Origin of the sequence: Microbacterium psychrotolerans, assembly GCF_031085295.1 — a bacterium.
In the GTDB taxonomy this organism is placed as follows: domain Bacteria; phylum Actinomycetota; class Actinomycetes; order Actinomycetales; family Microbacteriaceae; genus Microbacterium; species Microbacterium psychrotolerans.
On sequence record NZ_JAVFWO010000001.1, the window covers coordinates 568,062 to 623,533 of the forward strand.

Below are 55,472 nucleotides of genomic sequence, written 5' to 3' on the forward strand. Positions count from 1 at the left end.
CCGTGCCGACAGGGTTGCGCCCCGCACCGCGCGGGTCGTACGTCACCACCGGTCTGTCCGTGATGCGCGCGGCGAGGAGCGCGAGTCCGCTCGCGTCCATCGGCCCGGCGAAGAGGAAGAGCGCGGGCCGATCGACGGTCGCGTCAGCCAGGTCGCCGTGGATGTCGTAGGTGATCGCGTCGTCTCCGGCGCCCACGACGTGGGTGGTCACGGCGCGCGTGACGGTGTCCTCGGTCATCGTCGTCTCCCTTTCTCCGGTCACACCGCGGCCAGCACGCCCTCGAGACGGGCGTAGCTCGTCTCCATGCCGTCGGTCATGCCCGTGGCGAGCACGATGTCGCGCGTCTCCTTGTCGGGGTACTCGATCAGCAGCGTGATGAGTGTCGCGCCGTCCTCCTCGTACAGGTTGAGGTCGTTCAGGGTCGACGGGTAGTCCGTGCCGGTCATGTGCTCGGTGGTGACCGCGCGGCGCGGCGACTCCGACAGGAGCGTCTCGCCGTCGAAGCCGAAGGCCTCGCCCTCGCCGCCCTCGACGGGCTCCCACTGATAGCGGTAGCGGCCGCCGACGCTCGGGTCGACCTCGCACACCGACATCCGCCAGCCGTCCGGTCCGAGCATCCACTTCTCGAGCAGCTCGGGCTCCTGGTGCGCGCGCCAGACCAGATCGATCGGCCCCTCGATGAGCCGCGTGATCCGCACGTGGGTGTCGTCGAGGATCTCGGTCTGGGTGCCCTTGCCGGCGGCGTACGCCCGCAGTCCTTCGAGCACGCGGTCGAGCTGGTTGACCGCCATCGTCGCGCCCTCGATCATGCCCATTGCGACGACCTGCTCGAGGGCCTCGGCGGAGGAGAAGTACGTGATGTTGCGCAGCTGCGACCCCTGCGCGGTGCCGTCGAAGCTGAACACCATGCGCGAGACCGGGAGGTCGGTGTTCGGCGTGCCGTTCTCGTCGGCGAAGGCGTCGAGCACCTCGAACGAGCGCGGCTCGGCAACGGAGAGGAACTCCCACGAGCCATACGACTTCTCGCCGCGCGGGCTGGTCATGTGATAGACCGCGCGCCCGCCGGGCGCGAAGTCGAACGAGGTGAAGGTGGCCGGCCAGCCGGGAGGTCCCCAGAAGCGCTCGAGCTGGCGTGGGTCGGTGAACGCGTCCCATACCCGCTCGACGGGTGCGGCGAACTCCGCCGTGAGCGTCATGGTGAGCGCTTCGGGGTCGGTGGTGACATCGGTGACGGGCATCTCATACTCCTTGCGTGTCGGTCTTGTCGGTGCTGTCGGGGTGATCGGTGGGCGTGTCGGTGGCTGTGGCCGGTTGGGCGAGCAGGGCGTCGAGGCGGTCGATGCGCGATCGCCAGAGCTCCTCGTAGCGGGCGAGGAGCGCCCGTGCCCGGGCGATCATCGTGGGATCCGCTCGGACGAGACGCTCGCGCCCCTCGGCGCGCTTGATGATGAGGCCCGCGGCCTCGAGCACCGCGACGTGCTTCTGCACCGCCGCGAACGACATGTCGTAGTCGCGCGCCAACGCCGAGACCGACAGTTCGCCCTCGATCGTGCGACGCAGGATGTCGCGCCGCGTGGACGCGGCGAGTGCGTGGAACACGCGGTCGATGTCATCATCGCTGAGCTCAATTCCTACAACCATTTGGTTGTAGGTTACGACGGGTCGACGTCGCCGTCAACCCCCCTTTCCATTCCCCGAGCCGCGCGCACGCGGCCGCGGGCGCCGCGAAGCCGAGCACGTTCTGCGGAGTCATCGTGCCGACGAAGCGTTCGTCCCGAGCGCGCTCCCGATCGCCCCGACAACGGCGACGGTCGCCAGTTCCTCCGCCGAGTGGAGGCTCGTCCGCGCGTTCTTCGGCTCAGCTCTGTTCGGGTGAGGGGTTGTCGTCAACGGACAGGGTGTGCCAGGTATTGAAAGTCAGATCCGATGCCCCTTCGCCGTCCCCGCTGGCCAGCAGCGCGATGAGCTGGTCGTGACGTTCGAGGGATGACTGGCCGTCGGCGGCGAAGCGCAGGCGCTCCGCCCGGCGCACGACGGGCCCGAACTGGTCCAGCACCGACACGAGGGCGTCATTGCCGAGCACCGTCACCGGCACTCGATGGAAGTCTTCGTCGGCGTCCATCGCCGCGGCGAGATCGCCGGCGTTCAACGCCTCTGCGAAGCGGCGGTTCGCCTCCCTCATACGGTCGAGATCCGCCTCGCTGACGTTCCCCGCCATTTCGCGGACGGCCAGCACGTGCATGGCAGCGACGACATCTCGTGCATCCCGGACGGCTTTAGGATCGATGGCGCTCACCGTGGTGGATCGACCCGGTTTGGCGATCACGAGCCCGCTCGCCGCCAGCCGCAGCAGCGCTTCGCGCACCGGCGTCCGGCTCACCCCGAGCCATTCGGCGAGATCCGTGTCTTTCAACTGCTCGCCGGGTTGGAACGTGCAATCCACGATCGCATCGCGCAACCGACGGAAGACGTCGTCACGCAGGAGCCTGCGGTCAACGCCTGGGGCTTGTCGAGGAATCGGCATGCAATATATTGCCCACCTTTTCGACCGTGAATGCAAGCCGAAACCTTGTTGTCCGAATAACCGATGTGCAATATATTGCGTATCGCGGGTGTTACATCCTTCAAACAACCCACCGCGGCTCGTCAGAGCCGAATCTGGAAGGAAGAGCCATGACAACCACCGAACAGATCAAGAACGTCGTCCTGGTGCACGGGGCGTTCGCGGACGGGTCCGGCTGGCGCCGGGTCTACGATCTCCTCACTGCGCGCGGCTACCGAGTGTCGATCGTGCAGAACCCGCTCACCTCGTTCGCCGACGACGTCGCCGCGACCAACCGTGTTCTGGACGCCCAGGACGGCCCCGCCATCCTGGTCGGCCACTCGTGGGGCGGCACTGTGATCACGGAGGCGGGCGTGCACCCGAAGGTCGCCGGACTGGTCTACGTGTCTGCCCTCATCCCGGATGTCGGCGAGACCAGCGGGCAGCAGTACGAGGGCTTCGCCGCCACGCCCGAGTTCGTCATCGACGTGACCAGCGACGGCTTCGGCTACCTCAACCGGGACGCGTTCCATTCAGGTTTCGCCGCCGACATGAGCGAGACCGACGCCATGTTCATGGCCGACAGTCAGGTGCCGGTCAACATGGCCGTCTTCGGCGAAGCGGTCACGGCGACCGCATGGCGCGAGAAGCCGAGCTGGGCCGTCATCGCCACCGACGATAAGGCGTTCGACCAGGCGATGCTTCAGCACATGGCCGGCCGCATCGACGCCGACATCACGAACGTCCCCGGCAGCCACGCCCTGTTCATCACGCAGGCCGAGACCGTCGCCGACGTGATCGCAACCGCCGCGAACTCTGCGGCCAAGGTGGCGGCCGCAGCCGGCGTTCGCTGAGGCGACTGGCAGGCTTTCACCTCGGACGCGCGCGGACGACGAGGGCGTCGACCAGCACGGCGAGGATGGTGTCCGCGCCTGGCTCGACAAGACCGACGGCGACATCGCCTACACGACGACCCTGACCGCACGGCGTCAGAACGGAACCGACCAGTGGACGGTCACCGCGCACCTGGATGGGCCGCTTCCCCGGCGAGCGACGGGGAGTCCGCGTCACGTGACATCCGGTGCCATCTCACCGCGATACCGACCCCTCTCGCGCCGAATAGACTGGACGGGTCCGGCATCCCCCGAAATTTCTGGAGCTGAGCCGCGTGACCACCCCCTCTTCGACCGCTGTCGCCGATACCGTCGAGAACGCCACCGCCACGCCGGAGAAGGAGCAGCCGTACGCGGCGCTCGGTCTCAAGCCCGACGAGTACGAGCGCATCCGCGAGATCCTCGGCCGCCGCCCCACCTCGGGGGAGCTGGCCATGTACTCCGTCATGTGGTCGGAGCACTGCTCCTACAAGTCGTCGAAGATCTACCTCCGCAAGTTCGGCGAGAAGGTCTCGGACGAGATGAAGGAACGGCTCATGGTCGGCATGGGCCAGAACGCCGGTGTCGTCGACATCGGCGAGGGCTGGGCGGTCACGTTCAAGGTCGAGTCGCACAACCACCCGAGCTACATCGAGCCGTTCCAGGGCGCCGCGACCGGCGTCGGCGGCATCGTGCGCGACATCATCTCGATGGGCGCGCGCCCGGTCGCCGTGATGGATCAGTTGCGCTTCGGCGCCATTGACAACCCCGACACCGCGCGCGTGGTGCACGGCGTCGTCTCGGGCATCTCGTTCTACGGCAACTGCCTGGGCCTGCCCAACATCGGCGGCGAGACCGTGTTCGACGCGGTCTACCAGGGCAACCCGCTCGTCAACGCGCTGGCGGTCGGCGTGCTGCGCCACGAGGACCTCAAGCTCGCCAACGCCACCGGCGCCGGCAACAAGGTCGTGCTCTTCGGCGCCCGCACCGGTGGCGACGGCATCGGCGGGGCGTCCATCCTCGCCTCCGACACGTTCGCCGACGGCGGTCCGACCAAGCGCCCCGCAGTGCAGGTCGGCGACCCGTTCGCCGAGAAGGTGCTCATCGAGTGCTGCCTGGAGCTCTACCGCGACGAGCTCGTCGAGGCCATCCAGGACCTCGGCGCCGCCGGCATCTCGTGCGCGACGTCGGAGCTCGCCGCCAACGGCGGCTCGGGTATGCGCGTCGACCTCGAGAACGTGCTGCTGCGCGACCCCTCGCTCACGCCGGAGGAGATCCTCATGAGCGAGAGCCAGGAGCGCATGATGGCGATCGTCGCCCCCGAGAAGCTCGACGCCTTCCTCGAGGTCGTCGGCAAGTGGGACGTCGAGACCTCGGTGCTCGGCGAGGTGACCGGCGACGGGCGCCTGCAGATCTTCTGGCACGGCGAGGAGATCGTGAACGTCGACCCGTCCACGGTCGCCGTCGACGGCCCCGTGTACGAGCGCCCCGTGGCGTACCCGACGTGGATCGACGCGCTGCGCGACGACTCGGCATCCGCTCTCCCCCGCCCGACCGACGCCGAGACGCTGCGCGACCAGTTCACTCGCCTTGTCGCGAGCCCCAACCTCGCCGACACGTCGTGGGTGACGAACCAGTACGACTACTACGTCATGGGCAACACGGCCCTCTCGTTCCCCGACGACGCCGGCATGATCCGCGTCGACGAGCACTCGGGTCTCGGCTTCGCGATCGCCACGGACTGCAACGGCCGCTACTGCCAGCTCGACCCGTACCAGGGCGCCAAGCTCGCCCTCGCCGAGGCGTACCGCAACGTCGCCGTCAGCGGAGCCGTGCCGACGGCGGTCACCGACTGCCTCAACTTCGGCTCGCCCGAGAACCCCGAGGTCATGTGGCAGTTCTCGCAGGCCGTGGACGGTCTGTCGGACGGATGCCTCGAGCTGGGCGTCCCCGTCACGGGCGGCAACGTGTCGTTCTACAACCAGACCGGCGACCAGCCGATCTTCCCCACGCCCGTCGTCGGCGTGCTCGGGATCATCGACGACGTCGCACGCCGCATCCCGTCGGGCTGGCAGGACGCGGGCGAGAACATCTACCTCCTCGGCGTCACCTCGACCGAGCTCTCGGGCTCGCAGTGGGCCGGCACGATCCACGGCCACCTGGGTGGCCGCCCGCCGGCGGTCGATCTCGGCCAGGAGAAGAAGCTCGCCGAGCTGCTGCACGCGGCCGGTCAGCAGTCGCTCGTGTCGTCGGCGCACGACCTGTCGTCGGGCGGCCTCGCGCAGACCCTCGCGGAGGCCGTGATGCGCTTCGGCGTCGGCGCGCGGGTGTGGCTGAACGAGATCCAGGAGCGAGACGGCGTGGATGCCGCGACCGCCCTGTTCTCGGAGTCGACGGGCCGCGTCATCGTGACGGTGCCGCGCGAGGACGATGTCAAGTTCCGCGGCCTGTGCGAAGGCCGGGGCTACCCGGTGCTGCGCATCGGCGTGACGGACTCGGCCGCCGACGGCGACGAGCCGGCGCTCGAGGTGCAGGGGCTGTTCACGCTGCCGCTCGCCGAGCTGCGCCGGCTGTCGACGTCGACCCTTCCCGACGCCTTCGGCCCGATCATCACGGAGCACACCGCCTGACTCGACGCGATCCCGCGTGATCGGCTCGTCTGCGCGATCCGGCCCACGAGGCAAGCCGATCTCGCGCGGATGCGCCGACATGCGGCGACCGGCGTCACCCTAGGATGGGACGCATGGCGCCGGAAGACGACGAGTACAGCGGTTACAACGACACCCGGCAGCGGCGCGTCAAGATCGTCGCGTGGGTGACGATCGTCGCCCTGATCCTCGTCGGCGGCGGCGCCACGGTCTTCGCGCTCCTCTTCGGCTGACGCGTCGAGGGTCGGCCCCGGGCCGACTTCGCAAGCCATCACGGATGCCGCAGCCTCCGCCTGCGATCCCCGGAGAGTCGCGCGGTTCTGCGATGCCGGCGATGGTGTCAGGAGATTCCCGGCGACAACCGCGCTATATCGCGATTACCATGGGCAGCGTGGAGCCGATCCTCCTGATCATGGCGAGTTGGTGGTGGATCGCCCCGGCCGCCGCCGGCGCCGGAGCGGCGACCTATGCCGGTCTGACGACGCGCAGCCGCCGAGCCCGACGGCTCGAGCTCGACGCCGCGCGCCAGGAGGAATCCCTCGCCTACCGCGAGCTCGTCGCCGCGAAGGCGCGCGTGCGCACCGCGAGCGCCGACATGCTCACCGCGAAGTCCCGCACCGGTGCCCCCGCCTTCCAGGCGGGCGACGCGCGCCGCGAGTTGCTGGCCGCCAAGCAGGCCGAGAAGACGGCATCGCTCGCACTGCGCGCCAGCCGCTCCCGTGTGAAGGCCGGGTACGCCCAGTACCGGGCGGCGACGGCTCGCGACCCCCTGCCCATCGACCACCTGTACGCCGCGCATGACGCGATCAACACGCGATGGCTTGCGTACGAGACGGATGTCGACAAGGCGCTGGCGCATCCGCAGATGACCGATGCGCGGCATCCCGCCACCCTCGCGTTCCTGCGCGCGCAGCGCGAGGCACTCGCCAAGCGCCCGACGCTCCGGGAGCGCGCCACACCCCAGCAGTACCTCGAGTACCGCGCGGCCGTGCGCCACCTCGAGTCCACGTTCGACGAGGCCGAGCGCCAGGCTGGAGTCGCCGGAGCGGCCCGCCCCGCCTCGCCCGCGGCGACGGCCGCCGCCGGGCTCACCGCGGCGGCCGCGGTCATCGCCGAGATCGCCGACCGCCTGCCGACGTTGATCGCCCGGATGCCGCCTCCGCGCGCCGCGGATCCGCGCGCTGACAGGGTGCCCTGAGCCCGACACAGCGACCCACCGGGCCGTTAGCATGACAGAGTGCAGCCGATCTTCGATTTTCTCGGCGACTTCTGGTGGCTGGTCTTTCCTCTGATGGGTGTTGTCGGCATGGTCGGCAACGCCTGGGAGCGTGGAGCCCGCCGCCGGCACCAGCGCCGCATCGAAGTCATGCACGCGAAGGCCGAGCTCAAGGCCGCACAGGCGGCAGCGCGCGGCAAGGCCGTGGCCGCGGCGTCCCTTCCGCCGATCACCGGCCAGACGGCGGTCCCCGAACCCACGTCCGCTCCCCGCGAGACCCAGGTCACGCAGCTCGAGCGCCTGTTCGCCACCCACGACGCCGTCACGGCGCGCTGGCTCGAATACGAGCTCGACGTTGCGAAGATCATCGCCTTCCCGGCGATGAGCGACGGCCGTCAGCCCCTCACCGCCGCGTTCCTGCGCGCGAAGCGCATCGCCGACGGCCTGCGCCCGGCATCGTCGAAGGCGCGTCTGTCGAAGGAGCAGCTGGCCGAGTACCGCAATGCGGTGGCGGACTTCGAAGTCGCCTTCGACGTCGCCGAACGCGATGCCCGGCGCCTGCGCGACTCGAGCTTCACGGAGGTCGAGCGCAAGCGGCTCGACACCGCGAAGAAGCTCCTCACCGTCGCGATCGACGAAGCGGCCACACCGGCGGAGCGTCAGCTCGCGTACCGGCGCGTCCGCGAAGAGCTCGACGGTCTCATCTCGATCTCGGACGAGGCGATCGAGGTGCTCGAGAACAAGGTGATGCTCGAGCTCGGACCGACCACGCCTGCGACGACGGAAGCTCCCTCCACCGCCACGCCGACGGCGGCCCCGGCTACACCCCCGGCATCCGCCTCGGCTACACCCCCGGCATCCGCCCCCGCAGCATCGCCGGAGCCCGCCGCCGAGCCGCTGCCCGCGCCGAAACGCCCGAGCACCTCCCCGCCGACGGCCGCCCAGTGGCCCGTGCCGTCACGCGGCACCGGCGACGCGCCCGGCCGGGTGACGCATCCCAAACCCCACCGCTGAACATCCGGACACGGTAGCTCCTGAGCGGTCACGCGCTGACCTCGGGATGTGTGTCGATCCAGGCGTCGATGCGGGCGAACCAGTCGAACAGCCAGACGGCGCGGGCATCGAGGTCGTCGGGCACGTCCGCGCGGGGCACACGCCAGGCGCGCATGGTGATGCCCTTGTCCATGGGCAGCTCGCGCCAGATGTCGCGGAGAGTGACCAGGCGGTCGAGGCCGGTGTGTGCGATGAACACCACGTCGGCGTCCGGGGCGGCATCGAGCGCGGCGTGGATGCCGCCCGGCTGCGGCGCCATGACGTGCCGCAGCGCCTCGGCCCGCTCGGCCATCGCCTCCCGCCCGGCGTCGCGCAGACGCTGGATCCGCGAGCGGCGCCGCGCGGGGCTGACGTTGCCGCCCTCCGGGAAGATGACGAACGCGTCGTCAGGTCCGAGACCCTCGGCGAGGTCGGCGAGCGCCTCCTCTACCCGCAGGCCGCCGCCGGCGCGACCGTGCCCGAAGCCGGACGGCACGATGAAGCGCGAGGGCACGCGGTGCAGCAGGATGTCGATCGCGGGGTCCCACTGCAGCGTGTACTTCACCACGATGCGCGGCTGCCGGCCGACCTCGTTCAGCAGCGTATGGATGAGGATGAACGAGTCGCCCGGTCCGCCGTGGCGACTCGCGACCACGAGCGGCGTGCCGGGCGTGAAGAGCCGGTCGAACGCGGCACGGTCCGCCACGGCGGCGCCCTCATCGGACCCGTTCGTGGTGATGGTGAGCCGCAGCACCCCGCCGAAGATCCAGAACAGCAGCCGCAGTCCCCAGCCCGCGAGGCGGTAGTGGGCGGCCACGAAGCCCGGGCGCCGGAGCGCGTACCCGAAGCCCGACGCGACCCACAGCCCGAACATCGCCACGACGAGCATCGCGTCCCAGAGCAGGTAGACGGTCACGAGCCACAGCACGCGGGGCAGCCGGAATCGCCCGGGCACCAGCGATGTGAGGGCCAGCGCGATGATCAGCCACACCGGCGTGAGCACCAGCATGACGACGGCCGCGACGATGACGAGCGGGGCCAGCAGGATGCGGCGGACCCAGATGGGCGGCAGGCCCATCAGTCCTCGCCCTCCGCGCGGACGGCGTCACCGCGGGCGGCGTCGTCGATGCCGGCGCCGTCGTCGATGCGGTCGGCGTCCTCGATACGGGTGGCGTCACGGCCGGCCGGCGACTCGTCTCCGAATCCGCGCTCGCTGAGGAACGACCGGCTCGCGTGGTAGGCGGCGTCGATGCGCCGGTGGACGGTGTCCATGCGGCGGTACGACATCACCGCATCGTCGCCGTCGAGCCCTCCGCCGCTGGGCAGCACGTGGAGGGCGACGCCCTCGGGCAATGTGGCGACGTCGCGCGCGTACCGGTGACGGCGTGCGATCTCGAACGCCACCCGCGCGGTCTCCACCGCCGACTTCGGCGCCACGAGCGGCGTCTCGATGCGTCCCACCTGCAGCACGAAGACGGTGCGAGCTCCGGCATCCACCGCCTGAGCGATCGGGATCGAGTTCACGACGCCGCCGTCGATGAAGTGCTCGTCGCCGATGCGCGTCGGGGGCAGGAGTCCCGGCACCGACGCCGACGCGAGGATCGCCTCGATCAGCGGGCCCGACTCGAACACGTGCTCGGCCGCGCGCTCGATGCTGGCGGCAACCACCCGCAGGCGCACCGGCAGGTCTTCGAAACGGGTGTCGGCGCCGAGCGACCGCTCGAGCAGCTGACGCAGCGGCGCCGGAGAGTTCAGGTGCGTCTTCGTCTTCACGAGCCGGGCGAACTGGGCGAAGAGCGAGTCCCCGTAGACGGCGTTCGCCTGCGGCGAGGTCCACGCGTCGAGCAGGCGCTCGATCACCGCAGGCGTCGGGTCGCTCGCGACCAGCGCGCCGTTGATGGCGCCGATCGAGGTGCCCACAACGAGATCGGGACGGATGCCGGACTCGAGGAGCGCCCGCAGCATGCCGATCTCGACGGCGCCGCGTACGCCCCCGCCGCCGAGAACGAACGCCACCGTCATGCCCACACCTTATTCCGCCCGCGCGGAGCGACGACTCGCGTCCTCCGCGCCCAGACTTCGCAGAAACCCACCGATCTCGCAGCAGGACGGCGGAATGCTGCGAGTTTCGTGCGATCCTGCGAATCTGAGCGCGAGCGCGAGCGCGGGTGCGGGGCGCGGGGCCGCGGGTCAGCGGGTGAGGCCGTCGACCCAGTCCCGGTTGTCGGCGATCCAGTCCGCCACGACGGGCCCGTAGTCGTCGCCGTCGTAGGTGCCGAACATGGCATCCTCGAGGGAGTACAGCAGCTCGTTGTCCATGCGGAACGCCTCGAGCCAGCGCGAGACCTCGGGATGCCCCTCGGCGAACGCGGTCGAGGAGACCGTGTGGATGCTCTCGGCGTCGCCGAGCAGGCCGTCGGGGTCTTCGAGGTCCTTGATCGGGAACGCGTTGTACGCCCAGTGCGGGCGCCAGAGGGTGACGGCGACATCGCGTCCGGCATCCGTCGCCGCCTGCAGCTCGGTGAGCATCGCGGGGGTGGACGCGGTCACGAAGTCCATGCCCTCGAGGCCGTACCCGGGGATCACCTCGTCCTGGGTCACCGTGACCAGGCCGGACCCGGCCTCGATGCCGACCAGCCGGTTGCCGAACAGGTCGGCGTTGGCGGCGAGCTCGGTCAGCGAGTCGATCGGGGCGTCCTCGTTCACGGCGATGGTGAGCTTCGCCTCGTCGTTCCACGCACCCAGGTCGACGAGGTCGTCGCCGTAGGTGTCCATGTAATCGGCGTGCGTGAGCGGCAGCCAGGTGTCGAGCGTCAGGTCGTAGTCCCCCTGCGCAATGCCCGTGTAGGCGGCCGCCGGGTCGGCGTAGGCGAGGTCGACGGTGTACCCCTCCTCCTCGAGCACGGCCTTCCACAGCTCGGACGCGGCGATTCCCTCGTCCCAGCCGTTGAAGACGGCGATGGTCAGATGCCCCTTGCCGGCATCGCCCGCGCCCGTCTGCGCGAGGGCGCCGGTCACGAGCAGTCCGGCGGTCCCCGCCAGGGCGATGACGGCGGCGATAATGCGTCGTGTGGTCATGTCAGTCTTCTCGGGTCGGGTCAGACGTGGGCGGGCTCGGGTCGCGCGGCGGGCGCGTCGCCCGTCGCCTCGGGGCGCGTGGGCCCGGCCGGGCGTGCTGTCGCGGGAGTCGCGGCATCGACGGATGCCGGGTGTGCGGCATCCGCGTCCCCGCCATGCGCGCCGCTCGAGACCCCGCCGGCCCGGCGAACCGTCCGCGAGCGCGGCGTCGAGAAGCCGGACGTGACGCGGTCGAGGATCATCGCGAGGATCACGACCGACAGGCCGGCCTCCACCCCGAGTCCGATGTCGATACGGCTGAGGCTCTGCACCACCTGGCCGCCCAGGCCGCCCGCGCCCACCATTCCGGCGATGACGACCATCGACAGGCTCAGCATGATCACCTGGTTGACGCCGGCCATGATGCTCGGCAGCGCCAGCGGCAGCTGGATCTGGCGCAGGATGCGCCCGGGCGACGCGCCGAACGCGTGGCCCGCCTCGACGATCTCGGGATCGACTCCCCGGATGCCGAGCTCCGTCAGTCGCACGCCGGGTGCGAGGGCGAACACGATGGTCGCGACCATGCCGGGCACGGGTCCGACGCCGAAGATCAGCATCGCCGGGATGAGGTAGACGAACGCGGGCATCGTCTGCAGGAAGTCGAGGACGGGCCGCAGCGCCGCCGAGACACGGTCGTTGCGTGCCGCCCAGATGCCCAGCGGAACGGCGATCGCGATCGCCACCGCGGCGGCGAGGATCACCAGGGCGAGCGAGTCCATCGCGTTCGCCCACTGCCCGACCGCGACGATCACGAGCAGGCCGACAGCACTGCCGACGGCGAGCAGCGCGCCCTTCGACCAGTACGCGAACGCGGCGATCACGAGGATCACGACCCAGAACGGCGGCGTCGACAGGGACGCGTCGAGCCAGCCGTAGAGGCCGTTGAAGACGAGGGCGACGACGTCGAAGAAGCCGCCGAGCACGTCGATCATCCAGCGGACGGCGGTCTCGACCACATCGCCCAGCGGAAGGCGGAAGACATCGTTCATCGTGCGGCTCCCTCGATCGTGGCGCGGGCATCGGTCGTGCCGCTGGCCCCGTTCTTCGCGGGACGGCCACCGGGTGCGGCGCCCACCGTCGCTGCGGTCGGGCGGGACGCCGGCGACGCAGCCATGGGCTGCTCGACTGCCGCGAGCGTCTGTATGATCTCGCTCGCCGGCACCGTGGCCGGCAGGTCGATGACCGGGTTCTCGCGGGTGACCGGCGGCACGTTGCCGAGCGCGGCGAGCAGGGTCACGCGGGGGATCGCGCCCACGAGACGGCCGGCGTCGTCGACGACGGCGACCGGCACCGGCCGCTCGACGGCGCGCTCGACGACATCCGTCAGCGGGTCGTCGACGTGCACCGCCGCGTGCGCGGTGTGCACGATCGCGCGAAGGTCGGTGCGACCGTCCTTGACGGCGCGGATGACCGCGCGGTCGGTCACCGTGCCGAGGAACCTGCGGTTCTCGATGACCGACACCGATCCGACCTGCAGGTCGCGCATGACCCGGAGCGCCCCGCGCACCCCGGCGCTCACCGGTGTTGTCGCGGCCGGCGCTGCCATGACGGAGCCGGCGGTGAGAACGCGTGCCCGGTCGACATCCTGCACGAACTGCGCGACGTAGTCGTTCGCCGGGTCGGTGAGGATCTCTTCGGGCGTGCCGTTCTGCACGATGCGACCGTCGCGCATCACAGCGATGCGGTCGCCGAGGAACATCGCCTCGTTGAGATCATGCGTGATGAACACGATGGTGCGGCCGAGCTCGCGCTGCAGCTCGATGAGCTGCTCCTGCATCTCGCGGCGGATGAGCGGGTCGAGGGCCGAGAACGCCTCGTCCATGAGCAGGATGTCGGTGCCCGAGGTGAGCGCCCGGGCCAGGCCCACGCGCTGACGCATACCGCCCGACAGCTCATCGGGCATCGCGTCGGCGCGGTCGCCGAGCCCCACCTTGCCGAGGATCTCGCGCGCTCGCTCACGTCGCTCCTCGCGCCCGACGCCCTGGATCTCGAGCGCGTAGGCGGCGTTGTCGAGCACCGTCAGATGGGGCAGCAGCGCGAAGTGCTGGAACACCATGGAGACGGAACGCTGGCGGATGCCGCGCAGCGCCGTGGCCGAGCCCTTCGTGACGCTCTGCCCCTGCACGAGCACGTCGCCCGCTGTGGGCGGGAGAAGCCCGTTGAGCATCCGCAGCACGGTGGACTTGCCGGAGCCGGACAGGCCCATGATGACGAAGATCTCGCCTGGCTGGACCGTGAAGCTCGCATCGATCACGGCGGCCGAGCCGGCGTCCGCGACGTCGGCTCGCGTCGCCCCGGCGCGGAGGCGCCGGACGGCGTCCTTGGGGTTTCGTCCGAAGACCTTGAAGAGGCCCTTCGCCTCGATGGCAGGAGGAAGCGTCACTGTGTGCACCTCGGCAGCTTCCGTGCAGAAGCTGCAGCGGTTGCGCCCGGGTGGCGGCCGGGCACGCAGCGGATGTCGGATCCGCGCTTCGGCCGCCGACCATACGCTCACCGGTCTGGCGCCCCGTGAGGACGTCACCCGTGACCGCGGACTGGTCGGGAACAGCCCCATGAGGGGCCTGATCAACCGTTTCACGACGGCCCGCGAGCGGGCAAATTGGACAGCCATCGGCGCTGTAGGTACGTCGCGCACGCGCGATATCACGACCACACGGGGGTCGGGCCGCCCGCTCGCGAACCCTCAGACGGCCCGCGGTGCTTGACACCGAGGGGGCTTCAATGGTTGGTTACTCAAGTAAGTAACCAACTCACTCGGGAGTGTTGTGATCGAAGAAGGCCGGGCGCTGTTCCTGCAGATCGCCGAGAACGTGGAGGACTCGATCATCGACGGATCCCTCGTCGAGGAGGCCCAGGCCCCGTCGACGAACGAGCTCGCCGCCTTCTACCGCATCAACCCCGCCACCGCCGCGAAGGGAATCGCCATGCTGACCGACAAGGGCGTGCTGTACAAGCGCCGCGGCATCGGGATGTTCGTCGCGCCGGGCGCGCGCGACCTGCTGCTCGCCGAGCGGCGCAACGCCTTCGCCGACCGCTTCGTCGATCCGCTGCTCGCCGAGGCCCGAAAGCTCGGGCTCGGGCCCGACGACCTCGCACTGCTCATCCGCGACCGCGCCTCGGGACGCGACGCGACCACCACAGAAGGGAATCCACGATGACGACCGGGACGCACGTCATCGAGGTGAAGAATCTCACCAAGCGCTACCGCGACACCGTCGCCGTGGACGACGTGAGCTTCACCATCGAGAAGAACACGATCTACGGCCTGCTCGGCCGCAACGGAGCCGGCAAGACGACCGTGATGTCGATCCTCACCGCGCAGAACTTCGCCACCAGCGGCGAGGTGCGCATCTTCGGTGAGCAGCCGTACGAGAACGCCCGAGTGCTCAGCCGGATGTGCTTCGTCCGCGAGAGCCAGAAATACCCCGACGACGCGCTCGCGAAACACGCCTTCGCCACCGCACGCCTGTTCTTCCCGAACTGGGACGAAGACCTCGCCCAGCGGCTGATCGAGGACTTCCAGGTGCCGCCCAAGACGCGGATCAAGAAGATGTCCCGCGGGCAGATCTCGGCCGTCGGAGTGATCATCGGCCTCGCCGCCCGCGCGGAGATCACGTTCTTCGACGAGCCCTACCTGGGCCTGGATGCCGTCGCCCGTCAGATCTTCTACGACCGGCTGCTGGAGGACTACACCGAGCACCCCCGCACCGTGATCCTCTCCAGCCACCTGATCGACGAGGTGTCCAACCTCATCGAGCGGGTGCTCGTGATCGACCGCGGCCGCATCCTGATGGACGAGGAGACGGATGCCGTGCGCGAACGTGCCGCGAACATCGTCGGCGACACGGCCGCCGTCGACGCCTTCGTCGTCGGGCGCGAGGTCATCCACCGCGAATCCCTCGGTCATGTGGCCTCGGCGACCGTGCTCGGTCCGCTCACCGCGGACGACCACGCACAGCTCGCCGCTGCGGGCCTCGACATGGCGCCGGTCTCGCTGCAGCAGCTGATCGTGCGCACCACCCAGCGAGCGGCCGCCGACGCAGCCACCGCCGATGAAGGAGCTCTGCGATGAACCGCACCGTCAGTGTCGTGCGCATGCAGCTGATCAACAAGCAGACGTTCGTCTGGGTCCCGCTGATCGTGCTCGGCGCCTCGTTCGCCATGTCGATCGCGATCTACGCGATCCTCTACAGCTCAGGCGTTCCTGGGCCGTTCTACGGCGGCGGCTCGCAGGCGCCGCTGTGGGTGCTGCTGTTCGTGGGGATCTCGTCGCTCACGCTGACCTTCCCGTTCTCGCAGGCGATGAGCGTGACCCGCAGGGAGTTCTTCCTCGGCACCATGCTCGCCGCGGCGATGTGCGCGGTGCTGCTGGCCGCCGTCTTCGCCGTCGGCGGCATGATCGAGGAGGCGACCGGAGGCTGGGGCCTCAACGGCTACTTCTTCGCCCTGGACTGGGTGGTGGCGGACGGCCCGCTCGTGGCGGCGTTCTTCTACTTCGTGCTGGCGCTGCTCATCTTCATGCTGGGATTCTGGTCGGCGACCGTCTACAAGCGTTCCGGCGCCATGGTGCTGACGATCATCTGGTCGGGCGTCGGAGTGCTCCTCGTCGTCGCCGTCTGGGCGATCACCCGCTTCGAGATGTGGGCGGATGTGATCTCGACGATCGTCGAGCAGGGTCCGGCCGGGTTCGCGACGTGGGGACTGCTCGTCACCGTGCTCCTCGGCGGGATCTCGTATCTGACACTGCGGCGCACCGTCCCCTGACCGGGGGACGACGAATGACGGATGCCTCGCCCCCGCCCGCGCCGGGGCGGGGCATCCGTCGCTCCGCTGCCGTCACCGATTCAGCGGCTGTCGGCGGCCTCGGTGTGGTGACGGATGACTTCGGCGACGATGAAGTTGAACCACTTCTCGGCGAAGGCGGGATCGAGGTCGGCCTGCTCGGCCAGACTGCGAAGTCGTGCGACCTGCTGCTCCTCGCGGGCCGGGTCGGACGCGGGCATGCCGTGGTCGGCCTTCAGATGACCGACCTGCTTCGTCGCCTTGAAGCGCTCGGCGAGCAGATACACCAGGGCGGCGTCGATGTTGTCGATGCTGCTGCGCAGCCGCCTCAGCGTCGTCGTGGGATCTTCTTCGGTCATGGCGGTCCTCCTCGCCCCTCGACGATACCCGAGCGCCACGGGTCGCCAGGGCGCCCGGCGGCGTCGCACGATCGGGGTGAAATCGTCGAATCTGCGTGTGCGGGCAGTCCCCGCGGCTCTAGAGTGTGACGCATGACCGACCCCTCGTCCCCGCTCGGTGCGACCGCTGCGGAAGCCGCCGAACCCCTGTCCGCGGCGCCGGCAGCCGGCACCGACAGCCAGGTGGTCGCGTCGGCGACCGACCCGGCGCTTGTCCCGAACGGGCAGCCCGTCTTCACCGGAGAGGCACCCGAGGGCAAGACGTTCTGGGCGAACCTCAACAGCCCGTTCCGATTGGGCCTCGTGCTGACGCTCGGCGCTCTCGCCGCGGTCGCGCTCGGTCTGGCGTTCTGGAACCTGTCGACGATCATCATCTACGTGGTGTTCGCCCTGTTCGCCGCTCTCGGCCTCGACCCGGTGGTGCGCTGGTTCGGTCGTCACAACGTCTCGCGGGCGTGGGCCATCGTCATCGTGTACACCGCCTTCGCCGTCGTGCTGGTCGGCATCCTGCTCCTCGTCGTCCCCACGCTGGTGAAGCAGATCACCGCGTTCTTCACGGATCTGCCGCAGACCATCGCCACGTTCCAGAGCTCCGACCTGTACGGCTGGCTGAGCGACACGTTCGGCTCGCAGGTGGGCACGATCACCGACCAGGTCGAGAAGTTCCTCGTCAACCCGGCCAACATCGCCGCGATCGGCGGCGGCGTCGTGAACTTCGCGATCAACGTCGGCACGACCATCTCGGGCCTCATCATCGTCCTGGTGCTGAGCCTCTACTTCCTGGCGGGCCTGCCGGCGATGAAGGTCGCCTTCAACCGCTTCGCCGCGGCACGCAACCGCGCGAAGGCGCGCGTCATGACCGATCAGATCACCGACTCGATCGGCGCCTACCTCATGGGCATGGTGGTGCTGGCGTTCTGCAACTCGGTGGTGGCGTTCCTGCTGCACCTGTTCCTGGGACTCCCGTTCCCCGCTCTCATGGGCGTCCTCGCCTTCCTCATCACGCTCATCCCGCTCATCGGCTCGGTGCTGTACTGGCTCACCGCGACCACGCTCGCGCTCTTCACCGGCTGGCTGCCGGCGCTGATCTTCGCGATCATCTACCTCATCTACATGCAGCTCGAGGCGTACGTCCTCACTCCGAAGGTCATGAACAAGGCCATCTCGGTGCCCGGCGCGCTCGTCGTGATCGGCGCCATGGTCGGCGGCACACTGCTCGGCCTGCTGGGGGCACTGGTCGCGATCCCGGTGACGGCGTCGATCCTGCTCATCATCAAGCAGGTCTTCATCCCGAAGCAGGACGCGAAGATCTGAGGCGTCAGTAGTCGACCCGCCGCCCGAAGCGGCGTTCGCCGCGCGGGCGGGGAGAGCAGGTCGCGACGCGGCGCAGACGCACGATCTCGTGCGGCTGGAGGCCGACGGTCTCACCGAAGTCCTCCACGGAGGTGAAGCCGCCCTGCGCCTCGCGCTCCTTCACCGCGCGCCGGGCTCGCGATCGCGACATGCCCGGCAGGTCCTCAAGCTCGGCGGCGGTCGCCGTGTTGACGTCGACCGGCTCGGCCGGCGCGACGGCCTTCTCGCGCGCGACGATCAGGTCGTCGCTCGAGGCTCCGACCGCCGACGCGAGCTCCACGGTGTCGTCGGATGCCGTCTTCGACGCGGAGTCCGCCTCGGCGGCGGCCTCGGCCTCGGCCTCCGCGGCCCTCGCGGCGGCAGCCTTCGCCGCTGCGGCACGGGCCGCGGCCGCGCGTGCGCGCCGCGACGAACGCGTCGAGGGCTTCTTCGTGGCGCCGGTGCTCGAGCCGGTGCTCGACGCTGTACCCGGGGAGCGGCTCGCCACCCGGCCGAACGACGCGGCGCCCGCCTGCTCCGCGCGGTCGAGACGCCGCTGCCACATGGTGCGCAGCCATCCCGGGTTCACCATGAGCGCGACGAGCATGCCCGAGAGGTACACGATCGCGCGGACGAGCGGCTGCCACTGACCCCAGATCTCGAGGCTGACGAGGATCGCGGCGGCGCCCCACACCACCCCGAGGACGATGAGGCGCCGGCTGCGTGAGACGACCCCGATGATCGAGAACCCGAGCCACGTCACGATCGGCCCGGGGATGACCGTCAGGAGCATCCACGAGCTCATGCCCAGCATCCAGCCGATGCTGGGCGCGTCGGCCTGGACCTTCGCGCGGGTGGTGCTGCTCATGCGTAGTCCTTCACGTCGAGCACCATCGTGACGGTGTCGTCGTCGTCGCGCGTCTCGGAGACGAGCTCGAAGCCGGCGGATGCCGCGCGCTCGCGGATGCGCGCGGCGACGGTCTGCTGCACGCGCAGGGCGTAGGCGGCATCCAGCCTCTCGACGAGGAGCGCGGCTTCCTGCTCGGCGAGCTCCAGGCCATCGGCTCGGTGGAAGTGTGCCGCCCACACCCCCTCGGCCGACCGCGTCATCGCGAGTTCGACCCCGTCGATCACGGCGGTGAGGTCGTCGCCGTCCTGCCCGACGTCGGTCGCGCCGATGTCGCGGAGCGCGTCTCCGAGCAGGTCGGGGTCCTTCATGCGCGTGCGCACCGAGACCGGGCGCGGGCCGTCCTCACCGGCGGTGCCCGTCTCGGCGCGATCGCCGCCGCGGATTCCACCGGTCTGGGCGAGTGCGCCGATGCCGCCGGCGGCCGTGATCGCGGTGACGGCGGCGAGCGCCGCGGGGATCAGGATCAGGGACACGCTCACAGCGCGGCCTCCGCTCTCGTTCGTTGGTGTGCGCCCGCCGCGATCTGAGCGGGGCTGTCGGCCCGCGGACCCAGGTCTTCCAGCAGCGCGGCGAGCGCGGCATCCGTCGCCCATCCGTTCACCGCGACCGTGCCGTCACGGTCGATCCGCACCTCGAGCCGGTCGGCGCCCCCGACGGTGGCGATGCGGCGCACGTCGTCGGCGTACCGGTCGGTGAGGGCCCGGATGCCCTGGTTGCGCGAGCCCACCCACGGCCGTTCGAGGTCGGGGAGGTCCCGCAGGTACGGTCCGTCGCAGAGCAGGTCGGTCGCGTCCAGCAGCGCCGCGAGGTCGTCGCGGCCCGCCTCCGCCCAGGCGGTGAGGCGGTCGAGCGGGTACCCGGTGAACGTCATGACGCCGAGGCCCGCTGCGCGGAAGACACGGGCGACGGATGCCGCGGCCCCGGCCTGGTCGAACGGCTCGCCGCCGAGCAGCGTCACGCCCTCCGCACCGGCGGCCCTCGCGCCCGCGGCCCAGTCCTCGGCGATCGCGCGCGCATCGGTGACGACACCGCCGCGGTCGGCCCACAGCTGGGGGTTGAAGCACTCCGGGCAGTGCACGGCGCAGCCCTGCAGCCACACGGCCGCGCGCACTCCCGGGCCCTCGGCCGCGGTGGCGGGGAGGAACCGCGACCACCGCAGCTTCTCGGCTGCCCGTCTGGCGGGCGCTACCGTGCCGAGGGCGGAGGCGTCGCCACCTCGACTCGGTGATTGCGCGATCACCTGGTTCACGGCGCGCCGTCCGTCTGCTCGGCTTCGAGCCGGGTGACGCCGTCCACCGACGCGCTGGTGTAGTCCTCGGTGAAGCGCGACGACACGGTCTCGGCATCCAGCAGCGCCTCGAGCGCCTCGATGTGGTCGAGACACTCCGGTCCGTGCATGCCGATGGTCTCCGCATCGACGGTGCCGTCCGCACGGAGCCTCACCACGAGCTGCTTCGCCATGCTCTCGTCATCCTTCCGTCGTCGTCGGTCAGTAGTCGACGGTGCGGCCGCCGCGGCGCGACGACAGCGCACCCTCGGTGACGGCGCCTGTCAGCTCGGCAGAGTCCAGGTCCTCGGTGCCGGTGGCGCGCACCGCGCGCTCGGTCGCCCATGTGCGGATGCGCTGCACCTCCTCGGCCTGCGTCACGGCGAGAGGGATCATCGTATCGACCACCTGCCGCACGGCCGCGGCGGTCACCTCTCCGCGCGCGCTGAACCCTTCGTACAGCGCGGAGACGACGGACTGCTCGATCTCGGCGCCGGAGTGGTTCTCGCTGGCGGCGACGAGCGCGGCGACGGCGTCGGCGTCCGCTGCGACGGCTTCGAGACCGTTGGCGTCGGTCGCCCGCGCGCGCAGCTGAAGGCGCCAGATGGCCTCGCGCTCGTGGGAGGTGGGCAGGTCGACGAAGAAGATCTCGTCGAAGCGGCCCTTGCGCAGGAACTCCGGCGGAAGGGCGTCGATGTTGTTGGCCGTCGCGACGACGAAGACCGGATGCCGCTTCTCCTGCATCCACGTGAGGAAGGTGCCGAACACGCGCGCGGTCGTGCCCGAGTCGCCCTGGCCGGTCGTGTTCGAGAAGCCCTTCTCGATCTCGTCGACCCACAGCACGCACGGGGCGACGGCCTCGGCGGTCGCGATCGCGGTGCGCAGGTTCTGCTCGCTCGAGCCGACGAGACCCGAGAAGATACGGCCGATGTCGAGCCGCAGCAGGGGCAGCCCCCACGAGGCGGCCGTCGCCTTGGCGGTGAGCGACTTGCCGCAACCGGGCACGCCGGTGATGAGGACGCCCTTCGGGGCCGGAAGGCCGTACGCGCGGGCGTCGCCGAGCCACGAACCGTCGCGCCGGGACAGCCAGCGCTTGAGGTTGTTGAGCCCGCCGACGTCGTCCAGGTCGATGTCGGCCTGCACGAACTCCAGCACCCCGGACTTGCGCACGACCTGGCGCTTCTCGTCGAGCACGATCGGCACGTCGAGCGCCGAGAGGCTCCCGTCGTTCACCATCGCGCGGGCGAACGCGTTCTCGGCCTCGGCCATCGACAGGCCCAGCGCCGCGTGCACGAGCTGCTCGCGGGCGGCGTCATCGGCATCCACCCGGATCCGGCCCTCGCCCGATGCGTTGTTGTCGATCATCGTCTCGAGCAGCTCACGGATCTCGGCCGCCGTCGGCAGCGGGAAATCGAGCAGATGCGTGACCTCGTCGAGCTCGGGCGGGATGACGCGGACGGGAGCTGTGATCACGAGCGTCCGCGACACGTCGCCGTGGCGGAACTCGAGCGCCGTCTCGCGTACTGTGCGCATGAGCGCCGGATCGCCGGCCCGGTGCTCACCGCCGAAGTAGGCGTGCAGGTCGCAGAACACGAACACGCTCGGCGTATCGACCCCCGCGACGTGCTGCAGCGCACGCGCGGGATTCACGGTGTTCGCGACCGACGATCCGTCGGGGCCGACGAGCCCGAGCGCCGCCGTCCAGGTCCACAGTGCGCGAGGGTGGCGCTGCGTCTCGGCGGCATCCGAGATCGCGCCGATCGCCCGCACCTCCTCGCCGGTCTCGATGTACAGCAGCGGAAGGCGCGCCTTGAACGCCTCGGTGAGAGTGTCGGCGAACGTCACGTCTGCTCCTTGTCGGTCGGATGCCGCGTCATGGCGTCGGCGCGGGGGTCGGGGTGGTCGAGGGCGCGGGGTCGCCCGCCGGCGTGTCGAGCGTGATCGTCCAGGTCCCGTCGCCGGTGTCGGCGTCGACCTGGAAGACGACGCGATCCGTGGGCTCCCAGGACGCCCGGACGTCCACCTCGTCGAACTCGTTGACGAGCAGGTCCCACCCGCCGACGGTCACGACGGCGACCATGAACAGGCCGCTCCCCGTGTGCTGGAAGCGCCCGCTCAGGGCGGCTCCCTCGTACATCAGCACCGCGTTGCCCTGACCGGAGGCGGACTCTCCCATCGGCAGCACCTCCGGGGTCGTGACCTCGGCGGTCCAGTCCGTGAGCGACGGCGCGAACCAGAGGAGTCCGTCCTCGTCACCCGGGAGCACCAGGATGTCGGAGTCGGGGTAGAGGGAGCCGAGGTAGCCCGGGTACTGCCACTCTTCGGAGTCGGGATCGAACTCCACCCCCTGCTGCTGGTAGACCCGCACCCAGTCCGCCTCGCCGACGCCCTCCGGGTTGTCGACCTGGAAGAGGGCGGAGTCCGCGTCGATCCGCAGGAAGCCGCCCGCCGCCGTGCCGTGGAGCACGCCGTCGACGACCTCGTACTCCTCCGGGTCGTCGCCGAGCCACGGCGCGTACTCCTGCTCGCCGGCGTTACCCACGTACACCTCGCCGGTCCGCTCGTCGACGGCGACCTGGGGCAGGACGAGGAAGGCGATCCCCGCGACGACGATGGTCCCCACGATCCAGGTCACGAGCGAGAATCGCCGGATGCGTTCCACCCCCGCCATCAGGGGGTCACCTCCGTCGCGCTCGGGGTCGGCGTGGGCGTGACGGTGACAGCGGCCGCCGGTTCGTCGGCGAAGGCGATGGTCCACCCGGCGTCGTCCCATGCGTCGATCACGAACAGCATGGGATCGCCGTCGGCCCAGGCGATAGAGCGGTCGGTGGGCTCGTTCTCGCTGAAGACCTCGGTCACGCCCGCCGACGTGACCGTCTCGATGCTCACGCGTCCCTCGCCGCGCGTGCTGATGCGCGCTGTGGTGGCGGTGGAGTCCAGGGCGAACACGGCCGGCCCGATGCCGCTCACCGTGCCCGAGCGCTCCTCGACCGGGGGCGTGGTGATCCGCATGCGCCAGCGTTCGTCGCGGAACCCGTCGATCCAGAGCTCGACGTCGGCCTGCGGCACGATGAGCCACTGCCCATCGGTTGCGATGTAGGACTCGAACTCGGCGGGGCCGCCGTACTCGCCCTCGGTGAGGATCTCGCCTCCGGGACCGGTGACCGCGATCCTGCCGACGTACGTGTCGTCGAGCTCAGTGATCAGCAGCGGCCGAGCCGGATCGAGACCGTCGAGCGCCACCATCGCGCCGTCGACGCCGCTGTACACCCCGTCGCCCTCCTCGTCGGCGAGCACGGGGTCGGGGTTGAGCCACGGCTCGTAGCCGTAGTCGTCGGGCACGGCGACGTCGTCTCCTGCCCCGGGGAGCACCGCGACGCCGATGAGGATGATCGCCACCACCCCGAAGATCCACACGAACCCGTTGAATCCGAGCAGACGGCTGCGAGCCGCGCTGCTCAGCGTCGTGTTCGAACTCATTCCCGCCTTTCCGACCCCGACCAGGCTATACAAACGGCCGGGGATCGACCGACCGTCAGCGGATCGGCAGGAGACAGGTGGGCGAGGGCGCGTCGGAGCGGTGCCGCACGCGGCCGGGCGCACCGGTGCGCAGGTCGAGGGTGAGCGAGGCCACCTCGTCCGACAGCTGACCGGCGACGAGCAGGATGTCGCGCACCACGACGTGGTGGCGGGGCCAGTCGACGCCGGCATCGACGAGAGCGACCGGAGCCACCTCGTCGCCCGCGCCGCGAACGCGCAGCGTCGCGAGGGTGTTGCTGCCGCGCACGCCCGCGTACGCGAACTCGCCGTCTCGCGAGAGGGCCAGTTCGGCGGCGCTGTCGCCGGGAAGCGTGCCCGCTCCGAGCGGCGTGCCGCCGACGAGGCGCCACGTGCCGTCGACCGACGGTGCGAGCACGAACAGCTCGCACGAGAGCTCGGTCACGACGTAGAGGTGGCCGCTCGGATGCCACACCATGTGCCGCGGGCCGCTCCCCTTGGGCAGCGTCACCTGCTGCACCGGCCGCAGACCGCTGCCGCCGTCGCGCCAGAACCGGACGACGTCATAGCCGAGGTCGGTGGTCGCGATGAGCCCGCCGGGGAGGAAGACGGCCTGGTGCGCGCGCGAGGGCCGAGCGGCATCCGCCTCGGCGCCGGGCTCGGTCTCCTCCGCGACGTCGTGGTCGGGCACGAGGTGCGCGTACTCGTCGCCGGCGGCTTCCCGCAGGGCGCGCGCCGCGGCGACGAGGTCGATGTCGCCCGCCGAGGACGGGGCGGAGGCGGCGTCGGGGCCGTACGGGTCGACGGTCGCAGCAGTAGTGACCGGCGACGAAGGCCGGCCCGCGGCATCCAGGTCCATCCGGATCACCCGGCCGTCGCCCCAGCAGCTCGCGATCAGGAAGCGGCCGTCGGGCGACACCGCGACGTGGCAGACGGCCTCGCCGGCGGGGACGGCGGCACCGAGCGGGACGAACTTCGCCTCGCCCGTACGGCGGAAAGCCTGCACCTGCCGGCGGTTCTCGAGCGCCGCGTAGACGACATCACCCGGCGTCAAGGTGAGCGAGCCGGGGTGCGGCGCGAGCCACGAGGGCGAGTCGGCGGTTGCGACATCCCCAGCGAACGCGAGCGCTCCGCCCGCCGAGGTCTCGTCGGGCGCACCGGCGAGCAGCATCCCGAGCCCGCTCGCACGGCCGTCCATATCGGCGGTGTACCCGCCCAGCAGGAGTCTCATGTCGGACGGCGCCCGCTCAGTCGACGAGGTCGTGGCGCACGATCACCGCGTCGCGCGAGGCGCCGACGCCGATCACCGATATGCGGGTGCCGCTCATGGACTCGAGCGCGAGCACGTAGTCCTGCGCCTCGATCGGGAGCTCGTCGAACGTGCGGGCGCCCGAGATGTCGCGCTTCCAGCCCGGGAAGTACTCGAGGATCGGCACGGCGTGGTGGAAGTCCGACTGGTTCACCGGGATCTCGTCGAACCGCTCGCCGTCGATGTCGTACGCGACGCACACGGGGATCTGGTCGAGACCGCTGAGGATGTCGAGCTTGGTCAGCACCAGGTCGGTGATGCCGTTGATGCGGGTCGCGTAGCGAGTGATCGGGGCGTCGTACCATCCGACGCGGCGGGGACGCCCCGTCGTGGTGCCGAACTCGAAGCCGCGCGAGCGCAGGAAGTCGCCGTTCTCGTCGAAGAGCTCGGTCGGGAAGGGTCCGGCGCCGACGCGGGTCGTGTACGCCTTCACGATGCCCACGATGCGGTCGAGGCGGTTGGGGCCGACGCCCGAGCCGGTCGCCGCGCCGCCGGCCGTCGCCGACGACGACGTCACGAACGGGTAGGTGCCGTGGTCGACGTCGAGCATCGTCGCCTGGCCGCCCTCGAACACCACGACATCGCCGGCGTCGAGGGCCTCGTTGAGCAGCAGGCCGGTGTCGGCGACCATCGGCCGCAGGCGGTCGGCGTACGACAGCAGGTCGTCGACGATCTCGTCAACGGTGATGGCGCGACGGTTGAAGATCTTCACCAGCAGGTGGTTCTTCTGGTCGAGGGCGCCCTCGACCTTCTGGCGGAGGATGTTCTCGTCGAAGATGTCCTGCACGCGGATGCCGACGCGGTTGATCTTGTCGGCGTACGCGGGACCGATGCCGCGACCGGTCGTGCCGATCTGGCGCTTGCCGAGGAAGCGCTCGGTGACCTTGTCGAGCGTGCGGTGGTACTGCGTGATGATGTGGGCGTTCGCGCTCACCCGCAGGCGCGACGTGTCGACACCTCGTGCGTGCAGCGCCTCGAGCTCGGCGAACAGCACCTCGAGGTCGACCACGACGCCGTTGCCGATGACCGCGTTGACGCCGGGAGACAGGATGCCGGACGGCAGGAGGTGCAGCGCATACTTCTCGTCGCCGATCACGACCGTGTGGCCGGCGTTGTTGCCGCCGTTGAACTTGACCACCCAGTCGGTGCGCTCACCGAGGAGATCGGTGGCCTTGCCCTTGCCCTCGTCTCCCCACTGGACTCCGACGATCACGATGCCTGGCATGGGCTACTCCCCCGTTATCGGACGGTTACACCCCATCCTATCGGGGTGCTCCGGACATGCCTTCCGACGCGGTCAGGGTGCCCGCGGGCGGATGGCAGGATGGCCCGGTGAGTTCCCCGAAGCGCCGTGCCGTCCCCGAGCCTCCACCAAGCCTGTGGCGCAGCGAGGTGTCGTGGGTGACGTGGGCCCTCATCGCCGTCTCGGTGCCGATCACCGTGATCGCCATGCTCGAAGCGGCGCGCGACCCGCACGGCGACACGGTGTGGGGCGTCCTGATGTACATCCCGCCGGGGGTCGTCACCGCATACGCCGTGATCGAGCTGCTCTGGGCTCCCGGCCGGCAGCTGGCCGGAGCCATGTTCCGCATGCTGGCGATTCCTGGCGCCGCCGCGGTGGTATCCACCGTGACGATCGCCATCACCTACGCCCTGCCGCCGGTGCAGGAGGTGCTCGCCGAGACGCGCGACCCCGACGGCTGGCACTACTGGCTGGGCGCCGAGGAGGGCAATCCCTGGCTGCTCTCGTTCCTCGCCGGCTATGGACTCGGAGTCCTCGTCGGGCTCGTCGCCTGGGTGTTCGTCGTCCTTCCGGTGACGGCCTTCCGCCGCCCGCGCGAATTCGCCGAGACGAACATGATGTCGACCAGACGCGAGGACTTCGAGCGCAACCGGCGCGCCGGCATCGCGATCTCGTTCCTGCTGATCCTCATCTTCGCGATCCCGTCGCTCATCGTGGGCGGCGCCGCGACCGCGGACGCCGACGACATGGTCGAACTGTTCACAAACGCCGGGTGGGTGCTTCAGAATCCCGTTGAGAACCTCGGCGAGATCGCGTGGTTCATCGGCCTGCTGCTCATCCCCGTCGCGATCTGGCTGGTCTGGTACATCTACGTCACGCAGCGCGTGGACCGTGCCGCTCGCGCGGCATCCGGGATGCCGATGGGGCTGCGTCCTCCGCGCGACCGCGACTGACCGCCGACGGGTGGCGGCCTCACGCTCGGACCATGTCGGCTGCCTCGTCGTCGCGGTCCAGGTCTGCCCTCTCGCGACGCGCGGAGGCGACGTAGCCCCACAGGAAGACGAAGCCGACCACCGGCAGCAGCACGTCGGTGTACAGGATGCTGCCCGCGTTGCCCTGCGCCTGGTTGCCGGTCGTCGCGATCTGGTAGATGTGACCGGCCGCCGCGCCCCAGAGGAACAGGGCAGGACCGAGCAAGGCGGCAAGCTTGACCATCCACCCCTGACGGCTCGGAAACGCGAGGAAGCCGACGGCCGCGAACCCCAGGCTCGCGAAGGCGACCTCGAGCTGGAACGGGCTCTGGTCCCAGCCGATGATCTCGGCGGTGAAATCGCCGAACACGCTGTGCATCACGAAGTTGTAGAGATAGCTCACCCCCACCGAGAGCAGCAGGAAGTGGTTGAGGAGCTTCTCCCACACGTCCTGCGCGGCGAGCCGCCCGCGTCTGCGCCGAGTGCGCAGCATCCCGATCCCCGCGGTCACGAGCCCGAGCAGGAACAGCGTCACGGTGAAGTTGGACAGCACGAGCGTGATGACGTTCTCGATGACGGCCTCCATGGACGTCTCCTTTCACGACAGGGCAATCGTGCAGCGTGAGATCGCCGCGCTTGCACTGTACTGGCCGGACTGCTCCCGATCGCGGACATCCTCGGACGACGCCCGGCGGGGGTGGGCGGTATGGTTCCAGCACCGGCTTTGTCGACGGGCACGGGGTGGAGGGTGGAGTGGACGAAGACAGCGCGGAGACCCTCGCCGTGGGCGTCGTGCGGCTGGATCGATCGGGAACGATCGTCGCGGCGAATCGGTGGTTCTCCGACTGGGCCGGTGCTGACGACGTCGTCGGCAGATCGATCGACGAGTTCCTCGTGCACTCGCACGAGGATCTGCTCCCCGCCGATGCCACGCTGGGCCCCTGGCTGATGCTCCACGCACGCGAGCGCGACCGCGCGGTCATGATGACCCGTCAGCGTCGCGGCACCGGAGAGGTGCTCATGCTCGCGGAGGCGTCCGAGCGGTTCCGTGCGCTGATCGATCTGCGCCGGCGGTACGCCCTCGCCGATCGCACCCGGACGCGCCTCGAGATCGTGATGGACTCGTCCGTCGCGTTCTCGACCGCCTCGACGGAGCGCTCTCTCGCGGAGATCCTCGTCGACACGACGGCTCGCGCCTATCGCGCCGAGGAGTCGACGGTGCTTCTGCGCAATCCCGACGGGACGAGCCGGATCGCCGCCGGACCCGACGTGCTGCGCGGCCGCATCGACGTCGATGCGCTCATCGCGATGGTGGCTGCACCGCGGCGGGTGGTGAAGGTGGTGGGCGAGTCGGAAGGAGAGCGCCTCATCCCCGGGCTCGGTGCGGCGATGCGCGCCGCGGACGTCCGGGCGTTCATCGCGGCGCCGCTGCACCACGAGGAGGTCGACTTCGGCTCCTTCATCAGCTGGTTCCACCACGAGCGGACGTTCGACGACGAAGCCGCTCCGCTGGCCGAGGCCCTCGCCGGTCAAGCCGCTCAGGCGCTCGCGACCCTTCGCCTGCAGGCGCGGCTCGCGCACGCCGCGACCCACGACGAGGTGACGGGGCTGCCGAACCGGCGAGTGCTCGAGGGCCAGATGGACGAGGTCCTGGGCGGCCGCGGGTGCGCGGTGCTGTTCATCGACCTGGACGACTTCAAGCACGTGAACGACCTGTTCGGCCATCATGCCGGAGACAGGATGCTGCGCGACGTGGGCCGGCGGCTGCTGACCGCAGTGCGGGCCTCCGACCTCGTCGCCCGGTATGGCGGCGACGAGTTCGTGGTCGTGTGCGAGGTCGGCGAGCCGTCCGACGCGGTGGAGATCGCCGAGCGGATCCTCGACGTCTTCCGCGCCGAATCGACGGGCTCCGCGGCCCTGAGCGCAAGCATCGGCATCGCCGTCGCTTCCTCCGGAAGCGAGCTCGTGGCCGACCAGCTCATCCGCCGGGCCGACCTCGCGATGTACCGCGCCAAGACCGCCGGCGGCAACCGGATCGTGCTCGAGCAGGTCTGAGAAGCCGCCCGGGCGGACCCGCTTCGTCACACCGTTCGTTACGCGGCTTCGTTACGCCGTCTGGCGCCGTGAGTCCTCCCGTGTCCTTCGGCGCTGGACCGCTGCCAGCGCCGAGGGGATCGTGAACGACGGATCGCTTCGGCGACGGCGCGGCCGTCACGGATGACCGGCATCGTCCGGGCACGCGGTCCACCCGCGAAGCGCGGAGAAAGGGACGAACACGTGACCGACCAGGTGCACCTCGCCATCGCCCTCGAGAGAGCGGGCTGGCACCCCGCCGCATGGCGTGAGGCCTCCGCTCGCCCCCGCGACCTGACATCGCCCGCGTACTGGCGCGACCTGCTGCGCACGGCCGACGACGCCGGGATCGCGCTCGCCACGATCGAGGACGCCCTGTCGCTCACCGATCGCTTCGAGTCGACCGACGCGCTGCGACGCGATCGGGTGCGAGGCCGGCTCGATGCGGTGCTCATCGCCTCGTACGCCGCGCCCCTGACACGCCGCATCGGGCTCGTCCCCACCGTGACCACCGCGCACCCCGAGCCGTTCCACGTCGCAACGGGCATCCAGACCCTCGACTTCACCAGCCGCGGGCGCGCCGGCGTCCGCCTCGTGGCGGGTGCGTCGGCCGCGGAGCGCGCCAACTTCGGCCGTCGCACCTCGGGTGTCGATGCGATCCCGGTATCGGGCCGGGTCGAGGACTCCCCCGAGATCGTCGCGGCGTTCCGCGAGGCCGGCGAGTTCGCCGACGTCGTCTCACGCCTGTGGGATTCGTGGCAGGACGACGCCATCATCCGGGATGCCGCGACCGGCCGGTTCGTCGACGCCGCCCGCGTGCACAACATCGAGTTCGAGGGCGAGTTCTTCTCGATCACCGGGGCTTCCATCGTGCCGCGCTCGCCCCAGGGACGTCCCCTGCTCACGGTGCTCGCGCATCAGACGGTGCCCTATCGCCTCGCCGCCGAGCACGCCGATCTCGTCTACGTCACACCCCACGACGACGCCGGGCTCGCCGGCATCCGCTCCGAGCTCGACGCCGCAGCCGACGAGCTGCGCACCGGCGCGCCTCTGCGCGTCTACGCCGACCTGCTCGTGCTGGTCGAAGACACCGAGGCCGCGGCGCGCAGCGCCGCCGAGCGCCTCGACGAGTGGGAGGGAGAGCCTCTCGCGTCCGACGCCCGCATCATCGTCGGCACCCCCGGCCACGTCGCCGACGCGGTGCGGGAGCTCGCCGGCGCCGGCGTCGACGGCGTGCGCCTGCGGCCGGCCCGCCAGCCCGCCGACGTCGTCGCGATCGCCGAGAAGGTCGTTCCGCTGCTGCGCTCGACGCGCACACTCTGCGAGGACGACGGCGCCGTCACCCTGCGTGCACGGCTCGACCTCGCGCGACCCGAGAGCCGCTACGTCCGAGAGCCTGAGCCACGCCATGCCCGAGAAGAGGAGTTCGCGCTGTGAGCCGCCCCGTACGCCAGGTCCACCTCGCCGCCCACTTCCCCGGCGTCAACAGCACCACCGTCTGGACCGACCCGACGGCGGGCAGCCAGATCGACTTCGCCTCATTCGAGCACTTCGCCCGCACCGCCGAGCGCGGGCTGTTCGACTACGTCTTCCTCGCCGAAGGGCTCCGGCTGCGCGAGCACAAGGGACGCATCCACGAACTCGACGTGCTCGGCCGCCCGAACACGCTGTCGATCCTCGCCGCCGTCGCCGCGATCACCGAGCACGTGGGGCTCGTCGGCACGCTGAACACCACGTTCAACGAGCCCTACGAACTGGCCCGGCAGCTCGCGACCCTCGACCACCTGTCAGGCGGTCGCGCCGGCTGGAACGCCGTGACGAGCTCCGACGCCTTCCACGGCGCGAACTTCCGCCGCGGCGGCTACCTCGACCATGCCGACCGCTACGAGCGGGCGCGCGAGTTCGCGGCGCTCGCGAAGGAGCTGTGGGACTCGTGGCCGCAAGACGGCGTGCGAGCGGATGCCGCGACCGGCGTCTTCCTCGACGGCGGCGCGCCCGCCCGGGTGCGCCACAGCGGCCCGCAGTTCGACGTCGACGCACTGTTCGACGTGCCCCGCTCGCCGCAGGATCGCCCGGTCATCGTGCAGGCCGGAGACTCGGCGGACGGCCGCACGTTCGGTGCCGAGCACGCCGAGGTGATCTTCTCCCTGCATACCGGCTTCGACGACGCGCGTGCGTTCTACGACGACGTCAAGGGGCGCCTCGCCCGGTACGGCCGCGAGGAGGACTCGCTCAAGATCCTGCCCGCCGCGACCTTCGCCATCGGCGACACCGACGACGATGCGCGGGACCGGGCACGGCAGGTCGCCCTGCAGCAGGTGCGCCCCGAGGTTGCCCTCACGTACGTCGAGCAGGTCTGGGGGCGCGACCTCTCCGGCTACGACCCCGAGGGACCGCTCCCCGACGTCGAGCCCGACACCGGGTCCGAGACGGCGCGCGGCTGGGCGAACCGGCACGCCGCGGTGCGAGCGCGCATCGCCAGGCTCCGCGAGCTGTCGGAGACCGAGGGGCTCAGCATCCGCGAGACGGTCATCCGCCTCACCGCCACGCCCACGTTCGTCGGCACGCCGTCGCGGATCGCGGCCGAGATCGACCGGTACGTGCAGGAGCGGGCCACGGACGGCTTCACGATCGTCGGTCACCTGACGCCGCACGGCCTGGACGAGTTCGCCGAGCGGGTCGTGCCGCTGCTGCAGGAGCGCGGCTCGTACCGCAGGTCGTACGAAGAGGGTGCGACGCTCCGCGACCTCCTCGGCCTGCCCGCGCCGCACGCGACCGGGCCCGTCACGAACCCGGCGCTCGCGGCGCGATGACCGACCGCGCGCGCCTGCTGCTCGTCGGCGCCGGTCCGCGGGCGATCATGCTCCTCGAGCGCCTGCTGGCGCGCGCCGACGAGCACACACTGCTCGACATCGACCTCGTCGATCCCCACCCGCCCGGTGCCGGCCGCATCTGGCGCCGCGCGCAGTCGCCGCTGCTCAAGCTCAACTCCATGACGCGCGACGTCACGGTGTTCACGGACGACAGCTGCACCATCGACGGCCCGGTGCGTCCCGGGCCGTCGCTGAGCGAGTGGGTCGAGCTGTGGCGCGCCGGCCGGCTGCCCGACGTCGACCTCGACGAGCTGTCGGCCGCCGAGGCGGGGGCGCTGGGTCCGGACGGGTTTCCGACCCGGCGCCTGCACAGCCACTACCTCGACTGGTTCTTCCGCACCACGGCGGCGAGCGCGCCGGCCGGCGTGACCATCCGCCAGCATGCCGACGCCGTGACCTCGGTGCGGCCGGCCGCCGGCGGACGCCACCTCGTCGCGCTGGCGAGCGGCACCGAGATCGTGACGGATGCCGTCGTCTACTGCCTCGGCCACACCGAACGCGACCTCGACCCGGCGTCGGCGGCGCTGGCTGCGGCATCCGCCCGCCATGGGCTCGTGTACGTGCCGCCGGCGTTCACCGCGGACGCCGACCTCTCGGTGATCCCGAAGGGTGCCGACGTGATCGTGCGCGGCATGGGCCTGGCCGCCGTCGACCTCGTCGTGCTGCTCACGCAGGGGCGCGGCGGACGGTTCGACCGAGGCGCGGACGGCGCCCTGCGCTACCTGGCCTCGGGGCGCGAGCCGCGTCTGCACCTCGGCTCGCGCCGGGGCGTTCCCTACCGCTCCAAGGTGACGTCGGCGCTGCAGGGCGATCCGCCGCAGCGGGAGGTGCTCACGCCCGAAGCGGTCGCGGCGCTCGTCGCCTCCGACGGCCCGATCGACTTCGACCGCGATGTCTGGCCGCTCGTGGCCGCCGAGCTGCTGCACGGACACTATCGCGAGCTGTTCACCGGACACCCCGATCGCGTCTCGAGCACGTGGGCGGAGTTCCGTCCCGTGCTGCGCAGCCACGCGTGGGACTCCCCCGCACTCCGCCAGGCGATCGCCGCGGTCGTCCCCGATCCGCTGGACCGGTTCGACGTCGCCGCGTTCGACCGGCCGCTCGCCGACGCGCGGTTCCGCGACGCGGAGGACGTGCAGCGGCAGGTCAGAGCGCACATCGCCGACGACCTCCAGCTGCGGACCACCCAGGAGCGCAGTGCGGCGCAGGGCGTCTTCATCGCCGCGCTGCTGTCGTTCATGGCACTGTCCGAGATCCCGAAGGAGCGCTGGAACGCGCGGTCACGGGCGCACAGCCTGCCCGTGCGGTGGCACACCTTCTTCAGCTACCTGGCGAGCGGGCCGCCGCCCCACCGCCTCGAGGAGCTGCTCGCACTCTCGGACGCCGGAGTGGTGCGCTTCCTCGGACCCGACATCGCCGTGGCGACCGGGCCGGGCGGGTTCGCAGCATCCGGCACGCGCGTGCCGGGCGAGACGGTCGCCGGGGCGCTCGTCGACGCGTGGCTGCCAGCGGCCGACGCCGCACGGAGCACGAACGACGCGCTGCGCGAGCTGGCGACGGTGCACGGCAGCGAGCTGCGGGTGACGGATGCCGACTACGACGGGTCGCTCGGCCGCGTGCGGGTCGGCGACGACGGGCGCGTGCTGCGCCGCGACGACTCGGCCCACGACACGCTGTTCGCCATAGGGCCCTTCACGTCGCTGACCGAGACGGGCGCGTTCACCCGCCCGGCCGCCGACTCGCTGTCGCTGCGGCAGACCGACCGGGTCGCCGGCGCGATCGCCGAGCGCCTCGGGGTCGCCGTTCCCGTCGTCCCGTAGCGCTCCGCTGCGAGATCGCCAGCGCTGCAGTTACCTGCGAGCGCGGCGTCGCGCTGCGCAGCGCTCGCAGGAAGGTGCCGCACCGGGCGGCGCAGAGGCGGGCGCGAACCCGGCGTATGACGCCACGTGACGGCGTGTGAACACCCGCGACCTCGATTTCCGCCGTGTGACAGGGCCGATCGCGGTGCGCCGGGCTGCTCGGAGACGCTGAACCCACGAGCCCGGCAGCCTGCCGCGGCTCGCCCGCCACAGCTTTCTGGAGACCCCCATGTCGTTCATCCGACCCCGCACCGCCGCCCTCGCGGCGATCGGCGTCGTCGCGCTCACGCTCACCGCGTGCGCGACCGGCGCCGGCGACGCCGCCCCGACCGCATCAGCCGAAGCGGAGCCGGTCACGGGCGGAGATCTGACCTTCGCGATCTCGGTCGACAGCCAGTGCATCGACCCGCAGCAGGTCGGCAACAACGACGCGATCGCCATCGCACGGCAGACCGTCGCCTCCCTCACCATCCAGGACCCCGAAACCGGCGACATCCTGCCGTGGCTCGCCGAGGACTTCGAGGTCAACGACGACGCCACGAGCTTCACGTTCACGCTGCAGGACGGCCCGACCTACGCCGACGGCGAGCCGATCGATGCGGCATCCGTCAAGACCAACTTCGAGGCGATCGTCGCCCTCGGCGCCAAGGCGACGCTCGGCTCGTCGTACCTCGCCGACCTCGCGAGCATCGACGTGGTCGACGAGCACACCGTGACCGTCAACTTCTCGGAGCCCAGCGCACAGTTCCTGCAGGCGACCTCCACGTTCTCGCTGGGCCTGCTGTCGCCCGCGACGGCCGCCGTCAGCCAGGCCGACCGGTGCCTCGGCGACTTCGTCGGCTCGGGTCCGTTCTCGGTGCAGAGCTACACGCCCAACGAGGGCGCCGTGCTCGAGCGCCGCGACGGATACGAGTGGGGCCCGTCGACCGCCGGCCACACCGGCGAGGCATACCTCGACACCATCACGTACAAGGTGATCCCCGAGTCGGGCAACCGCACCGGCAGCCTGCAGTCGGGCCAGATCGACGCGACCACCGGCATTGCGACCGCCGACGCCGTGCTGTTCGAGGGCGACGGCTTCTGGTCGCTCAACCGCGCGAACCCCGGGTCGGTGTACAACCTGTACGCCAACCAGTCGACCGAGAAGCTCGCCGACGAGAGCGTGCGCCTCGCGATCCAGAAGGGCATCGACCGCGAGCAGATCACCGCGACGCTGCTCGGTCCCGACGACCTGCCCGCCGTCTCGCCGCTGGCGTCGTCGACGCCGTACTTCACCGACCTCAGCGACGTGCTCGAGTACGACCCCGAGCGTGCCGCCGACCTGCTCGACGAGGCGGGCTGGACCGAGGGCGAAGACGGCATCCGCGAGAAGGACGGTGAGAAGCTCAGCTTCCACGTGACCTACTGGCAGTCGCCCAAGGAGGTGCTCGAGCTCGTCCAGCAGCAGCTGCGCCAGATCGGCGTCGACCTGCAGCTCACCTTCGCGAGCATCGCCGACGTCACGGCCGCGAACGCCGACGGCACCTACGACTTCTCGTACGGCAACCTGACGCGGGCCGACCCCGACGTGCTCCGGACGGTGTTCTCGGTCAGCGGCACCAACAACGCCACCAAGCGCACCGAGCCCGCCGACGTCGACGAGCTGCTCGACGAGCAGGCCGCGATCATCGACCCTGCCGAGCGCCAGAAGGTCGTCGACGAGGCCGCCCGTCTGCTCGTCACCGGCGGCTACTCGATCCCGATCTACCAGCTGTCGACCACGATCACGGCCGCGTCGAAGGTGCAGGGGCTGACGTTCGAGGCGTCCAGCCGCCTGGACTTCTACGACGCCTGGGTCGCCGAGTAGAGCCCGCACGGGCATCGAGAGGATGAGGAGCGAGACCATGTGGGGCAGCTACATCGCCCGGAGGATCGGGCAGGGCCTGGTGGTCCTGTGGGCCGCCTACACGATCTCGTTCCTCATCCTCTATCTCCTTCCGGGTGACGCCGCGACGCTGTTCGCGGGCGGCGGCGACCAGGAGGCGATCGACCCCGCGCTCGTGGCGCAGCTGCGCAGCGAGCTCGGACTCGACCGCCCGCTGTGGGAGCAGTACATCGCCGCGCTCGGCAAGGCGCTGACCGGCGACTTCGGAACGTCGACGCAGACCGGGCGTCCGGCATCCGAACTGCTCCTCGAATCCCTGCCGCCGACGCTCGCACTCACCGCGTTCGCGTTCGTCCTGTCGGTCGTCTTCGGCATCATCCTGGCTTTGGCGGCCTCGCTGGCCCGCGCCCAGTGGCTGCGCAACATCCTCTCGTCGCTGCCGCCCCTCGGCGTCTCGGTCCCCGTGTTCTGGATCGGGCTCCTGCTGCTGCAGGCCTTCTCGTTCCGGCTGCGGCTGTTCCCATCGATGGGCAACGAGGGGTTCGAGAGCCTCGTGCTGCCCGCCATCACGATCGCGATCCCCTCCGGGGCGTTCATCGCGCAGCTGCTCTCGAGGAGCCTGAGGTCGACCCTCGCCCAGCCGTACGTCGAGATCGTGCGCGCCAAGGGTGCGAGCGAGCGTCGCGTGCAGCTGGGCCATGCTTTCCGCAACGCGGCGATCCCGGCGCTGACGATGGTCGGCGTACTCATCGGCGGGCTGCTCTCCGGAGCCGTTGTCACCGAGACGGTGTTCTCCCGCCTCGGCATCGGCCGCCTCGTCGTGACCGCCGTCAACAACCGGGACGTGCCGGTCGTGCAGGCCGTGGTCGTCTTCGCCGCCCTCGTCTTCGTCGTCGCGAACCTCGTCGTCGACCTCGTCTACCCCCTCATCGACCGTCGCATCACGCTCGCCCGCACGGCGTTCGTCGCGGCCTGACAGGAGCAGCCATGACCGTCGAGAACGTGCTCTCCGCGCCCACGCGCAGCATCGAGCCGCGCGACCCGTTCATCGAGGCGTTCGTCGACCCCGACGCCGATCCGGCGGGCGGCCCCGCAGCCGCTTCGCTGGAGGAAGGACGCCGGGATGCTGCGGCCCGGCGCTTCGCGCTGAAGCCGGTCGTCGGCGTCCTCACGCAGCCGACGCTCGTGGCATCGATGCTCGTCCTGGCGCTCGTGACGCTGTGGGCGCTGGTGCCCTCGTGGTTCACGGTGTGGGATCCGATCGTCGGAGTCCCGCAGGACCGCCTGCTCCCGCCGAGCACGGAGCACATCTTCGGCACGGACAACCTCGGCCGCGACCTCTACGCCCGCGTCGTCTACGGCGCGGCGACCTCGCTCGCCGCGACGACCGTCGCCGTAGTGGTGGGGCTGGCGGTCGGATCGCTGTTCGGCCTGCTGGCAGGGTTCCTCCGTGGTTTCGTCGACGACGCGATCATGCGCTTCATGGACGTGCTGCTGGCGATCCCCAGCCTGCTGCTCTCACTCGCCCTGATCACGGCGCTCGGCTTCGGCACGCTCAACGTCGCCGTCGCCGTCGGCCTCGCCAGCGTGGCATCCTTCTCCCGCGTCATGCGTGCAGAGGTGCTGCAGATCGCCACCGCCGTCTATGTCGAGGCCGCCCGCGTCTCGGGCGTGCGCTGGTACACCGTGCTGCGCCGGCACGTGCTGCCGAACGCGTCGGGACCGGTCGTCGCCCTCGCCGCGCTCGAGTTCGGCGTCATGGTGCTCGCCATCTCGTCGCTGTCGTTCCTCGGCTTCGGAGCCCCGCCGCCCACGCCGGAATGGGGCTCGCTCGTCGCGGGGGGCCGGGACTACCTCGCCGTCGCGTGGTGGCTGACCACGCTTCCGGGGCTCGTGATCGTGGCGGTCGTGCTGTCGGCCAACCGCATCTCGCGCGCCCTCGAGCGCAACGGAGGGATCCGATGACCGCGCTGCTGGAGGTGTCCGGCCTGTCGGTGTCGTACACGCTGGGCGGCGTGCCGCGCCCCGCCGTCCGTGACGTGAGCTTCACCGTCGACCGCGGCGAGGTCGTCGCGATCGTCGGCGAGTCGGGCTCGGGCAAGAGCACGACCGCCCACGCCGTGATCCACCTGCTGGCCGGGAACGCCTCCGTGGACGCCGGCACCATCCGCTTCGACGGCGCCGACCTCACCGCGCTGTCGCCGCGGGCGTGGCGCGAGGTGCGCGGCCGCCGCATCGGCCTCATCCCGCAGGACCCGACGACGAGCCTCAACCCCGTCAAGCGCGTCGGTCGTCAGGTGGGCGAGCCGCTGGTCGTCCACGGCCTCGCGACACGCCGCGCCGCCGACGCGCAGGCCGTCGAGCTGCTGCGCCTCGCGGGCATCGGCGAGCCCGAGGCCCGCGCGCGCCAGTTCCCCCACCAGTTCTCGGGCGGCATGAAGCAGCGCGCGCTCATCGCGACGGCGCTGGCGGCCGAGCCGCAGCTCGTGATCGCCGACGAGCCGACGAGCGCCCTCGACGTGACGGTGCAGAAGCAGATCCTCGACCACATCGACACGCTCGCGTCGACGCTCGGCACCGCGGTGCTGCTCATCACGCACGACCTCGGTGTCGCGGCCGACCGCGCCGACCGCATCATCGTTATGCAGAACGGCGAGATCGTGGAGACGGGCCCCGCGCGGTCGGTGCTGGAGGATCCGCAGCACCCGTACACGCGCGCGCTCATCGCCGCGGCGCCCGGACTGCGCGGGCCGGCGGGTTCGTCCCAGGGTGCGTCGGGCGCCGCGCATACGGCCGATCGCGCGCCGCGACCCGCGGCGGATCATGGTGCGCCCGCGCTCCTGGAGGTGACGGGCCTCCGCAAGGAGTTCCCGCTCCCCGGACGCGAGAAGCTGGTCGCCGTCGACGACGTGTCGTTCCGCATCGACCGCGGCGAGACGCTGGCGATCGTCGGCGAGTCGGGGTCGGGCAAGAGCACGACGGCGCGACTCGCGCTGCGGCTGGAGAAGCCGACGGCAGGCGGCATCCGATTCGACGGCACCGACATCGTCGCCGCGAACCGGGAGGAGCTGCGCACGCTGAGGCGCCGGTTCCAGCTCGTCTACCAGAGCCCGTTCGCATCGCTCGATCCGCGGTTCACGATCGCCGAGGTGGTCGACGAGCCGCTGCGCGCCTACGGCGTCGGCAAGGCCGAGCGCGCGCGCCGCGTGCGCGAGCTCATCGACCAGGTCGCGCTGCCGGCGGTGACGGCCTCTCGACGCCCGGCCGAGCTCTCGGGCGGACAGCGCCAGCGCGTCGCCATCGCTCGCGCCCTCGCGCTGCGCCCCGAGCTGGTGGTGCTCGACGAGGCCGTGTCGGCGCTCGACGTGTCGGTGCAGGCGCAGATCCTCGATCTGCTCGCCGCCGTGCAGCGCGATGTCGGTGTGTCGTATCTCTTCATCAGCCACGATCTCGCCGTCGTGCGCGAGATCTCCGACCGCGTGGCGGTGATGCAGCACGGGCGCATCGTCGAGCAGGGTGCGACCTCGCGCGTGCTCGGCGCCCCGCAGGAGGAGTACACGCGCCGGCTCATCGAGGCGATCCCGGGATCGACGCTGTCCGCGTCGGTGCCGGTGCTCCCGGGGGAGGCGGCCGCGTGAGCACGCGTTCGACTGACCCGACTGCGCCTCACGAACTTCGCAGTCTGCCGCCGAACTCGCAGAAGATCACGTGATCTCTGCGAGATCCGCGTGGTTCTGCGAAGTCTGTGCGCAGCGGCGGCCCAGCCGCCGGCATCCACCCCCGCCGAACCACCGGACAGTTCGCCTCCACCCGACAGTTCCCATCGACCGCACCGTCCATCCACCGCACGAGGAGCACCCCATGACCAGCACACTCAACACCGACATCGATCGCGCCCAGTTCGGGCGCGACTGGGACACCTGGCACCGGGCGCACGAGACGCACCGCGCCGACCCCCTCGGCTTCTTCGCGATCACGGGCCTGCACTGGCTCGGGAGTGAGCCGATCGCGCTGCCGGGGGCGCCGGGCACGTGGAGCCTCGGCCTCGGAGCCGACGGCGTCGTGGTCGAGCTCGCGGAGGGCGAGAGCCTCACGCTCGACGGCGCCACGATCACCGGCCGCCACGCCTTCGGTGAGCTCCCGGAGCGCAGCAGCCTCACGCCCGGATTCACCGCCGGCGACGTCGCCGGCGCCGTCGAGATCGCGCAGCGCGGCGGGCACACGATCCTGCGGCCGCGGCGCGCCGACCACCCGTTCCTCGCGGAGTATCCCGGCACCCCGACGTATGTGCCGAATCCGCGCTGGCGCGTGGCCGCGCGCTTCCGTCCGTTCGACGCGCCCCGGCCGACCGAGGTGGGCGCTGCCGTCGACGGCCTCACCCACGTGTACGACGCCCCCGGCGTGCTCGAGTTCTCGTGGCGCGGCGACCACTTCACGCTCACCGCGTTCGACGGCAAGGCGCCCGGCGACCTGCTCGTGCTGTTCACCGACGCGACGAGCGGGCTCACCACGTACGCCGCGAATCGTTCGGTGGGCGTCGACGCGCCGGATGCCGACGGCTGGACCACGATCGACTTCAACCGCGCCGTCAACCTCCCGTGCGCCTACACCGACTTCGCCACGTGCCCGCTGCCTCCGGAGGGCAACCGCCTGCCGATCGGCATCGAGGCCGGCGAGAAGACGCCGCTCACGCGCGTGCGCTCCACCGATGCGCTCGTCGCCCCGGCGGTGGCGGCATGAGGTTCCAGCTGCTCGACATCGTCCCGTACCGCGCCGACCCCATCACGCGTCGCCAGGTCTCGCCGTCCGAGCGGTTCGCCGAGACGCTGCAGCAGGCGATCCGCGCCGAGGAGCTCGGATTGGATGCCGTCGCCATCGGCGAACGCCACGCGGGGCAGTTCATCTCGTCGTCGCCGACGGTGCTGCTGGGTGCGATCGCGGCGCGGACCTCCCGCATCCGTCTCAATTCAGGCGTCACGGTGCTGTCGGTGCTGGATCCGGTGCGCGTCGCCGAGGACTACGCGACGATCGATCAGCTCTCCGGCGGCCGGCTCGACATCACGATCGGCAAGGGCAACGAGGTCGCCCAGTTCCCGCTCTTCGGCCTCGACATCGACGACCAGTGGGAGCTGCTCGCCGAGAAGTACGAGCTGCTGCGGAGCCTCTGGCGCGAGGAGGATGTCACGTGGGCGGGCAGCGAGTTCACGCGCCCACTGACCGGCGTGACGACCCTGCCGCGCCCCTTCGCCGGAGCGCCGCGGGTGTGGCACGGGTCGGCCACGACGCTCTTCTCGGCCGGACTCGCCGCCCGCTTCGGCGACCCGCTGTTCAGCGCGAACGCCATCCAGCCGCTCGAGAACTACGGCGTGCTCGTCGACCACTACCGCTCCGAATACTCGCGGCACGGCCATGACCCCGCGAGCGCATTCGTCGCCGCCGGTTCGGGCGCGCTCTTCATCGCCGACACCACCCAGGACGCGATCCGCGAGTACGGTCCGGTCTACAACGCGATCGTGGCCGCCACCAACGTGCCCGGGAACAACACCCCCTTCCGCGACATCGAGCACGCCGTCGCCGAGGGTCCCGCCCTCGTCGGCACGCCGCAGCAGGTGATCGACAAGATCGCCCGGTTCCGCGGCCGGCTGGGGCACGACCTGCAGTCGATCAGCCTGCCGACCACTGTGCCCTTCGGGCGGCAGCTCGAGATCCTCGAGCGCTTCGCCGACGAGGTGGCGCCGGTGCTGCGGCGCGAGTTCCCGACGGCGCTGTGGACGGATGCCGACCCCCACGGGCAGCGGACCCGCGAGCTCGCCGCCGCCTGACGCCGGAGAGGCGCGGCGCGACCTCGGCTAGCGTTCCGCCCTGCCGAGCTGGGCGCGCAGCTCGAGGTCGTTCTCGGAACCGGTGAACTCGGTGATACGCCCGTTGGTCACGCGGTACATCGCGAACTCGGCGACGTTGACGTGGCGCCGGGTCGGGCCGATCCCGCGGAACGGACCCAGGTGGGTTCCGCTGCCCCGCAGATGGGCGGCGACGCGGTCGTCCTCGACGACCAGCTGGATACGGCGCCACCGCCAGTCGGGGAAGCCCTGGAAGAGGTCGGCCATGTCGGTGACCCACGCCGCGGCGCCACCGGGCAGATGCGCACGCCGGACCGACGGATCGACGAATGAGCGGATGGCGTCGAGGTCGTGCCGGTTGCAGGCGTCGAGATACTCCGCGTACCACTCGCGCATCTCCCACGGCTCCACTCCCTCATTATCCGGGGAGCCGCGAACTCATCGGTTCGCGTCGCGGCCTGAGGGAACCGCCTGGCGCCATGTCTTGCGGAACCAGTCGAAGATCGGCGCGATCGATCGCCATCGTCGCCCGAACAGCGCCTTGCCGAATGAGTGGTCCTGCTCCGTCATGTGTGATCCCTGCCGATGGCCGCGTGTGGGCACCGCAGGATCGGAACGTCGACGAGCCGAGAGGAGCGGGCTCACGCAGAGGCCTGTGTGCCAGGTGGACGCCGGGAGTCTGGGGCGCCAGGCCAAGGCTAGGCGAAATATGGCCGGTTGTCGCCATATTTTTCCGGGTGGACGACTTCGTTCGTCAGTGCGGTTCCGCATCTACGACGTGAGTGATTGACGAGTCACTCGCGGTGAGTGTAGAGTCACTCACATGCCTGCTCGCAGCTCGATCCTCTCCACCGCCGACGTCCGGCGCCCCATGGTGGCGGCCGCCGCGCTCACCCAGTTCGCGCGCGGCGGCTATCACGGCACCACCGTCGCCGACGTCGCCAGAGAGGCGAAGATCTCGTCCGCCTACGTCTTCAAGCTCTACGCGCGCAAGGAGGCCTTGTTCGTCGCCGCCCTGGAGGCCTGCTTCGACCACATCGTCGACGCCATCACCTCCGGCGCCGACGCGGCCGCCGACACTTCTCCGACTGCGGTGCTCGACTCCATGGGCGACGCGTATGCGGATCTGATCCGCGACCGCACTCTCCTCATGCTCCAAGTGCACGCCCAGTCCGTCGCCGACATCGAGGAGATCGGCGCCGCTCTCCGCGCCGGCATCGCGCGCGTGACGGACTTCGCCAAGCGGCGCTCCGGTGGCACCGACGAGGAGGTGCAGCAGTTCATGGCCTATGGACAGCTCTGCCATCTCCTGGTCACCGCCCGGATCGACGAGATCCCGGCGGACTGGGCACGCATCCTCTCGCGGGGAATCCGCCACCCCGAGTGAAGCCCAGCGCAGGCCTCGAGTTCTGCACGTCCCTACGAGTGAGTGATGGCTCACTCTCTAGTCGAAAGGAGGACAGATGAGGAACGAGATCACCATGCGATGGGCGGCGCTAGCGCCGCTCGCTCTCATCGCTGTCGCGATGTTCACCCAATGGAACTGAGGCAGCGGCATCCCGCTGCCCTCCCATCGCTCACCCGCACGAGAACGGAAGAACAATGACCGGCACCACCCAGGACCCCACCGCCGTCCCAGCGCCGCCGCCCTCGGGACGCGCTCCGCGAACCGTCGAGAAGACCGTCTGGTGGATCACCTTCGGCGTCATCGTATTCGCCATCATCGCGATGCTCTCTCTCTGGAACTGACCCACGGGCGGGGAGCGTGCGGCTCGCCGACCGCTCCCCGCCCCCCGCGCCCCGCATGCGCCGCACGCTCCCCCATCCGCCGCTCTCGCAACCGCCCGCATTCCCCTAGAGAAGGAACACCCTCCATGACCACATTCGCCGCGCCGCGCATCGCGCCTGCGCCGACACCTCGCAGCTCACGGCGGTGGCTCGCCCTGAGCATCCTCGCCCTCGCCCAGTTCCTCGTCGTCCTCGACGCCTCGATCGTGAACATCGCGCTACCGGTGATCGGCCGGCAGCTCTCGATGGACACGACCGCGCTCGCCTGGGTGATCACCGCGTACGTCCTCGCGTTCGGCGGTCTGCTTCTGCTCGGCGGACGCCTCGCCGACCGCTACGGCCACCGCCGGGTGTTCCTCATCGGCGCGGCCGGTTTCGTCGCCGCGTCCGCGCTCGCGGGCCTGTCGGCATCGAGCGAGATGCTGCTCGCCGCCCGCGCGCTGCAGGGGGCATTCGCTGCCCTTCTCGCGCCGGCCGCCCTGGCCTTGCTCACCCAGTTATTCCCCGCTCCCGCGGACCGGACCAAGGCGCTGGGCGTGTGGGGCGGCGTCGCCGGCATCGGCTCCGCGGCGGGCGTCCTGCTGGGAGGCGTGCTGACCGCCGCGCTCGGGTGGCAGGCAGTGTTCTTCGTCAACGTGCCCATCGGAGCGATCGTCCTCATCGCGATCCCGCTCCTGATCACCCGCGACGTGCCGGCGGCGCGAGGCAGGCTCGACGCGCCGGGAGCAGTGACCATCACCGGCGCGCTCGTCGCCGCCGTCGGCGCTTTCAGCGCGATCGAGCAGGTCGGCTTCGTCCACCCGCTCACGCTCGGCCTCGCGGGACTCGCAATCGCACTGGGGATCGCGTTCGTGATCATCGAACGTCGCACCGCGGAGCCTCTCGTTCCGCTCGAGGTCTTCCGCAACCGCAACCTCACCGTCGGCAACATCGCCATGCTCCTCGTCGGCGCCGTGATGGTCGCGCTCTTCTTCGCACTGTCCGTGTTCATGCAGTCCGTGCTCGGCTACGACGCACTGACCACCGGCCTCACGCAGCTTCCGCTGGCCGGCGCACTCGTGATCGTCGCGGGCATCGCGCCCCAGGTGATCGGCCGCATCGGCGCGAAGCGCACCTTGATCGCATCGCTGGTGGTCCTCGCCGCCGGTCTTGCCTGGCTGTCGCTCGCGCCCGCCGACGCCGTCTTCGTCACCCAGCTCCTCGGCCCGACCGTACTCATCGGGATCGGCATGGGTGCTGCCTTCGTCACCACGACCCAGCTCGCCGTGGACCACGTCGACGGAGGCGAGGCAGGACTGGCCGGCGGGCTGGTGAACACGAGCCAGCAGATCGGCGGTGCGCTCGGACTCGCCGTGCTGGCCACGGTCGCTACGCTCCGCACCGACACGCTCCTGGAGGCGGGTGCCGCCGTTCCCGATGCGGTCACGGGCGGATTGTCGTGGCTGTTCGTCGGCACGGCGGTCGTCGCGCTGGCTGCCGCCGGCGTCGCCGGGCTCGTGCGCAGGCCCTAGCGCCGACCGCCGTCGCTTCACCTCAGTGTCGCGGCAGGACTTCGAGCGGGCGTTCACGGCCCCGCGGGATGTCAGCGGAGTGCGGGAGCCAGGTCGTAGCCGAACGCGTACAGCTCGATCCACCGGCCGGGCTGCACCTCCCACAGCCCCTCGCGCTCCGACCGCCGCTGGAAGCCGAGCTTCGCGTAGAGCGCATGCGCTCCGGTCATCTCGGGCCCGCTGTTCATCACGACGCGGTGCGAGCCGCGCTCGCGCGCGAGTTCGATGACGTGCCGGGTGAGCGCCTCGCCGATGCCTCGTCCGCGCGCGGTCGGTGCGACGGCCAGCTGGCGGAAGTCGGTCTCGCCGGGCTGCGCCATGTCCGCGAGCGGCTTGCCCTCTCGCGCCACCCATACGGTGCCGAGGATGTCGCCGTCCGCGTCGACCGCCACCCAGACGTCACCCTCCTGCACCCGGCCGGCGACGTCGCGCAGTGACGCCAGGTACTCGTCCGACAGCTGGCCGTAGCTGGTCAGGTAGGCATCCGCGGTGACATCGCCGGCGCGCTCGTACTCGTCGGTGCGGACGAGCCGGATGGTCCAGTCGGCGGAGCGGGATGCCGCCTCGGCGGTCTCGTCGGGCGCAGGCGAGGGGACGGTGTCCTGGTCGGGGGAGGAAGAACGGTGCACCCATCGACCGTAACCCGGCGCGAGACGGCCGGCTCCGGCATCCGTCTCCGCATCCAGAGACGACGGCGGGTCGGTGACCGGAATGCGAGCCATCGGTGCTCCCTCGAGTGGACGCTGTGCGGACGGTGACGGGTGACATGGGAGGCCGGCCGGACCCGCGAACGGGCCCGGCCGGCGTGAGGCTCGTCAGGACTTGGGGAGTCCGGGCGGGTTGATCAGGCTCTCCTCTACGCGCTCCGACTCGAGGTCCCAGATCTCGAGCACCTCGTCGTACTGGCCGTTCTCGATGAGGTAGTCGAGCGCGATGCCCACCGGCTCGATGAGCCCGTTGCCCTTGGCAGTGGCGGCGGCGATGTTCGCCGTCAGCGGCCAGCCGCCGGGCACGAGGCCGACGAGCTTGGTGTCTCCGGTCTCGCGAGCGGACCACGCCGATGTCGCGTTCGGACCGAATGTCGCGTCGATGCGGCCCGACTGCAGCGCCAGCACGGTCGCGGCGTTGTCGTCGAAGTACTGCAGCTCGGCCGGCTCCTCACCCGCGGTCTCGAGCTCCTCGTTCCACGCGAGCAGCACCTGCTCCTGGTTCGTGCCCGAGCCGACCGCGATCGTGAGACCGGAGATGTCGGCGGCCCCCTCGATCTTCTCTATGTCGCTGTCGCTCTTCACGTAGAAGCCCAGCAGGTCCTCGCGGTAGCTGGCGAAGTCGTAGAGCTCCTTGCGCTCCTCGGTCACGGTGACGTTCGACGTGATGAGGTCGTACTTGCCCGACTGGATGCCGAGGGGCCAGTCCGCCCACGCGACGACGACCGGGTTGTACTCGAGGCCGAGGGCGTCGGCGATGAGTGCGCCGATGTTCGGCTCGGTGCCGGCGGCCTCGGTCTCGCCCTCGGGGATGTAGCCCAGCGGCGGGACGTAGGCGGAGTGCGCGACGGTGAGCTTGCCCGGCTCGACCGGCTCGAAGCCGCTCGCCTCGAGGGCCTCGACGGCCTCGGCCACGGGCTCGTCGAGGCGGACCCACTGGATGTCGTCCGTCGCCACGTTCGCCGACTCCTCGGTCGCCTCCGGTGCCGCCGCCTCGGCCGGCGCGTTCTGGTTGACGCCCCAGAGGACGCCGCCGACGATCACGGCCACCGCGACGACGCCGACGCCGATCGCGATGCCCTGCTTCTTGCTCAGTGCCATTGCTGTGTTTCCTTTTCTCGGGTGAAGACTCGGTCTCGAGTTCTCTCGGGTCAGGCCAGGACCTTCGCGAGGAAGTCCTGGACGCGGGGATGCTTCGGTGTCACGAGGACCTCGGCGGGAGGGCCCTGCTCGACGACCTGGCCGCCGTCGAGGAACACGACACGGTCGGCGACCTCGCGGGCGAAGCCGACCTCGTGCGTGACGATGATGAGGGTCGTGCCGAGCTGCGCGAGGTCGCGGATGACGTCGAGCACCTCGCCGACCAGCTCGGGGTCGAGCGCGCTCGTCGGTTCGTCGAACAGGATCACCTTGGGCTTGAGCGCCAGGGCGCGGGCGATCGCGACGCGCTGCTGCTGTCCGCCCGACAGCTGGCGCGGGTAGTGGTCGGCTTTGTCGGCGAGCCCGACGCGGTCGAGCAGACCCAGCGCGAGCTCGCGGGCATCGTCCTTCGAGAGCCGGCCGAGCGCGATCGGCGCCTCGGTGACGTTCTCGAGCGCGGTGAGGTGCGGGAAGAGGTTGAAGTTCTGGAAGACGATGCCGATCTGCGTGCGCCGCTCCAGCACCTCCCGCTCGCGCAGCTCGTAGAGCTTTCCGCCGCGCAGCTCGTAGCCGATCAGCTGGCCGTCGACGGTGACGGAGCCCCGGTCGACGCTCTCGAGGTGATTGATGGTGCGCAGCAGCGTCGACTTGCCCGAGCCGCTCGGCCCGAGGATCGCGACGACCTCGCCCGGCTCGACCGTCAGGTCGATGCCGCGCAGCACCTCGACGCCGCCGTAGCTCTTGTGGACGTTATGGATCTCGACGAGCCCGCGCGTGGCGGTCTCCGCGATGACGGTGCTCATGCGCCTGCTCCTCCGGAGTTCTTGATGTCGTTAGACGAGCCGCTGAACGTCGCCTTCGCGGCGATCGGGGCGTCGACGCCCACGAGCGGCGGCGGACCCGTGTCGGAGTCGCCCAGCCGCGCCCACTGCACGGCGACCCAGCGGCGGGCGCGCTGCACCGGCGTCGGCGGCAGCACCCGCACGGTGCCGCGGGCGTAGTGACGCTCGATGTAGTACTGCGCGATGCTCAGCACCGTGGTGATGATCGTGTACCAGACCACCGCGACGAGCAGCAGCGGGATCACGCGGCTGTTGCGGTTGTAGATGACCTGCACGGCGTAGAAGACCTCGGGCAGGGCGATCACGAACACGACCGACGCGCCCTTGACCAGCCCGATCACCTCGTTGGTGGCGTTGGGCACGATCGAGCGCATCGCCTGCGGCAGCACGATGCGCGTCAGCCGACGGCGGGGCGGGATGCCGAGTGCCGCGGCCGCCTCGAGCTGGCCCTGGTCGACCGACAGCAGACCGCCGCGGATGATCTCGGCCGAATACGCCGCCTGGTTGAGGCTGAGCCCGAGGATCGCGGCCGCGAAGGCGCTGATCAGCTGCACCGTGGGGAACTCGACGAGCCAGAAGTCCGTCGTGAACGGGGTGCCGAGGCCGAGGGTCGGGTACAGGTAGCCGAGGTTGTACCAGACGATGATCTGCACGACGAGGGGCACCGAGCGGAAGAACCAGATGAACAGCCACGCGGCCGAGTTCAGGAGCGGCGACTTGGCGAGGCGGGCGAGCGCGAGCAGCGTGCCCAGGAAGAACCCGATGGATGCCGAGACCACGGTCAGCAGCAGGGTCAGACCCACGCCCTGGAGCACCGGCTCCGACAGGAAGTAGTGGGCGAAGACATCCCACTCGTAGTTCTCGTTCGTCACCAGCGACCACGCGAACTGAGCGACGACGAACAGCACGACGATGCCGATCGACCACCGGAACCAGTGCCGGGTGTGGACGACGGGGAGGTCGCCGAGGTCGACGCGCGACGACGCCGGCGGAGACGGCGGCGCGGCCTCGGCGGCGCCTGCCTGGCGCGGAAGTGTGTCGGTCATGAGGGGCTCCTCGGTCGGTGGCGCGGTGTCTGCGGGGTGCGCCGGTAGGGCGAAGCTAGGGCCACACGCCGCCGGTGGCCGAGCCGCCGGGGGCCCGCGGCGACACGGATCGTGACGGTCCGCAACGCGGCGTCACACTCCGGAATGCACCGACGCACAGCGGCGCTGCCTGCGCCCAGCGACCTACCGTGGCTCGCATGTCCGACACCCCGTTCGCCGTCGCCCTCGAGCTGGACGCCGACGGCGCCCACCCCACGGCATCCGCCTCCCCTGCCGGCGCGCTCTCGCCGCGCCGTCTCGCCGCGCGCGTCGCGAGCGCCGAACGCCTCGGGTTCACCGCCGCCACCTTCGACGATTCGCCGTTGCCGGTCGGCGAAGTCCCACGATGGGATGCCGTGCAGCGGGCTGCATACGCCGCGCCGCTGACGACGGCGCTCGGCCTCGTGCCGGTCGCGCACGTGGCGTACAGCGAGCCGTTCCACGTCGCGACCCAGCTCGCCAGCCTCGACTGGGCGTCGAACGGCCGCGGCGGCTGGATCGTCGCGGCATCCGCAACCCAGCGCGAGGCAGCCGCGTACGGTCGCACGGCGCTGTCGGATGAGGAGCTGCGCCGCGAGCGCGACGACGTCATCGAGGTGGCACGCCGGCTGTGGGACTCGTGGGAGGACGACGCGGTGATCCTCGATGCCGCCACCGGCCGCTACCTCGACGCCGACAGGCTGCACTACGTCGACTTCGAGGGCGAGAGCTTCTCCGTGAAGGGTCCGCTCATCACACCGCGCCCGCCGCAGGGCCAGCTCGTCGTGGTGGCGCCCGCAGGGACCGCGGGCATCGACGTCGCGCTCGTCGAGGGCGCTGACACCGCGGAGATCACGGATGCTGCCGCCCGAGCGAGAGCGGCCGGCGCGACGCGCGTCTGGGCCGAGGTGGAGGTCGTGCTCGATGCCCGGGGCGTCACCGCCGAGCGGCGACTTGCCACGCTCGGGCCGTGGCCGTCGCGCTCGCGCCTGCGTCACGCCGGCGACACCTCCGGGCTCGTCGCCCTCCTCACCGACCTGTCGGCGGCCGTCGACGGCGTGCGGCTGCACGTCGCAGAGCTCGACGTCGACCTCGAAGAGGCAGGCCGCGCCGTGCTGCCCGCCCTGCGATCGCGGATCGGCTTCCGTTCCCCGCGCCCGGGCGAGACCCTGCGCGACACGCTCGGCCTCGCCCGCCCCGCCAACCGCTACGCCGCATCCGCTGTGAAGGAGTTCGCATGACCACGTCCCGACGCATCCAGTTCGGAGTGTTCTTCCAGGGCGTCAACTTCGGCACCATCTGGTCGAGCGACCGGAGCGGATCGCAGTACGACTTCGAGTCGTTCCGCCGCATCGCGCAGACCGCCGAGCGCGGGCTCTTCTCGGCGTTCTTCCTCGGGGAGGGGCTGCGGCTGCGCGAGCACTTCGGCCGCATCCACGACCTCGACATCGCCGGGCGCCCCGACGCGCAGACCCAGCTCGCCGCGCTGGCCGCGGTCACCGAGCGCATCGGCCTCGTCGCGACGCAGAACACGACCTACAACGACCCGTACGACCTCGCCCGGCGCCTGAACTCGCTGGACCTGATCAGCGAGGGCCGTGCCGGCTGGAACATCGTCACGACCGACAACGCGTGGACGGGGGCGAACTTCCGCCGCGGCGGCTACCTCGACCACGCCGACCGGTACCGGCGCGCGGCACAGTTCGTCGACGCCGCCCAGCGGCTGTGGGATGCCGGAGCCCACGGCGTCGGAACCCCGGTCGAGGTCGACCGCGACCTGGTGTCGTTCGCCGGCCCCGCACCGCTGCCGCCGAGCCCACAGGGTCGGCCGGTCCTGTTCCAGGCCGGTGACTCCGACGAGGGACGCGAGTTCGCCGCGGCGAGCGCGGACGTCATCTTCTCGGGCCACCCCGGACTCGACGAGGCGATCTCCTTCGCGGCAGACCTGCGTCGGCGCCTTCCCCGGCACGGGCGAGGCGAGGACGAGCTCAAGTTCTTCCCGGGCGCGCAGTTCATCCTCGCGCCGACCGACGCCGAGGCACGCGAGAAGGCCGAGTGGGTCACTCGCGCGCAGGTATCGCCGCAATCGGCGATCCGCTTCCTCGAGCCGATCTGGGGCCGGGATCTGTCGGACTTCGACGCCGACGGCCCGCTCCCCGACATCGACCCGGTCGTCGACGAGGTCGACGGCGCCCGCGGCTCGCTCTTCCAAGGGCGCCGCACGCTCGAGACGGCGAGGGAGTGGCGCGAGAGCGCGGCCGCCGACGGCCTGTCGATCCGCGAGTTCGTCATCAAGCGGTCGTCGCTGCGCACCTTCGTGGGCGGCTACTCGACGATCGCCGACCGCGTCGTGCAGTACGTCGACGCCCACGCCGTCGACGGGTTCAACGTCTCGCCGTATCTGGTGCCGGAGGGCCTCGACGACATCGTCGACGGGCTCATCCCGGAGCTTCAGGAGCGCGGCGTCTACCCCACCGAGTACCCCGGCACGACGCTGCGCGAGAACCTCGGCCTGCCCGACGTCGGCGAGCGTGCCGAGCTCGCGGCCTGAGGGGCTGCGCTCGCGGCCAGACGGGCTGCGGGTAGGCCCGGCGCTCGCCCGCCGGGCCTCGGCGAGAACCGGCTAGGAGTTGATCTGCTCGACGACGTCGTCGGCCGACTCGTCGATCGCCTTGCGCAGCTTGTCGTAATCGTCGGAGTCGATCGCCTTGCTGATGCGCTTGTCGGCCCTGGTCAGGGCCTTCTCGACGTTGTCGGCCCACCTGTCGTCGACGACCGCGACGACGGCGGAGGTCCCGGGTGTGAGGTACTCGTCGACGTCGACGCCGAACTGCTTCTCCTCGCGGTTCTTCTTGATCTTTCCGAGGATCGCGCCGATGCCGGCGCCGACCGCGGTGGCCGCCAACAGCGGCGGCGCGAACAGGCCGACGACCACTCCGGCGCCCGCGCCCCAGGCCGCACCGTGCCCGACCGACTTGTCCCCGTGCTCTTTCACCTGGACCTTGCCGTCCTTGTCGCGGACGAGCACCACGGCGCCGACGATCTCGTAGCCGCCGGCGTCCTGGCCGCTTCGGAGGGCTTCGTAGTCGTCCGACGCGGAGGCCGTGTCGTCGTACGAGCCGACTACCAGTGCGAGGTTCTGCGTACCCATCGATCTCTCCTTCGGTTGATCTCCGAAAGCGACCGGCCGGTCACTCCGGACTCTGGGTCATCAGGGTGCTGTGATCCTATTGCGGTGCCTGATGCACTGGCGAGGCCCTGAACGGTGAACTCTCGGATTCTTCTGCGTTGCGGATCCGGGCTGCACCCACGGACGTCGGGGCGCAGACAGGGCGGCGGCCGTTGCGCGGGAAAGCCGGACGGCGGGTCACCACACGAGCTGGTCGCGACGGCGGGTGAGGTAGGCCCGCTCGGCGGGGTTGCGGGAGAGTTCGACGGCTCGGTCGTACGCGGTCCGCGATTCGCCGCTCCGCCCGACCCGCCGCAGGAGGTCGGCGCGCGCAGCGTGGTAGGCGTGATACCCGTCGAGGGCCTCGCCGAGTCGGTCGATCTCGGCGAGCGCCACGTCGGGACCGTCCAGTTCGGCGACCGCGATCGCGCGGTTGAGTCGCACGATCGGGGAGTCATCGATGCGCATCAGGCGGTCGTAGAGTGCGACGATCTGGGACCAGTCGGTATCGCGTGCGGACGGGGCGTCCGTGTGCACCGCATTGATCGCGGCCAGCAGCTGATACCGCCCCGGTGGATCGGCGCCGGCGGCGACCGCCGCGATCCGTTCGCGGACGAGGTCGTGACCCTCGATGATGAGGGCCCGATCCCACGCGCCGCGGTCTTGCTCGTCCAACGTCACCAGCTCACCGGCGCGGGACACCCGGGCGGTGCGCCGCGCGTCAGTGAGGAGCATCAGCGCGAGGAGTCCCGTCACCTCCCCCTCATCAGGAAGGAGGGTGCGCAGCAGGCGGCCCAGGCGGATCGCCTCGTCTGTCAGGTCGGCGCGCAGCGGGTCATCCCCGGCGGTGGCGAGATAGCCCTCGTTGAAGATGAGGTAGATCACCGCGAGCACACCGGCGAGCCGTTCCCGGATGTCGCCTGCCGACGGCATCCGATAGGGAATGCGCGCTGTCTTGATCTTCGCCTTCGCGCGGGTGATCCGTCGCGCCATCGTGGTCTCCGGTACCAGGAATGCGTGGGCGATCTCTGCGACGGTGAGTCCGCCGAGCAGGCGCAACGTCAGCGCGACGCGCGCCTCCATGGCAAGAGCAGGATGACAGCAGGTGAAGACCAGACGGAGCCGGTCATCCTCGACCGGCCCGATCGGCTCGTGCGGGGTGTCGTCGGACAGCATCTGTGCCGCCTGATGTTTGTCGTCGCGACGGGATTCCCGACGCAGCCGGTCGATCGCCTTGCGCGTCGCGGTGGTGGTGAGCCACGCGCCGGGGTTGGGCGGTACGCCGTCGCGCGGCCACCGCTCCACCGCGGCGACGAATGCCTCGGCGGCTGCGTCCTCGGCGAGATCCAGATCGCCGAAGCGACGTGCGAGACCGGCCACCACCCGCGCCCACTCCTCGTGGTGGGCACGGGCGATGGCCTGCACGACCGGGGGTCCGGTCACGACTCCCGCAGAGCGTGAGCGGGTGCGGCGAGCCGCGCGGCGCGCGCTGGGACGGCACCGAGCTCGATGTCCTCAGCCGGTGCGAACGCGGGCTGCGTGCACGCGGTCATCGTCATTCGCCCGCGCGCGATTGCCGTTCGATGATCTCCGAGACGTCCGACGGGAATCGGTGCACCTCCTGCGGCCAATCCAATGAGACGGCCAGTCGCCCTGCCCAGTAGCGTGCGGCCTCATCGTCGGGCACGTCCACGACGGTGAATCCGCCGAGATGCTCCTTGCTCTCGACGAACGGCCCATCGGTGAAGACCGGCTTCCCGTCCTTGCTCACGACGCTGCAGACCGCGGTCGAGGCATCGATACCCCCATCCGCGTAGAGGAAGACCCCCGCCTCCTTCATGTCGTCGAGTACGGCTCGCGAGGCCTTGCTCTTCGCTCGCAGTTCGTCGGGGGTGTGCTGGGGCACCCACTCGTCGTTGAATGCGATCAGATACTTCGTCACTGTCGTCTCCTCTCATCGGGACGGGAGCCATGTCGCGGCTCCTCGGTCGCGGCGACCCGCACGGGGTCGCACACCTAATCCACGAACGGCGACGCTCGGATACGACACTATCCCCGGGGCTTTTTTCCGGGGTTGGTATTCATCGGTCGGGGGCAAGTTTCAGGCGGATACGCGGTGCATGCGGCGTTCGGATGCCGGGGGCTCCTCCGCGCGCTCGTCAGTAGGCTGACCGGGTGAATGCGCCGTCGACGCCGAACTCGCGGACCTCTCGTGGCGCGCGCGAGGGCTTCTGGATTCTGGCGTCGCTCGGCATCTTGGCGCCGGTCGTCGCGTGGTCCTGGTACGGACTCGCCCAGTTCGAGGCGCAGACCGAGGAGAGCAAGGCACTCGCCGCCGGCACGACGATGGCCGGCTTCGCGGAGGTCGTGGGCGGGGTTCCGCTGATCGCCGCTCACCTGGTCGGGCTCGCCCTGCTCCTGGTGCTCGGGTGGAAGGGCTATCGCGAGCGTGGCATCGTGTTCGCCATCGTCGCAGTCGGCGCCGCTTCCGGGATCGGCATCGTCGTCGCGCAGCTTCTCTGGGCCGGTGAGCTGTTCCAACTCGGGATCGACAACATCACACACGTTCCGTGAGTCGCCGTCGGGCGAGCAGCTCGGCGGTGCTTTCCATCCGGAATGTCGTAGGTATGTTCTAATCTTGAGGTATGTTCATCGACCCCGAGATCCCTCACCAGGTGTTCCCGGATGATATCGATCTGGTCGTCGAGGCAGCCGACATGATGACGATGCTCGCGGCGCAGCGGCTCGAGCGGATCGATGCGATGCGACGTGAGGCGCTTCGCGACGCGACGCACAACGGCCGGGTTCTGACGGAGGTCGTGGAACGGGGAGTGCGGCTGGAGCTCGCGGCTGCTCTTCGGATCACCGAGCACGCCGCGGGCGAGCTGCTGAGCTTCTCCGAGGCGGTGGTGCACTCCTACCCGGCGGTGCTGGTCTCGATGGAGCGGGCGCGGATCACCGAAGTCCACGCGCAGATCCTGGTCGCGGCGATGAATGAACTCGAGCCGGAGTTCCGCGCGCAGGTGCTCGAGCCGGGCATCGCGCTGGCGGAGTCGGAGGCGGTCGGCACCTTCCGCCGCAAGCTGCGCACGCTGATCGACAAGGTGCGCTCGGCCACCCTCACCGAACGATACGAGCGGGCTGTGGCGAGGCGACGGATCGCGGTCGAGCCCGACGATGACGGAATGGGATGGGCCCACGTCTACGCACCCATGGTCGCGATCCACGCCGCGGTCTCTCGGGTGACTTCGATGGCGAAAGCCATCAAAGCCAGCGATGGAGACACGCGCACCCTCGACGAGATCCGTGCCGACGTCGTCCTCGACCTTCTCATCGACGGCGCCACCGAGATTCACCCCGACCACGCCCGCGGTGTGCGGGCGACGGTGTTCGTCACCACCCCGGTTCTCGCGCTCCTCCACGATTCCGACGCCTCCCGCGCCGCTGCGGGGATCGACCCGCCGGTCGTGGAAGGGATCGGACCGATCCCGCTGCCCGTGGCGCGGGAACTCGCGGGCGGTGCACCCGGGTGGACGCGAGTGCTCACCCATCCCGAGACCGGCAT

Annotated in this window: 56 protein-coding genes (2 of these 56 cut by a window edge); 27 read left to right on the plus strand and 29 right to left on the minus strand. The window is 70.6% G+C overall.

Annotation, left to right across the window (positions count from 1 at the left end; genetic code table 11):
* The 4 genes from Q9R08_RS02385 to Q9R08_RS02400 all read right to left on the minus strand — a co-directional run.
* Window positions 1-238: the 5' end (the start) of an alpha/beta fold hydrolase gene (locus tag Q9R08_RS02385; protein ID WP_308866215.1), read on the minus strand. The gene continues 641 nt to the left of window position 1, outside the view; the window shows 238 of its 879 coding nt (coding positions 1-238); the start codon lies at window positions 236-238; its stop codon lies off the left edge, out of view.
* Window positions 239-258: 20 nt separating this feature from the next.
* Window positions 259-1,239 (minus strand): SRPBCC family protein, encoded by a 981-nt coding sequence (locus Q9R08_RS02390; protein ID WP_308866216.1) that lies wholly within the window; start codon window positions 1,237-1,239, stop codon window positions 259-261.
* 1 nt (window position 1,240) lies between these two features.
* Window positions 1,241-1,642, minus strand: coding sequence for an ArsR/SmtB family transcription factor (locus Q9R08_RS02395; protein WP_308866217.1), 402 nt, complete (start codon window positions 1,640-1,642; stop codon window positions 1,241-1,243).
* Window positions 1,643-1,859: 217 nt separating this feature from the next.
* A complete protein-coding gene (locus tag Q9R08_RS02400; protein WP_308866218.1) occupies window positions 1,860-2,525 on the minus strand; it encodes a GntR family transcriptional regulator in 666 nt (221 codons plus the stop codon).
* 149 nt (window positions 2,526-2,674) lie between these two features.
* On the opposite strand from Q9R08_RS02400, the gene Q9R08_RS02405 reads away from it, so the two are divergent.
* The 5 genes from Q9R08_RS02405 (at window position 2,675) to Q9R08_RS02425 (ending at window position 8,293) form a co-directional block, all read left to right on the plus strand.
* Window positions 2,675-3,397, plus strand: a complete 723-nt coding sequence (locus Q9R08_RS02405) for an alpha/beta fold hydrolase (protein WP_308866220.1) — start codon at window positions 2,675-2,677, stop codon at window positions 3,395-3,397.
* Window positions 3,398-3,711: 314 nt separating this feature from the next.
* Window positions 3,712-6,045, plus strand: a complete 2,334-nt coding sequence (purL, locus tag Q9R08_RS02410; RefSeq protein ID WP_308866221.1) for a phosphoribosylformylglycinamidine synthase subunit PurL — start codon at window positions 3,712-3,714, stop codon at window positions 6,043-6,045.
* Window positions 6,046-6,158: 113 nt separating this feature from the next.
* Entirely contained in the window at window positions 6,159-6,296 is a 138-nt protein-coding gene (locus tag Q9R08_RS02415) for a hypothetical protein (protein WP_308866222.1), read from the plus strand.
* A 158-nt stretch (window positions 6,297-6,454) separates the two neighbouring features.
* Window positions 6,455-7,261, plus strand: coding sequence for a hypothetical protein (locus Q9R08_RS02420; RefSeq protein WP_308866223.1), 807 nt, complete (start codon window positions 6,455-6,457; stop codon window positions 7,259-7,261).
* A 39-nt stretch (window positions 7,262-7,300) separates the two neighbouring features.
* Complete coding sequence (locus Q9R08_RS02425) at window positions 7,301-8,293, plus strand: hypothetical protein (RefSeq protein WP_308866224.1); 993 nt, start codon at window positions 7,301-7,303, stop codon at window positions 8,291-8,293.
* A 28-nt stretch (window positions 8,294-8,321) separates the two neighbouring features.
* Here the strand turns inward: Q9R08_RS02425 and Q9R08_RS02430 are convergent, their stop codons facing one another.
* The 5 genes from Q9R08_RS02430 to Q9R08_RS02450 all read right to left on the minus strand — a co-directional run bounded on the left by Q9R08_RS02430 (window position 8,322) and on the right by Q9R08_RS02450 (window position 13,811).
* Window positions 8,322-9,389: a 1-acyl-sn-glycerol-3-phosphate acyltransferase gene (locus Q9R08_RS02430; RefSeq protein WP_308866225.1), complete on the minus strand. Its 1,068-nt coding sequence runs from the start codon at window positions 9,387-9,389 to the stop codon at window positions 8,322-8,324.
* A complete protein-coding gene (locus Q9R08_RS02435; RefSeq protein WP_308866226.1) occupies window positions 9,389-10,333 on the minus strand; it encodes a patatin-like phospholipase family protein in 945 nt (314 codons plus the stop codon). The genes Q9R08_RS02430 and Q9R08_RS02435 overlap by 1 nt, the downstream gene beginning before the upstream one ends.
* Before the next feature lie 168 nt (window positions 10,334-10,501).
* Entirely contained in the window at window positions 10,502-11,389 is an 888-nt protein-coding gene (locus tag Q9R08_RS02440) for a glycine betaine ABC transporter substrate-binding protein (protein ID WP_308866227.1), read from the minus strand.
* Between the two features lie 20 nt (window positions 11,390-11,409).
* A complete protein-coding gene (locus Q9R08_RS02445) occupies window positions 11,410-12,417 on the minus strand; it encodes an ABC transporter permease (protein ID WP_308866228.1) in 1,008 nt (335 codons plus the stop codon).
* Window positions 12,414-13,811: a quaternary amine ABC transporter ATP-binding protein gene (locus Q9R08_RS02450; RefSeq protein WP_308866229.1), complete on the minus strand. Its 1,398-nt coding sequence runs from the start codon at window positions 13,809-13,811 to the stop codon at window positions 12,414-12,416. Before Q9R08_RS02450 ends, Q9R08_RS02445 begins: the two co-directional genes overlap by 4 nt.
* 382 nt (window positions 13,812-14,193) lie before the next feature.
* Here Q9R08_RS02450 and Q9R08_RS02455 point away from each other — a divergent pair, with 382 nt between their 5' ends.
* From Q9R08_RS02455 to Q9R08_RS02465, 3 genes are read left to right on the plus strand one after another with little or no spacing between them, the layout of a single operon-like run.
* A complete protein-coding gene (locus Q9R08_RS02455) occupies window positions 14,194-14,586 on the plus strand; it encodes a GntR family transcriptional regulator (RefSeq protein WP_308866230.1) in 393 nt (130 codons plus the stop codon).
* Window positions 14,583-15,500, plus strand: coding sequence for an ABC transporter ATP-binding protein (locus tag Q9R08_RS02460; protein WP_308866231.1), 918 nt, complete (start codon window positions 14,583-14,585; stop codon window positions 15,498-15,500). The genes Q9R08_RS02455 and Q9R08_RS02460 overlap by 4 nt, the downstream gene beginning before the upstream one ends.
* Window positions 15,497-16,192, plus strand: coding sequence for a hypothetical protein (locus Q9R08_RS02465; protein ID WP_308866232.1), 696 nt, complete (start codon window positions 15,497-15,499; stop codon window positions 16,190-16,192). The genes Q9R08_RS02460 and Q9R08_RS02465 overlap by 4 nt, the downstream gene beginning before the upstream one ends.
* Window positions 16,193-16,272: 80 nt before the next feature.
* On the opposite strand, the gene Q9R08_RS02470 is transcribed toward Q9R08_RS02465, so the two are convergent.
* Complete coding sequence (locus Q9R08_RS02470) at window positions 16,273-16,569, minus strand: chorismate mutase (RefSeq protein WP_308866233.1); 297 nt, start codon at window positions 16,567-16,569, stop codon at window positions 16,273-16,275.
* 132 nt (window positions 16,570-16,701) lie between these two features.
* Between Q9R08_RS02470 and Q9R08_RS02475 the strand changes: the two genes are divergently transcribed.
* Complete coding sequence (locus tag Q9R08_RS02475) at window positions 16,702-17,922, plus strand: AI-2E family transporter (RefSeq protein WP_308866234.1); 1,221 nt, start codon at window positions 16,702-16,704, stop codon at window positions 17,920-17,922.
* Window positions 17,923-17,926: 4 nt separating this feature from the next.
* On the opposite strand, the gene Q9R08_RS02480 is transcribed toward Q9R08_RS02475, so the two are convergent.
* Genes Q9R08_RS02480 through Q9R08_RS02520 form a run of 9 tightly spaced genes read right to left on the minus strand, consistent with a single transcriptional unit; the run spans window position 17,927 to window position 26,149 of the window.
* Window positions 17,927-18,808, minus strand: coding sequence for a ComEA family DNA-binding protein (locus Q9R08_RS02480; RefSeq protein ID WP_308866235.1), 882 nt, complete (start codon window positions 18,806-18,808; stop codon window positions 17,927-17,929).
* Window positions 18,805-19,329, minus strand: a complete 525-nt coding sequence (locus tag Q9R08_RS02485; RefSeq protein ID WP_308866236.1) for a hypothetical protein — start codon at window positions 19,327-19,329, stop codon at window positions 18,805-18,807. The genes Q9R08_RS02480 and Q9R08_RS02485 overlap by 4 nt, the downstream gene beginning before the upstream one ends.
* Window positions 19,326-20,099, minus strand: a complete 774-nt coding sequence (locus Q9R08_RS02490) for a 4Fe-4S single cluster domain-containing protein (protein WP_308866237.1) — start codon at window positions 20,097-20,099, stop codon at window positions 19,326-19,328. Before Q9R08_RS02490 ends, Q9R08_RS02485 begins: the two co-directional genes overlap by 4 nt.
* A complete protein-coding gene (locus tag Q9R08_RS02495; protein WP_308866238.1) occupies window positions 20,096-20,311 on the minus strand; it encodes a DUF2997 domain-containing protein in 216 nt (71 codons plus the stop codon). The genes Q9R08_RS02490 and Q9R08_RS02495 overlap by 4 nt, the downstream gene beginning before the upstream one ends.
* 28 nt (window positions 20,312-20,339) lie before the next feature.
* Window positions 20,340-21,962, minus strand: a complete 1,623-nt coding sequence (locus Q9R08_RS02500) for an AAA family ATPase (protein ID WP_308866239.1) — start codon at window positions 21,960-21,962, stop codon at window positions 20,340-20,342.
* Window positions 21,963-21,990: 28 nt separating this feature from the next.
* Window positions 21,991-22,788 (minus strand): hypothetical protein, encoded by a 798-nt coding sequence (locus Q9R08_RS02505; RefSeq protein WP_308866240.1) that lies wholly within the window; start codon window positions 22,786-22,788, stop codon window positions 21,991-21,993.
* Window positions 22,788-23,597 carry a hypothetical protein gene (locus Q9R08_RS02510; protein WP_308866241.1) on the minus strand — a complete coding sequence of 270 codons (810 nt, stop codon included), beginning with the start codon at window positions 23,595-23,597 and terminating at the stop codon, window positions 22,788-22,790. The genes Q9R08_RS02505 and Q9R08_RS02510 overlap by 1 nt, the downstream gene beginning before the upstream one ends.
* Window positions 23,598-23,652: 55 nt before the next feature.
* Window positions 23,653-24,846, minus strand: a complete 1,194-nt coding sequence (locus Q9R08_RS02515; RefSeq protein WP_308866242.1) for a lactonase family protein — start codon at window positions 24,844-24,846, stop codon at window positions 23,653-23,655.
* Between the two features lie 16 nt (window positions 24,847-24,862).
* Window positions 24,863-26,149, minus strand: coding sequence for an adenylosuccinate synthase (locus tag Q9R08_RS02520; RefSeq protein ID WP_308866243.1), 1,287 nt, complete (start codon window positions 26,147-26,149; stop codon window positions 24,863-24,865).
* 107 nt (window positions 26,150-26,256) lie between these two features.
* Here Q9R08_RS02520 and Q9R08_RS02525 point away from each other — a divergent pair, with 107 nt between their 5' ends.
* Complete coding sequence (locus tag Q9R08_RS02525) at window positions 26,257-27,120, plus strand: hypothetical protein (RefSeq protein ID WP_308866244.1); 864 nt, start codon at window positions 26,257-26,259, stop codon at window positions 27,118-27,120.
* A gap of 19 nt (window positions 27,121-27,139) precedes the next feature.
* Here the strand turns inward: Q9R08_RS02525 and Q9R08_RS02530 are convergent, their stop codons facing one another.
* Window positions 27,140-27,724, minus strand: coding sequence for a DUF6790 family protein (locus tag Q9R08_RS02530; protein ID WP_308866245.1), 585 nt, complete (start codon window positions 27,722-27,724; stop codon window positions 27,140-27,142).
* A 167-nt stretch (window positions 27,725-27,891) separates the two neighbouring features.
* On the opposite strand from Q9R08_RS02530, the gene Q9R08_RS02535 reads away from it, so the two are divergent.
* The 10 genes from Q9R08_RS02535 to Q9R08_RS02580 all read left to right on the plus strand — a co-directional run bounded on the left by Q9R08_RS02535 (window position 27,892) and on the right by Q9R08_RS02580 (window position 41,629).
* A complete protein-coding gene (locus tag Q9R08_RS02535; RefSeq protein ID WP_308866246.1) occupies window positions 27,892-29,193 on the plus strand; it encodes a diguanylate cyclase in 1,302 nt (433 codons plus the stop codon).
* Window positions 29,194-29,415: 222 nt separating this feature from the next.
* Window positions 29,416-30,648 carry an LLM class flavin-dependent oxidoreductase gene (locus Q9R08_RS02540; protein ID WP_308866247.1) on the plus strand — a complete coding sequence of 411 codons (1,233 nt, stop codon included), beginning with the start codon at window positions 29,416-29,418 and terminating at the stop codon, window positions 30,646-30,648.
* Window positions 30,645-32,024, plus strand: a complete 1,380-nt coding sequence (locus Q9R08_RS02545) for an NtaA/DmoA family FMN-dependent monooxygenase (protein ID WP_308866248.1) — start codon at window positions 30,645-30,647, stop codon at window positions 32,022-32,024. Before Q9R08_RS02540 ends, Q9R08_RS02545 begins: the two co-directional genes overlap by 4 nt.
* The gene (locus Q9R08_RS02550) at window positions 32,021-33,904 is read left to right on the plus strand and encodes an FAD/NAD(P)-binding protein (protein WP_308866249.1); all 1,884 of its coding nucleotides are present in this window, start codon (window positions 32,021-32,023) and stop codon (window positions 33,902-33,904) included. The genes Q9R08_RS02545 and Q9R08_RS02550 overlap by 4 nt, the downstream gene beginning before the upstream one ends.
* Window positions 33,905-34,172: 268 nt before the next feature.
* Window positions 34,173-35,789, plus strand: a complete 1,617-nt coding sequence (locus Q9R08_RS02555; protein WP_308866250.1) for an ABC transporter substrate-binding protein — start codon at window positions 34,173-34,175, stop codon at window positions 35,787-35,789.
* 37 nt (window positions 35,790-35,826) lie between these two features.
* A complete protein-coding gene (locus Q9R08_RS02560; RefSeq protein ID WP_308866251.1) occupies window positions 35,827-36,783 on the plus strand; it encodes an ABC transporter permease in 957 nt (318 codons plus the stop codon).
* Between the two features lie 11 nt (window positions 36,784-36,794).
* A complete protein-coding gene (locus Q9R08_RS02565; RefSeq protein WP_418001304.1) occupies window positions 36,795-37,772 on the plus strand; it encodes an ABC transporter permease in 978 nt (325 codons plus the stop codon).
* On the plus strand, window positions 37,769-39,445 hold the full coding sequence (locus Q9R08_RS02570; RefSeq protein ID WP_308866252.1) for a dipeptide ABC transporter ATP-binding protein: 1,677 nt from the start codon (window positions 37,769-37,771) through the stop codon (window positions 39,443-39,445). The genes Q9R08_RS02565 and Q9R08_RS02570 overlap by 4 nt, the downstream gene beginning before the upstream one ends.
* A 223-nt stretch (window positions 39,446-39,668) precedes the next feature.
* Entirely contained in the window at window positions 39,669-40,547 is an 879-nt protein-coding gene (locus tag Q9R08_RS02575) for a DUF1684 domain-containing protein (RefSeq protein WP_308866253.1), read from the plus strand.
* A complete protein-coding gene (locus Q9R08_RS02580; RefSeq protein ID WP_308866254.1) occupies window positions 40,544-41,629 on the plus strand; it encodes an LLM class flavin-dependent oxidoreductase in 1,086 nt (361 codons plus the stop codon). Before Q9R08_RS02575 ends, Q9R08_RS02580 begins: the two co-directional genes overlap by 4 nt.
* Window positions 41,630-41,656: 27 nt before the next feature.
* Here Q9R08_RS02580 and Q9R08_RS02585 read toward each other — a convergent pair whose 3' ends face one another.
* Both Q9R08_RS02585 and Q9R08_RS02590 read right to left on the minus strand, forming a co-directional pair.
* Window positions 41,657-42,058, minus strand: a complete 402-nt coding sequence (locus Q9R08_RS02585; protein WP_308866255.1) for an ester cyclase — start codon at window positions 42,056-42,058, stop codon at window positions 41,657-41,659.
* Between the two features lie 27 nt (window positions 42,059-42,085).
* Complete coding sequence (locus tag Q9R08_RS02590; RefSeq protein ID WP_308866256.1) at window positions 42,086-42,217, minus strand: hypothetical protein; 132 nt, start codon at window positions 42,215-42,217, stop codon at window positions 42,086-42,088.
* Window positions 42,218-42,470: 253 nt separating this feature from the next.
* Between Q9R08_RS02590 and Q9R08_RS02595 the strand changes: the two genes are divergently transcribed.
* From Q9R08_RS02595 to Q9R08_RS02605, 3 genes are all read left to right on the plus strand, one after another.
* Window positions 42,471-43,034: a TetR/AcrR family transcriptional regulator gene (locus Q9R08_RS02595; RefSeq protein WP_308866258.1), complete on the plus strand. Its 564-nt coding sequence runs from the start codon at window positions 42,471-42,473 to the stop codon at window positions 43,032-43,034.
* A gap of 215 nt (window positions 43,035-43,249) precedes the next feature.
* A complete protein-coding gene (locus Q9R08_RS02600) occupies window positions 43,250-43,396 on the plus strand; it encodes a hypothetical protein (protein ID WP_308866259.1) in 147 nt (48 codons plus the stop codon).
* Window positions 43,397-43,521: 125 nt separating this feature from the next.
* Complete coding sequence (locus Q9R08_RS02605) at window positions 43,522-44,946, plus strand: DHA2 family efflux MFS transporter permease subunit (protein ID WP_308866260.1); 1,425 nt, start codon at window positions 43,522-43,524, stop codon at window positions 44,944-44,946.
* 71 nt (window positions 44,947-45,017) lie between these two features.
* Here Q9R08_RS02605 and Q9R08_RS02610 read toward each other — a convergent pair whose 3' ends face one another.
* From Q9R08_RS02610 to Q9R08_RS02625, 4 genes are all read right to left on the minus strand, one after another.
* Window positions 45,018-45,707 (minus strand): GNAT family N-acetyltransferase, encoded by a 690-nt coding sequence (locus tag Q9R08_RS02610; RefSeq protein WP_308866261.1) that lies wholly within the window; start codon window positions 45,705-45,707, stop codon window positions 45,018-45,020.
* Between the two features lie 93 nt (window positions 45,708-45,800).
* Complete coding sequence (locus tag Q9R08_RS02615; protein ID WP_308866262.1) at window positions 45,801-46,793, minus strand: ABC transporter substrate-binding protein; 993 nt, start codon at window positions 46,791-46,793, stop codon at window positions 45,801-45,803.
* A 50-nt stretch (window positions 46,794-46,843) separates the two neighbouring features.
* Window positions 46,844-47,635, minus strand: coding sequence for an amino acid ABC transporter ATP-binding protein (locus Q9R08_RS02620; RefSeq protein WP_308866263.1), 792 nt, complete (start codon window positions 47,633-47,635; stop codon window positions 46,844-46,846).
* On the minus strand, window positions 47,632-48,720 hold the full coding sequence (locus Q9R08_RS02625; protein ID WP_308866264.1) for an amino acid ABC transporter permease: 1,089 nt from the start codon (window positions 48,718-48,720) through the stop codon (window positions 47,632-47,634). Before Q9R08_RS02625 ends, Q9R08_RS02620 begins: the two co-directional genes overlap by 4 nt.
* Window positions 48,721-48,917: 197 nt before the next feature.
* On the opposite strand from Q9R08_RS02625, the gene Q9R08_RS02630 reads away from it, so the two are divergent.
* Window positions 48,918-49,979 carry an LLM class flavin-dependent oxidoreductase gene (locus Q9R08_RS02630; protein ID WP_308866265.1) on the plus strand — a complete coding sequence of 354 codons (1,062 nt, stop codon included), beginning with the start codon at window positions 48,918-48,920 and terminating at the stop codon, window positions 49,977-49,979.
* Window positions 49,976-51,289 carry an LLM class flavin-dependent oxidoreductase gene (locus tag Q9R08_RS02635; protein WP_308866266.1) on the plus strand — a complete coding sequence of 438 codons (1,314 nt, stop codon included), beginning with the start codon at window positions 49,976-49,978 and terminating at the stop codon, window positions 51,287-51,289. Before Q9R08_RS02630 ends, Q9R08_RS02635 begins: the two co-directional genes overlap by 4 nt.
* Before the next feature lie 72 nt (window positions 51,290-51,361).
* Here the strand turns inward: Q9R08_RS02635 and Q9R08_RS02640 are convergent, their stop codons facing one another.
* The 3 genes from Q9R08_RS02640 to Q9R08_RS02650 all read right to left on the minus strand — a co-directional run bounded on the left by Q9R08_RS02640 (window position 51,362) and on the right by Q9R08_RS02650 (window position 53,849).
* Window positions 51,362-51,889, minus strand: a complete 528-nt coding sequence (locus tag Q9R08_RS02640; protein WP_308866267.1) for a DUF1269 domain-containing protein — start codon at window positions 51,887-51,889, stop codon at window positions 51,362-51,364.
* A gap of 216 nt (window positions 51,890-52,105) precedes the next feature.
* A complete protein-coding gene (locus Q9R08_RS02645) occupies window positions 52,106-53,350 on the minus strand; it encodes an RNA polymerase sigma factor (RefSeq protein ID WP_308866269.1) in 1,245 nt (414 codons plus the stop codon).
* A 112-nt stretch (window positions 53,351-53,462) separates the two neighbouring features.
* A complete protein-coding gene (locus Q9R08_RS02650; RefSeq protein ID WP_308866270.1) occupies window positions 53,463-53,849 on the minus strand; it encodes a YciI family protein in 387 nt (128 codons plus the stop codon).
* A gap of 233 nt (window positions 53,850-54,082) precedes the next feature.
* On the opposite strand from Q9R08_RS02650, the gene Q9R08_RS02655 reads away from it, so the two are divergent.
* Both Q9R08_RS02655 and Q9R08_RS02660 read left to right on the plus strand, forming a co-directional pair.
* Window positions 54,083-54,481, plus strand: a complete 399-nt coding sequence (locus Q9R08_RS02655) for a hypothetical protein (protein ID WP_308866271.1) — start codon at window positions 54,083-54,085, stop codon at window positions 54,479-54,481.
* Window positions 54,482-54,552: 71 nt separating this feature from the next.
* Window positions 54,553-55,472, plus strand: the 5' portion of a protein-coding gene (locus Q9R08_RS02660; protein ID WP_308866272.1) for an HNH endonuclease signature motif containing protein. 352 nt of this gene lie beyond the right edge of the window; only the first 920 of its 1,272 coding nucleotides appear in the window; its start codon is at window positions 54,553-54,555; its stop codon lies off the right edge, out of view.

Coding starts and splice junctions, on each gene's coding strand:
- Q9R08_RS02400 (WP_308866218.1), bottom strand. CDS start 2,525: ATGCCGATTCCTCGACAAGCCCCAGGCGTTGACCGCAGGCTCCTGCGT.
- Q9R08_RS02575 (WP_308866253.1), top strand. CDS start 39,669: ATGACCAGCACACTCAACACCGACATCGATCGCGCCCAGTTCGGGCGC.
- Q9R08_RS02550 (WP_308866249.1), top strand. CDS start 32,021: ATGACCGACCGCGCGCGCCTGCTGCTCGTCGGCGCCGGTCCGCGGGCG.
- Q9R08_RS02560 (WP_308866251.1), top strand. CDS start 35,827: ATGTGGGGCAGCTACATCGCCCGGAGGATCGGGCAGGGCCTGGTGGTC.
- Q9R08_RS02610 (WP_308866261.1), bottom strand. CDS start 45,707: ATGGCTCGCATTCCGGTCACCGACCCGCCGTCGTCTCTGGATGCGGAG.
- Q9R08_RS02505 (WP_308866240.1), bottom strand. CDS start 22,788: ATGGCGGGGGTGGAACGCATCCGGCGATTCTCGCTCGTGACCTGGATC.
- Q9R08_RS02415 (WP_308866222.1), top strand. CDS start 6,159: ATGGCGCCGGAAGACGACGAGTACAGCGGTTACAACGACACCCGGCAG.
- Q9R08_RS02555 (WP_308866250.1), top strand. CDS start 34,173: ATGTCGTTCATCCGACCCCGCACCGCCGCCCTCGCGGCGATCGGCGTC.
- Q9R08_RS02430 (WP_308866225.1), bottom strand. CDS start 9,389: ATGGGCCTGCCGCCCATCTGGGTCCGCCGCATCCTGCTGGCCCCGCTC.
- Q9R08_RS02605 (WP_308866260.1), top strand. CDS start 43,522: ATGACCACATTCGCCGCGCCGCGCATCGCGCCTGCGCCGACACCTCGC.
- Q9R08_RS02495 (WP_308866238.1), bottom strand. CDS start 20,311: ATGGCGAAGCAGCTCGTGGTGAGGCTCCGTGCGGACGGCACCGTCGAT.
- Q9R08_RS02600 (WP_308866259.1), top strand. CDS start 43,250: ATGACCGGCACCACCCAGGACCCCACCGCCGTCCCAGCGCCGCCGCCC.
- Q9R08_RS02470 (WP_308866233.1), bottom strand. CDS start 16,569: ATGACCGAAGAAGATCCCACGACGACGCTGAGGCGGCTGCGCAGCAGC.
- Q9R08_RS02570 (WP_308866252.1), top strand. CDS start 37,769: ATGACCGCGCTGCTGGAGGTGTCCGGCCTGTCGGTGTCGTACACGCTG.
- Q9R08_RS02615 (WP_308866262.1), bottom strand. CDS start 46,793: ATGGCACTGAGCAAGAAGCAGGGCATCGCGATCGGCGTCGGCGTCGTC.
- Q9R08_RS02435 (WP_308866226.1), bottom strand. CDS start 10,333: ATGACGGTGGCGTTCGTTCTCGGCGGCGGGGGCGTACGCGGCGCCGTC.
- Q9R08_RS02510 (WP_308866241.1), bottom strand. CDS start 23,597: ATGAGTTCGAACACGACGCTGAGCAGCGCGGCTCGCAGCCGTCTGCTC.
- Q9R08_RS02595 (WP_308866258.1), top strand. CDS start 42,471: ATGCCTGCTCGCAGCTCGATCCTCTCCACCGCCGACGTCCGGCGCCCC.
- Q9R08_RS02530 (WP_308866245.1), bottom strand. CDS start 27,724: ATGGAGGCCGTCATCGAGAACGTCATCACGCTCGTGCTGTCCAACTTC.
- Q9R08_RS02395 (WP_308866217.1), bottom strand. CDS start 1,642: ATGGTTGTAGGAATTGAGCTCAGCGATGATGACATCGACCGCGTGTTC.
- Q9R08_RS02445 (WP_308866228.1), bottom strand. CDS start 12,417: ATGAACGATGTCTTCCGCCTTCCGCTGGGCGATGTGGTCGAGACCGCC.
- Q9R08_RS02620 (WP_308866263.1), bottom strand. CDS start 47,635: ATGAGCACCGTCATCGCGGAGACCGCCACGCGCGGGCTCGTCGAGATC.
- Q9R08_RS02515 (WP_308866242.1), bottom strand. CDS start 24,846: ATGAGACTCCTGCTGGGCGGGTACACCGCCGATATGGACGGCCGTGCG.
- Q9R08_RS02520 (WP_308866243.1), bottom strand. CDS start 26,149: ATGCCAGGCATCGTGATCGTCGGAGTCCAGTGGGGAGACGAGGGCAAG.
- Q9R08_RS02460 (WP_308866231.1), top strand. CDS start 14,583: ATGACGACCGGGACGCACGTCATCGAGGTGAAGAATCTCACCAAGCGC.
- Q9R08_RS02480 (WP_308866235.1), bottom strand. CDS start 18,808: ATGAGCAGCACCACCCGCGCGAAGGTCCAGGCCGACGCGCCCAGCATC.
- Q9R08_RS02565 (WP_418001304.1), top strand. CDS start 36,795: ATGACCGTCGAGAACGTGCTCTCCGCGCCCACGCGCAGCATCGAGCCG.
- Q9R08_RS02405 (WP_308866220.1), top strand. CDS start 2,675: ATGACAACCACCGAACAGATCAAGAACGTCGTCCTGGTGCACGGGGCG.
- Q9R08_RS02580 (WP_308866254.1), top strand. CDS start 40,544: ATGAGGTTCCAGCTGCTCGACATCGTCCCGTACCGCGCCGACCCCATC.
- Q9R08_RS02640 (WP_308866267.1), bottom strand. CDS start 51,889: ATGGGTACGCAGAACCTCGCACTGGTAGTCGGCTCGTACGACGACACG.
- Q9R08_RS02390 (WP_308866216.1), bottom strand. CDS start 1,239: ATGCCCGTCACCGATGTCACCACCGACCCCGAAGCGCTCACCATGACG.
- Q9R08_RS02630 (WP_308866265.1), top strand. CDS start 48,918: ATGTCCGACACCCCGTTCGCCGTCGCCCTCGAGCTGGACGCCGACGGC.
- Q9R08_RS02635 (WP_308866266.1), top strand. CDS start 49,976: ATGACCACGTCCCGACGCATCCAGTTCGGAGTGTTCTTCCAGGGCGTC.
- Q9R08_RS02590 (WP_308866256.1), bottom strand. CDS start 42,217: ATGACGGAGCAGGACCACTCATTCGGCAAGGCGCTGTTCGGGCGACGA.
- Q9R08_RS02440 (WP_308866227.1), bottom strand. CDS start 11,389: ATGACCACACGACGCATTATCGCCGCCGTCATCGCCCTGGCGGGGACC.
- Q9R08_RS02475 (WP_308866234.1), top strand. CDS start 16,702: ATGACCGACCCCTCGTCCCCGCTCGGTGCGACCGCTGCGGAAGCCGCC.
- Q9R08_RS02625 (WP_308866264.1), bottom strand. CDS start 48,720: ATGACCGACACACTTCCGCGCCAGGCAGGCGCCGCCGAGGCCGCGCCG.
- Q9R08_RS02465 (WP_308866232.1), top strand. CDS start 15,497: ATGAACCGCACCGTCAGTGTCGTGCGCATGCAGCTGATCAACAAGCAG.